The 57,671-nt window shown below is 55.3% G+C and carries 48 protein-coding genes and 2 tRNA genes (2 of these 50 cut by a window edge); 23 read left to right on the top strand and 27 right to left on the bottom strand.

Going from position 1 to position 57,671, the window contains the following annotated elements; genetic code table 11:
* Together ACR0ES_RS09680 and ACR0ES_RS09685 are read left to right on the top strand one after the other, a co-directional pair.
* Positions 1–506: the end of an ABC transporter ATP-binding protein gene (locus ACR0ES_RS09680; protein WP_480773648.1), read on the top strand. It extends 553 nt beyond the left edge of the window; only the last 506 of its 1,059 coding nucleotides appear in the window; the start codon falls outside the window, past its left edge; its stop codon occupies positions 504–506.
* A gap of 243 nt (positions 507–749) precedes the next feature.
* Complete coding sequence (locus tag ACR0ES_RS09685) at positions 750–2,963, top strand: NADP-dependent isocitrate dehydrogenase (protein WP_480773649.1); 2,214 nt, start codon at positions 750–752, stop codon at positions 2,961–2,963.
* Between the two features lie 396 nt (positions 2,964–3,359).
* Here ACR0ES_RS09685 and ACR0ES_RS09690 read toward each other — a convergent pair whose 3' ends face one another.
* The 13 genes from ACR0ES_RS09690 to ACR0ES_RS09750 form a co-directional block, all read right to left on the bottom strand.
* Entirely contained in the window at positions 3,360–4,394 is a 1,035-nt protein-coding gene (locus tag ACR0ES_RS09690; RefSeq protein WP_480773650.1) for a glycosyltransferase family 2 protein, read from the bottom strand.
* Positions 4,395–4,585: 191 nt separating this feature from the next.
* Entirely contained in the window at positions 4,586–5,692 is a 1,107-nt protein-coding gene (locus ACR0ES_RS09695; protein ID WP_480773651.1) for a peptidoglycan-binding protein LysM, read from the bottom strand.
* A gap of 43 nt (positions 5,693–5,735) precedes the next feature.
* Entirely contained in the window at positions 5,736–6,998 is a 1,263-nt protein-coding gene (locus ACR0ES_RS09700) for a type 2 periplasmic-binding domain-containing protein (protein WP_480773652.1), read from the bottom strand.
* A 21-nt stretch (positions 6,999–7,019) separates the two neighbouring features.
* Positions 7,020–7,802, bottom strand: a complete 783-nt coding sequence (locus tag ACR0ES_RS09705) for a PP2C family protein-serine/threonine phosphatase (RefSeq protein WP_267366226.1) — start codon at positions 7,800–7,802, stop codon at positions 7,020–7,022.
* 3 nt (positions 7,803–7,805) lie between these two features.
* Complete coding sequence (locus ACR0ES_RS09710) at positions 7,806–8,825, bottom strand: FHA domain-containing protein (protein ID WP_480487406.1); 1,020 nt, start codon at positions 8,823–8,825, stop codon at positions 7,806–7,808.
* A 201-nt stretch (positions 8,826–9,026) separates the two neighbouring features.
* Positions 9,027–11,198 carry a serine/threonine-protein kinase gene (locus ACR0ES_RS09715; protein ID WP_480487408.1) on the bottom strand — a complete coding sequence of 724 codons (2,172 nt, stop codon included), beginning with the start codon at positions 11,196–11,198 and terminating at the stop codon, positions 9,027–9,029.
* Between the two features lie 340 nt (positions 11,199–11,538).
* Positions 11,539–12,825 (bottom strand): dynamin family protein, encoded by a 1,287-nt coding sequence (locus ACR0ES_RS09720; protein WP_480870453.1) that lies wholly within the window; start codon positions 12,823–12,825, stop codon positions 11,539–11,541.
* The gene (locus ACR0ES_RS09725; RefSeq protein WP_480870456.1) at positions 12,822–14,864 is read right to left on the bottom strand and encodes a dynamin family protein; all 2,043 of its coding nucleotides are present in this window, start codon (positions 14,862–14,864) and stop codon (positions 12,822–12,824) included. The genes ACR0ES_RS09720 and ACR0ES_RS09725 overlap by 4 nt, the downstream gene beginning before the upstream one ends.
* A 69-nt stretch (positions 14,865–14,933) precedes the next feature.
* Positions 14,934–15,800, bottom strand: a complete 867-nt coding sequence (locus tag ACR0ES_RS09730) for a hypothetical protein (protein WP_480870459.1) — start codon at positions 15,798–15,800, stop codon at positions 14,934–14,936.
* Between the two features lie 23 nt (positions 15,801–15,823).
* Positions 15,824–16,225 carry a hypothetical protein gene (locus tag ACR0ES_RS09735; RefSeq protein ID WP_480870462.1) on the bottom strand — a complete coding sequence of 134 codons (402 nt, stop codon included), beginning with the start codon at positions 16,223–16,225 and terminating at the stop codon, positions 15,824–15,826.
* Between the two features lie 46 nt (positions 16,226–16,271).
* The gene (locus tag ACR0ES_RS09740) at positions 16,272–18,014 is read right to left on the bottom strand and encodes a dynamin family protein (RefSeq protein WP_480870464.1); all 1,743 of its coding nucleotides are present in this window, start codon (positions 18,012–18,014) and stop codon (positions 16,272–16,274) included.
* Positions 18,015–18,022: 8 nt separating this feature from the next.
* Positions 18,023–20,035: a dynamin family protein gene (locus ACR0ES_RS09745; RefSeq protein WP_480870467.1), complete on the bottom strand. Its 2,013-nt coding sequence runs from the start codon at positions 20,033–20,035 to the stop codon at positions 18,023–18,025.
* Positions 20,036–20,037: 2 nt separating this feature from the next.
* A complete protein-coding gene (locus ACR0ES_RS09750) occupies positions 20,038–20,460 on the bottom strand; it encodes a hypothetical protein (protein WP_209507691.1) in 423 nt (140 codons plus the stop codon).
* An 834-nt stretch (positions 20,461–21,294) separates the two neighbouring features.
* On the opposite strand from ACR0ES_RS09750, the gene ACR0ES_RS09755 reads away from it, so the two are divergent.
* Positions 21,295–21,379: transfer RNA gene (locus tag ACR0ES_RS09755), tRNA-Leu, on the top strand.
* 364 nt (positions 21,380–21,743) lie between these two features.
* Here the strand turns inward: ACR0ES_RS09755 and ACR0ES_RS09760 are convergent.
* Positions 21,744–21,820, bottom strand: a tRNA-Pro gene (locus ACR0ES_RS09760).
* A gap of 118 nt (positions 21,821–21,938) precedes the next feature.
* Positions 21,939–23,054, bottom strand: a complete 1,116-nt coding sequence (locus tag ACR0ES_RS09765; RefSeq protein ID WP_480870470.1) for a THUMP domain-containing class I SAM-dependent RNA methyltransferase — start codon at positions 23,052–23,054, stop codon at positions 21,939–21,941.
* Between the two features lie 296 nt (positions 23,055–23,350).
* On the opposite strand from ACR0ES_RS09765, the gene ACR0ES_RS09770 reads away from it, so the two are divergent.
* From ACR0ES_RS09770 to nqrF, 6 genes are read left to right on the top strand one after another with little or no spacing between them, the layout of a single operon-like run.
* On the top strand, positions 23,351–24,694 hold the full coding sequence (locus tag ACR0ES_RS09770; protein ID WP_480870473.1) for a Na(+)-translocating NADH-quinone reductase subunit A: 1,344 nt from the start codon (positions 23,351–23,353) through the stop codon (positions 24,692–24,694).
* 5 nt (positions 24,695–24,699) lie between these two features.
* Positions 24,700–25,908 (top strand): NADH:ubiquinone reductase (Na(+)-transporting) subunit B, encoded by a 1,209-nt coding sequence (locus ACR0ES_RS09775; RefSeq protein ID WP_480483685.1) that lies wholly within the window; start codon positions 24,700–24,702, stop codon positions 25,906–25,908.
* On the top strand, positions 25,901–26,716 hold the full coding sequence (locus tag ACR0ES_RS09780; protein ID WP_267365756.1) for a Na(+)-translocating NADH-quinone reductase subunit C: 816 nt from the start codon (positions 25,901–25,903) through the stop codon (positions 26,714–26,716). The genes ACR0ES_RS09775 and ACR0ES_RS09780 overlap by 8 nt, the downstream gene beginning before the upstream one ends.
* The gene (locus ACR0ES_RS09785; RefSeq protein WP_267365754.1) at positions 26,716–27,369 is read left to right on the top strand and encodes an NADH:ubiquinone reductase (Na(+)-transporting) subunit D; all 654 of its coding nucleotides are present in this window, start codon (positions 26,716–26,718) and stop codon (positions 27,367–27,369) included. Before ACR0ES_RS09780 ends, ACR0ES_RS09785 begins: the two co-directional genes overlap by 1 nt.
* Positions 27,369–27,977, top strand: a complete 609-nt coding sequence (nqrE, locus tag ACR0ES_RS09790) for an NADH:ubiquinone reductase (Na(+)-transporting) subunit E (RefSeq protein ID WP_209507136.1) — start codon at positions 27,369–27,371, stop codon at positions 27,975–27,977. Before ACR0ES_RS09785 ends, nqrE begins: the two co-directional genes overlap by 1 nt.
* Positions 27,978–27,990: 13 nt before the next feature.
* Positions 27,991–29,214 carry an NADH:ubiquinone reductase (Na(+)-transporting) subunit F gene (gene nqrF, locus ACR0ES_RS09795; RefSeq protein ID WP_267365752.1) on the top strand — a complete coding sequence of 408 codons (1,224 nt, stop codon included), beginning with the start codon at positions 27,991–27,993 and terminating at the stop codon, positions 29,212–29,214.
* A 54-nt stretch (positions 29,215–29,268) separates the two neighbouring features.
* On the opposite strand, the gene ACR0ES_RS09800 is transcribed toward nqrF, so the two are convergent.
* Entirely contained in the window at positions 29,269–30,282 is a 1,014-nt protein-coding gene (locus ACR0ES_RS09800) for an NAD-dependent epimerase/dehydratase family protein (RefSeq protein WP_480870476.1), read from the bottom strand.
* 184 nt (positions 30,283–30,466) lie between these two features.
* Here ACR0ES_RS09800 and ACR0ES_RS09805 point away from each other — a divergent pair, with 184 nt between their 5' ends.
* Positions 30,467–31,231 carry a metallophosphoesterase family protein gene (locus ACR0ES_RS09805; protein WP_480477178.1) on the top strand — a complete coding sequence of 255 codons (765 nt, stop codon included), beginning with the start codon at positions 30,467–30,469 and terminating at the stop codon, positions 31,229–31,231.
* Between the two features lie 2 nt (positions 31,232–31,233).
* Here ACR0ES_RS09805 and ACR0ES_RS09810 read toward each other — a convergent pair whose 3' ends face one another.
* The gene (locus ACR0ES_RS09810; protein ID WP_480477180.1) at positions 31,234–31,758 is read right to left on the bottom strand and encodes a CBS domain-containing protein; all 525 of its coding nucleotides are present in this window, start codon (positions 31,756–31,758) and stop codon (positions 31,234–31,236) included.
* Between the two features lie 374 nt (positions 31,759–32,132).
* Between ACR0ES_RS09810 and ACR0ES_RS09815 the strand changes: the two genes are divergently transcribed.
* The 6 genes from ACR0ES_RS09815 (at position 32,133) to ACR0ES_RS09840 (ending at position 39,248) form a co-directional block, all read left to right on the top strand.
* Positions 32,133–33,158, top strand: coding sequence for an FAD:protein FMN transferase (locus tag ACR0ES_RS09815; protein ID WP_480870479.1), 1,026 nt, complete (start codon positions 32,133–32,135; stop codon positions 33,156–33,158).
* A 14-nt stretch (positions 33,159–33,172) separates the two neighbouring features.
* Positions 33,173–33,409: a (Na+)-NQR maturation NqrM gene (nqrM, locus tag ACR0ES_RS09820; protein ID WP_267366293.1), complete on the top strand. Its 237-nt coding sequence runs from the start codon at positions 33,173–33,175 to the stop codon at positions 33,407–33,409.
* Between the two features lie 73 nt (positions 33,410–33,482).
* Entirely contained in the window at positions 33,483–35,153 is a 1,671-nt protein-coding gene (locus ACR0ES_RS09825) for a sulfatase-like hydrolase/transferase (RefSeq protein ID WP_480870481.1), read from the top strand.
* Positions 35,154–35,256: 103 nt separating this feature from the next.
* Positions 35,257–36,774, top strand: coding sequence for a 2,3-bisphosphoglycerate-independent phosphoglycerate mutase (gene gpmI, locus ACR0ES_RS09830; protein ID WP_480773661.1), 1,518 nt, complete (start codon positions 35,257–35,259; stop codon positions 36,772–36,774).
* On the top strand, positions 36,771–37,901 hold the full coding sequence (locus ACR0ES_RS09835) for a murein hydrolase activator EnvC family protein (protein ID WP_480870484.1): 1,131 nt from the start codon (positions 36,771–36,773) through the stop codon (positions 37,899–37,901). Before gpmI ends, ACR0ES_RS09835 begins: the two co-directional genes overlap by 4 nt.
* Positions 37,902–37,907: 6 nt before the next feature.
* A complete protein-coding gene (locus ACR0ES_RS09840; RefSeq protein WP_209507125.1) occupies positions 37,908–39,248 on the top strand; it encodes a S41 family peptidase in 1,341 nt (446 codons plus the stop codon).
* 137 nt (positions 39,249–39,385) lie between these two features.
* On the opposite strand, the gene ACR0ES_RS09845 is transcribed toward ACR0ES_RS09840, so the two are convergent.
* A complete protein-coding gene (locus tag ACR0ES_RS09845) occupies positions 39,386–39,745 on the bottom strand; it encodes a hypothetical protein (RefSeq protein ID WP_480773663.1) in 360 nt (119 codons plus the stop codon).
* A gap of 11 nt (positions 39,746–39,756) precedes the next feature.
* Positions 39,757–40,518, bottom strand: coding sequence for a DUF6478 family protein (locus tag ACR0ES_RS09850; protein WP_480773664.1), 762 nt, complete (start codon positions 40,516–40,518; stop codon positions 39,757–39,759).
* A 250-nt stretch (positions 40,519–40,768) separates the two neighbouring features.
* On the opposite strand from ACR0ES_RS09850, the gene ACR0ES_RS09855 reads away from it, so the two are divergent.
* Genes ACR0ES_RS09855 through ACR0ES_RS09870 form a run of 4 tightly spaced genes read left to right on the top strand, consistent with a single transcriptional unit; the run spans position 40,769 to position 47,017 of the window.
* Positions 40,769–43,876, top strand: coding sequence for an ABC transporter transmembrane domain-containing protein (locus ACR0ES_RS09855; RefSeq protein WP_480773665.1), 3,108 nt, complete (start codon positions 40,769–40,771; stop codon positions 43,874–43,876).
* The gene (locus ACR0ES_RS09860; protein WP_480773666.1) at positions 43,869–44,753 is read left to right on the top strand and encodes a CPBP family intramembrane glutamic endopeptidase; all 885 of its coding nucleotides are present in this window, start codon (positions 43,869–43,871) and stop codon (positions 44,751–44,753) included. Before ACR0ES_RS09855 ends, ACR0ES_RS09860 begins: the two co-directional genes overlap by 8 nt.
* Before the next feature lie 60 nt (positions 44,754–44,813).
* Positions 44,814–45,746, top strand: coding sequence for an acetyl-CoA carboxylase, carboxyltransferase subunit beta (accD, locus tag ACR0ES_RS09865; protein ID WP_480559863.1), 933 nt, complete (start codon positions 44,814–44,816; stop codon positions 45,744–45,746).
* The gene (locus tag ACR0ES_RS09870; RefSeq protein WP_480487463.1) at positions 45,743–47,017 is read left to right on the top strand and encodes a bifunctional folylpolyglutamate synthase/dihydrofolate synthase; all 1,275 of its coding nucleotides are present in this window, start codon (positions 45,743–45,745) and stop codon (positions 47,015–47,017) included. The genes accD and ACR0ES_RS09870 overlap by 4 nt, the downstream gene beginning before the upstream one ends.
* 60 nt (positions 47,018–47,077) lie before the next feature.
* On the opposite strand, the gene zapE is transcribed toward ACR0ES_RS09870, so the two are convergent.
* Positions 47,078–48,136: a cell division protein ZapE gene (gene zapE, locus ACR0ES_RS09875; protein ID WP_480870487.1), complete on the bottom strand. Its 1,059-nt coding sequence runs from the start codon at positions 48,134–48,136 to the stop codon at positions 47,078–47,080.
* A gap of 149 nt (positions 48,137–48,285) precedes the next feature.
* Here zapE and ACR0ES_RS09880 point away from each other — a divergent pair, with 149 nt between their 5' ends.
* Positions 48,286–49,521 carry an MFS transporter gene (locus tag ACR0ES_RS09880; RefSeq protein ID WP_480870490.1) on the top strand — a complete coding sequence of 412 codons (1,236 nt, stop codon included), beginning with the start codon at positions 48,286–48,288 and terminating at the stop codon, positions 49,519–49,521.
* Positions 49,522–49,583: 62 nt separating this feature from the next.
* Here the strand turns inward: ACR0ES_RS09880 and mtnA are convergent, their stop codons facing one another.
* The 5 genes from mtnA to ACR0ES_RS09905 form a co-directional block, all read right to left on the bottom strand.
* Positions 49,584–50,678: an S-methyl-5-thioribose-1-phosphate isomerase gene (gene mtnA, locus ACR0ES_RS09885; RefSeq protein ID WP_480833176.1), complete on the bottom strand. Its 1,095-nt coding sequence runs from the start codon at positions 50,676–50,678 to the stop codon at positions 49,584–49,586.
* Positions 50,679–50,800: 122 nt separating this feature from the next.
* Entirely contained in the window at positions 50,801–51,256 is a 456-nt protein-coding gene (locus tag ACR0ES_RS09890; RefSeq protein WP_480870493.1) for a YaiI/YqxD family protein, read from the bottom strand.
* Positions 51,253–52,710 (bottom strand): Si-specific NAD(P)(+) transhydrogenase, encoded by a 1,458-nt coding sequence (sthA, locus tag ACR0ES_RS09895; RefSeq protein ID WP_480870495.1) that lies wholly within the window; start codon positions 52,708–52,710, stop codon positions 51,253–51,255. The genes ACR0ES_RS09890 and sthA overlap by 4 nt, the downstream gene beginning before the upstream one ends.
* A 3-nt stretch (positions 52,711–52,713) precedes the next feature.
* On the bottom strand, positions 52,714–53,547 hold the full coding sequence (fghA, locus tag ACR0ES_RS09900) for an S-formylglutathione hydrolase (RefSeq protein WP_480773671.1): 834 nt from the start codon (positions 53,545–53,547) through the stop codon (positions 52,714–52,716).
* A 102-nt stretch (positions 53,548–53,649) separates the two neighbouring features.
* A complete protein-coding gene (locus tag ACR0ES_RS09905; RefSeq protein WP_480870498.1) occupies positions 53,650–54,579 on the bottom strand; it encodes an AEC family transporter in 930 nt (309 codons plus the stop codon).
* Between the two features lie 145 nt (positions 54,580–54,724).
* On the opposite strand from ACR0ES_RS09905, the gene ACR0ES_RS09910 reads away from it, so the two are divergent.
* Positions 54,725–55,342, top strand: a complete 618-nt coding sequence (locus ACR0ES_RS09910) for a TetR/AcrR family transcriptional regulator (RefSeq protein WP_480773673.1) — start codon at positions 54,725–54,727, stop codon at positions 55,340–55,342.
* Positions 55,343–55,542: 200 nt separating this feature from the next.
* Here ACR0ES_RS09910 and crcB read toward each other — a convergent pair whose 3' ends face one another.
* Positions 55,543–55,905, bottom strand: coding sequence for a fluoride efflux transporter CrcB (crcB, locus tag ACR0ES_RS09915; protein WP_480773674.1), 363 nt, complete (start codon positions 55,903–55,905; stop codon positions 55,543–55,545).
* Positions 55,902–56,270, bottom strand: coding sequence for a fluoride efflux transporter FluC (locus ACR0ES_RS09920; protein WP_480506967.1), 369 nt, complete (start codon positions 56,268–56,270; stop codon positions 55,902–55,904). Before ACR0ES_RS09920 ends, crcB begins: the two co-directional genes overlap by 4 nt.
* A gap of 251 nt (positions 56,271–56,521) precedes the next feature.
* Here ACR0ES_RS09920 and ACR0ES_RS09925 point away from each other — a divergent pair, with 251 nt between their 5' ends.
* On the top strand, positions 56,522–57,671 hold the 5' portion of the coding sequence (locus ACR0ES_RS09925; RefSeq protein ID WP_480870501.1) for an FMN-binding glutamate synthase family protein. 431 nt of this gene lie beyond the right edge of the window; 1,150 of the gene's 1,581 nt are visible here — the first part of the coding sequence; the start codon lies at positions 56,522–56,524; its stop codon lies beyond the right edge, outside the window.

Consider the following 57,671-nt stretch of genomic DNA (forward strand, 5'->3'; position numbering starts at 1 on the left):
CGACCATGATTTACGTGACCCATGATCAGGTCGAAGCCATGACCATGGCCGACAAGATCGTCGTGCTGCGGGATGGTCGTGTTGAACAGGTTGGCGCTCCGATGGATTTGTACCGCGATCCCGACAACCGGTTTGTCGCAGGTTTTATCGGTTCGCCTGCAATGAACTTTCTGGAATGTGAGTATGAGGACGGCCTAGTCTCCCATCCCGCACTTAGCAAGCCCTTGCCCGTTTCTGTGGCTATACCCTCTGGTCGGACCAAGGTGACATTGGGCATGCGGCCCGAGCATATTCAGATTGACCGTTCGGCCGATGCCTGCACCGTGGACCTGACCGAAGCCTTAGGCGGCGTGTCCTATTCCTATTTACGGACGCCAAATGGTGATAAGCTGATCATTGAGGAACGGGACGATCAACGAAGCAGAACCGGGGATCGGATCGGCATCGCCATACAGCCAGATCGTGTGATGTTTTTTGATCCAGAGACCGGGCAACGGTATCGTTAGTCACGACCTTCCAGCCCACGGGCAGTCTTACCCGTCCCAAGAGTTACACGACACTTTATCTGACCCGTGGCAAAACGCGCGGGCAGATGCGATTGATTCCAAGTCAAACGTGATTTAAGGGAAGCCCTGTCAAAACAGAGTCACCCAGGGGCTGTATCGTGGTTTAGCCCCTCTCACGCCACGCAATTGTGGTTGCAACTCTTGGATCGCACGCCCCGAAAGGCTTAAAAAAGGTAAAAGAATATGGCAGATAAATCGAACTTCGACATATTGTATACCATTGTAGACGAAGCGCCAGAGCTGGCCAGCGCTTCGTTCCTGCCCATCATCCGCAAGTTCGCATCTGCTGCGGGCGTCCGCGTTGGCACCAAAGATATTTCTCTGGCGGGACGTATTCTGGCAGCATTCCCCGAGAACCTTACCGACGATCAGCGTGTAAGCGACGATCTGGCGGATTTGGGCGATCTGGTGAAGACACCTGATGCCAATGTCATCAAGCTGCCAAATATCTCTGCCTCGGTTCCACAGTTGGTTGCGGCCGTCGAAGAACTGCAATCGCAGGGTTACGACATTCCGACCTACCCTGCAGAACCTGCAACGGATGAGGAAAAGGCGATCCGCGCCCGTTATGACGCGATCAAAGGTTCTGCTGTTAACCCGGTTCTGCGCGAAGGGAACAGCGACCGCCGTGCGGCGCGTGCGGTGAAAAACTATGCTCAGAACAACCCGCATTCGATGGGCGAATGGGCGTCGGACAGCAAGACCAAAGTTTCGTCCATGCCGGCTAATGATTTCTATGCAAACGAGATTTCGGCCACCATCACCGCAGCACAAGCAGGCGATGCAAAAATCGAGTTTGTAGGTAAAGATGGTGACGTCACCGTTCTGAAAGACGGCTGGTCGCTGGAAGAAGGAACCATAGCCGACGCGACTTTCATGTCGGTCAATGCACTGTCTGCGTTCCTTTCAGATGCCATTGAGGACACCAAAAAAGACGGGACCATGTTCTCGCTGCATATGAAAGCCACGATGATGAAGGTTTCAGACCCGATCATCTTTGGATATGCGGTCAAAGCCTGGCTGGCCCCCGTGTTCGAAAAGTTCGGCGCGGAACTGGATGCGTTGGGTGTGAACCCAAATTCAGGTCTGGGCGCTCTGTTGGAGCGCGTACAGGGTCATGCTGACATCATGGCGGCTATCGACACGCTCAAGGCGGACCGTCCATCCATGTATATGGTGGATTCGGACCGCGGAATCACGAACCTGCATGTCCCATCGGATGTAATCATTGATGCCTCAATGCCTGCTGTGATCCGTGCCGGAGGCAAGGGCTGGGACCAGACGGGTGCCAAAGGTGACACCAACTGTGTGATCCCTGATCGCTGCTACGCGACCGTCTATGATGAGGCCATCAAGTTCTTCAAGGCCAACGGCGCGTTGAACCCGTCCACGGCCGGAGCCGTGGCGAATGTGGGCCTGATGGCTCAGAAAGCCGAGGAATACGGTTCGCACCCGACAACTTTCGAGGCACCGGCCGATGGTACAATCCGCATCGTTCTGGCCAATGGCGAAACGTTGCACAGCCACAGTGTCGAGGCCGGCGATATCTGGCGCGCCTGCACTGTCAAAAAAGCGCCGATCGAGAACTGGATTCAGCTGGCCATGGACCGTCAGCGTCTGACCGGCTCCGAGGCGATTTTCTGGTTGGACGCAAACCGGGCCCATGACGCGGAGCTTATCAAATATGTCAAACCGGCGCTTGAGGCTGCTGGCGTGGCCGACAAGTTTCTGATCATGGCCCCGCGTGAAGCGACCCGTCAGTCGTTGGAGACGATCACCGCTGGTAACGACTCGATTGCCATCACAGGCAACGTGCTGCGGGACTATCTGACTGACCTGTTCCCGATCCTGGAACTTGGTACTTCGGCCAAGATGCTCTCCATCGTCAAACTGATGAACGGTGGCGGATTGTTCGAAACCGGTGCCGGTGGTTCGGCGCCCAAACACGTGCAGCAGTTGGTCGAGGAAAACCATCTGCGCTGGGACTCGATGGGTGAGTTCTGTGCGTTGGGTGAATCGCTGAACTTCCTTGCTGATACCAAAGGCAACGAAAAAGCGGGCATTCTGGGTACAGCGGCCGAAGCAGCGACGCAGGGTATTCTGGACAACAACCGCTCACCCAGCCGAAAAGTTGGTCAGCCGGACAACCGCGACAGCCACTATTGGTTTGCACGCTATTGGGCAGAGGCTTTAGCCACCCAATCCAAAGATGCGGAACTGGCTGCCGAGTTTGCGTCACTGGCCAAGGAGCTGGCCGCCAACGAAGTGCAGATCCTGTCAGAGTTGGCCGCAGCTCAAGGTCAAGCTGCGGATTTGGGCGGCTACTATCACACGGACCCAGCCAAAACGGCGGCGGTTATGCGGCCCAGCACAACGTTGAACACAATCATCGGCTAATCGCTAACGGCAAAACAGGTGATCCTTTGCCTGTTCAAAAAGCAGAAAGGGACCGGCACAATTGTGCGGTCCCTTTTTTGTATCGCGGGCAATGTAAAAGAAAGTAGGGTAGAGAAAAGTATTAAGCATTTACAATGCTTTACAATGAATTTGTTTGCACTTACGGGATTCCCCTAATAGCACGGCAGCGCTGACTGCTTTAAACCTTGGATAACAGAGAATTTCACTGGTGATGCCTCAGGGCCTTATCACTCACTCAGAGAATGACCAGCATTTGGGGTGCTGGTCATTTGCATTTTGGTTCTCAGGATTTTCTGGACGGCCAAACAGTTCAACCCTGGTTGAACACGAACACAATCTTGTGTTTACGCAAAGAGGAAGCCTGGAGACTGGGTTTTAGCCAACGCGCCGGGGTTCTGGGTTGGCAATCGGCGCCTTTGTTCTGTTCGTTCCGTACATCGCAACACCTTTGTGTCGCAGATAAGACAGGCGACGCGCCTCTCGCCGGGCAAGCGCCAGAGACTCAAGGATCAGCGCGCACACGATTGACAGCATGGTTCCGACAAAACCGGATACTGCGACAACCAAAGACGGAATTCGGTCAACCAACCCTGTTTCCAAAAACTCGCGGAAAACCGATGCGAATACGAGAAGCGAAGGTAAGAATATCAACAATGCCAAAGACAAGAAGAACGCGATTGGCTTTTCGTCTTTGATCAAAAGGCCAATCATCTTGAGAATTCGCCACCCATCTGAATAGGTGGCCAGTTTTGAGTTCGAATCCGGAAGCCGTGAGACGTATTTTGTCTCAACTTCTCCAATCGGCATGCGCATCTGCATCGCGTGCACTGTAAGTTCAGTTTCAATCTCGAACCCGTTGGAAACCGCCGGAAAGCTTTTGACAAAGCGTCTGCTGAAAACACGATAACCGGACAGCAGGTCGTTGATTTTGCTGTTAAAGAAGAATTTCACCAGCCCGCTGAACAAGGCGTTTCCAAACTTATGACCCCGTCGATAGGCTTGAATGTCGTTGTTCACCCGTGCGCCATTGACCATATCAAGGTTTTGCGAGACCAGCAGATTGATCATTTCAGGTGCTGCCATACTGTCGTAGGTCGCATCCCCGTCTGCCATGACGTAGACATCCGCAACCACGTCAGCAAACATCCTGCGGACAACGTTACCTTTGCCCTGATATGTTTCAGAGTAGACCAGCGCGCCAGCTTCTTGCGCCACTCTCGCCGAGCCGTCCGTGGAATTGTTGTCGAATACGTAAATTACCGCCTCCGGCAGGGCGGCGCGGAACTGCTTGACTGTTTCACCAATGGCAACGGCTTCATTGTAACAGGGCAAGATAACAGCAATTTCCAAACCCGGCCACGACGCCCGTGTCAGAGATCCACTTCGGATATTCAAGGCACCCTGTATCATATGTCACTCTTGCTCGCTCGGACGTGTCACTTGAAGGATGATTGCACTTTGTTCTCAAGATGCTGCGCGTATGAGGTATTTCTGAAGCAGATAAATGGCCGAATTTTGGCATCCGATTGAATCGCGCCGATAATTCAGCAAAAGGGGGCCGGTTCAAGAACCGGCCCCAAAGTTTCAGCTGAACCGAGGGATCAGTTCGAAGCTGCGTTCAACTTTGCGTTTTGCTCACGCAGCGTATCCGAGATGATCGCGTACCATTCACCGGATTGACGCATTTCGATCAGACCCTTGTTCATCATAGCGATGTATTCGCGCGCGAACGGGTTGGTGCGATGCGCAAGGAAGCTCATCGACGACAGTGTGGACACATAGGGGTTCTCAACGATGTCAGCCGAAGTCAAACCCATGTCTTTCATTGTCGATGCGAACAGATCAACTTCGAATGCCGCAACATCTGCGGTTCCGGTCAATACAGCGTCAAGGCAATCACGGGCCGAGCTGGGCTGAACCACAGTCGTGTTCTCGCGGTTCAGTCCCTGCTCTTCCAGAACAACCATGCTCCAGCCTGCCATACGGCAAATGGTCGAGCCTTCCAGGTCCTTGAAGCTGGTCGCGCTTGCGTATTCGCTTTCCGGCAGTGTGAAGAAGCCGCCGACGATATCGTAAACCGGGACCGAAGCTACAAATTGAGTGCAGCGAGCTTCGGTTTCAGGGGACCATTCGTATGTACGGTTGGTACAATCAGGAACGGTCCATGCAATTGAAATATCAAAGGCACCAAGCGGCAACAGTGTATCCAGATGCGAACTCCAGTCGTCGACAAAGCTGACTGAATACTCACGGCTGTTTCCTGCCCGCTGAAGGCTGGTCGTTGCCAGACGAGTCATGATGCCCCCGCCATTCAGTGTTTCGGTTGTGAACGGTTCCCAGCCGTTACCAGCCACCATTTTGATCGGCGGCGCATAGACATTCGACCGCTTTACGCTGGCCGCGCGCTGTTCTTCAGCAGCGATGATTTCCTGCGCGCTTTGGCCGTTCGGCAGGCTACCGTCTTCACAGGGCAGGGCCAGCACCAGCCCAGGATTAAGAGCCCCCGGGTTTGTGATCGCGTTCCTGTTCGCGTTGAAGATCGGCTGGTAGTTCGAAGTGCCATAGGCGGCGATGGCGATGGTTGCCAATGTGTCACCATCTTGCACTGTATAGTTCGTGCACGCTTCCTGTGCAGCGGCGGCTCCCGCGCTCAGAGCTGTGATGGCAGTTGCCGACAGCGCCAGTTCCTTAATTTTCTCGTTAAACATTTCCACTTCCTCCAGACTTTTGTTTGTCAGGCCAGACGGGGCCTTATCCATTTTCCATTTGGTGACGCAGGGCGGTCGACACGATATCGCGCCATTCGCCTGACTGCTGCATGATTGCCAGACCCTGATTCAGCGTCTCTAAGATCGCTTCCCCATCAGGATTATCTTTATGGGTCATGACATTAAGCGACTTGATCGCCGCCAGGTTGGGGTTTTCGATAATCCGGTGTTTATAGCCAAGCCGAGCGATGGCTTCCTCTGCCAGATGCGCTTCGATTGCCACGATATCGGCAGTTCCGTCCATCACAGCATGAAAGCAATCATCAGGCGATGTTGGCCGCATCAGCTTGATGACGGGTTCGTAAAGACTTACCGCGTCCATATGTGAAAGCGACCAGCCTTCCGGGCGGCAAATTGTTGTCCCGGCAAAGTCGGCATAGGTCAGCGTCTGCTCGTACCCCGATCCATCGCGCGCAAAGAATGTATCCACGACTTCATAGAACGGGTTTGAGAAATTGTAGGTCTCACAACGATTGCGGTCACTTTCCGACAACGCTGCTGCATCTTCGCAATTTGGGCGTGACCAGGGGAAGGTGCCGTCAAATGCAAGTGTTGGCATCAAGAGATCCAGATGCGACGACCAATCGTTCACAAACTGAATTTTATACGCTTGTTCCGGAGCGGCACGCAGCATCGCTGTCTCAACCAGATGCGTGTAAAGCCCCCGGTTGGGCAACGCTTCGTCCGTAAACGGAGCGTAGTTCCCACCGGTAATCAACAGCAACTGACGATCACGAATTTCCGGGCGCGTTTCAGCGTTAGCATTTCTGATCAGTGCGGCGGCTTCCGAGCGGGCTGCCTCAATCTCTTCTTTGGCAGCGGCCCGTGCAGCGACGACTGCATCTTCACTTGCCTTCTTTGCCTCAGCTTCCGCTGCCGCGACACGGGCTTCCGCTTCGGCCACGGCTTTCTCCGCGCGTTCTTCTGCCGCTTTTACCAGTTCTGAGGCCATTTCAGCCGCGAGGCGTCCTGCTTCGGTGTCGGGCAACTCGGGCGCGCGCCCGACATCTTCCAGGCAAGGCAATTTCAAAACATCGCCGACACGAATGATATTGGGATTTGTGCCGATAACATCCCTGTTCGCATCGTAGATTGGCCGATAATCTTCGGTTGCGTAAACTCGGATTGCCAATTCCCGCAGACTATCGCCACGCTGAATCTCGTAGTTTGAACATGCCTCTTGCGCTGACGCCGCGCCTGTGGCGGCGGCTAGGGCAAGGCTTGATATGAATAGGTGTTTTCTCATGGGTCCTGTTGCTTTGCCTGGTTATTTTCTCGTAAGTTTTGCGACTGCGATCGACAGATTGTCCTGATCGGGGTCGCCCTTGGCCTGCACTGCCAGTTGCAAGGCTTCGGCGATTTCCTGTGCTAGCTCCTGCTGATGCAGGCGCAGAACATCCTGAATCTCAGCGTCGCTAAGATATTGAAGCCCGTCGCTGCCAAGGATCAGAATATCAGCCGGAGACACGATCAGCGGGTCTTCAGGGCAATCCACTTTTGGAATAGCACCCCCCATGATCACCGACGTCAGTTGGTTCCTGTCCAATCCCCGTGCTTCAGCTTCCGAAAGCTCACCAGCGGCCAGTTTTGCGTCGATCACGGGGGCCATCGAGTGGTCTTCGTTCACCTGTGTCAACTTGCCTTCGCGGAACAGGTAAAGGGGGCTGTCTCCGATCGAAATCCTGAACACACGCTGACCCAGAAAGAGGACACCCAACAAGGTGGAGCCCATGTTGAAACCCTGGCCTTGTGCCTCGTTATGGTCTGATATTGCTGCATTGGCTTGCATGGCAGCCAATGGCAGCGCGTCAATTGCGGCGCCTTCATTCAAGGTATCGGCTTCTAGCTCGGTATCCAGCGCGTTCCGCCAAGCGGCAATCACCATTTCCGAAGCCACTTCGCCCGCCTCGTGGCCACCCATACCGTCAGCGATCGCAATATAGCCCGCGTCCGATGCGTCGAACATGCGCGCAGCAATCGCGTCTTCCTGCGTTTCCCGCTGACCCTGGTTCAGGATCAGCGCAACATCATATGCCGGAGTAGCCAGCATCTATCAGGAATCCCGCCAATCAAAACCTTCATCGCAGAAGGCCATAAATCGGATTGATGTTTCACTGATGCGGATCAGATCACCGCTGGAGAGTGCGATTGTGCTCAGAACGGGTTTACCATTCAGGCGAACAAGGTTGGCCTTTCCGCCATGCCCTAGATAGCATTTCCGATCTTCCGGGTCATAAGCAATAACAGCGTGGTTCGAACGTGAAATGCCTGTGTCGCCGAAATCCAGTTGGATCGCCTGGTCATCGTTTCGACCGATTTGCATCAGGCCTTCGGTCAGGGTGATGCTGGCGCCCCGCCCGGGACCTGCCGTCACCACCAGCCAGCCAACCGGGAATGTTTCCTGAGCAGCTTCGGTTTTTGAGACGGGTTCTGATGTTTCGATCAATTCCTGAACATGCGTGTCCGCACGCTCAAACCCAAGGAACGTTGTTTTGACCCGCGAGCGACGGTCCTCGGCTGGGGCGGCAGGCGTGGGTTGAGCCTGTACGGCACCCTCTTCCACCACTGCCGGTTCTTGCACGGACGGGGCTGCAACCTCAGCTTCCACCGTTTCCGGCGCGCTCATTTCAGCTACATCCAGAGGCGGCGCAACTTCATCCGGTGTTTCGGCAAGCTCGTCTGCTACATGCAAAGTGATGATTTGATCGTCCGAGATATCCTCGTCATCGTCGGGGTCGGCCATCAAGTTCTTGGTATCTTGGTCGTCCTCGTCAGTTGCATCTTCAACGAAGATGGACACTTCAACCGGCTCTTCCGTGTTCTCCGCCGCAACTTCGTCGAATTCCGGCATTTTCTCTTCAGGGATAAGCTCGTCTGTTTCCTCATAGGATTCAGACGTCATGTTTCCACCGGCCAGTGCGGCACGCAGCGCGTTGAAGTCTGCGATAGGCTCCTGCTTTTCGGTTTCAGGTGCCGCGCTGTCAGTTGCATGAGCGTTTTCAGCAACATCATCTTCTTTGGATTTGCCGGCACCTTCGAGAAGCCGGCTCAGAGGGCTTTTGTATTTGAACATGGTGTCGACACCTTCGAATTGTTGGCACGGACCTTTTGTGCCATGGGGCTGCTACCTAACCCTGCGTGGAACAACGCAGAGACACTCAATTGAAAACATGGAAACTGGTACTCTCTGCGGCGGGCCGGTTCCCGCCGGGCGGCAAACTTAAAGCCACCCTCAGTAAACACACACTGGCAGATCAAAATTGAACCGGTCAGATCACTCCTGCGCTAACTGCATGGTCGCAGCTACCTCAGCACCGTTGCGCAATACGGTCAGCTTTGCCTCTGGCTGACTGTCGGAAACCAGCGCAGCCAGCATGCCATCAAGGCTTTCGGACGTATTCAATGTCATGTTGGTCTGGCTTTCGCTCAACAGAACATCGCCTTTTTGCAAGCTGCCTGTCGCCTCGGCTGGAACCGAGCTTACTTTTGTTTGCCACCCTTCACCTCCCGAGCTGCTGACTGTGAACGAGTAACCGTTCTCCAATCCGACCGAGCGCAGCACAGGCAGTGCCAGCAGGCCATTCTGCGCGCGGGTCTTTCCAAGCGGCCGGTAGCGGGCTGCAACCCGTGTAAAGCCGTCTGGGTCGACGCTTAGCTTGTCCAGGACTTGCGCCGCGAAAGAGACGTCCTGACGAACCGGGTTGCCGTTCAGAGTAAAGATCACAACTCCGGGTTCCACCCATTCGCCGATAACGCTCATGTCCTGATTGGCGTCCACACCGGTTACCGCAATTGTTGCACCTGTTGCGGTCCGGCGGCGGGACGTCTGGAAGGGGATTTCAACATCCCAATGGTGGAAAGATACCTGTTGTTCGACCGGAGTGCCGGAAGCGGCATCGGTTTTGGGTTCGTCCACAACAGCCGCAACCTCTTGTTCTGCAGGTTGTTCCTGGGCACCGGCAGTCTCGGTAGCTTCGGACGCTGTTTCTGTAGCGGTTGGTTCCGCAGGTTCAACTTGCGCCTGCTCGACAGGCTCTTCTGGTTCAGGTTGTTGCTCTGAAGCGACCGTGACGTCGGGTTCAGGTGTTTCGGCCACGGGTTCTTCCACCGCGGGCGGGTCTGCTTCGGCAGTTTGTGTGGTTGCTTCAGGCAGCGTCGTCGTAACCTCAGCTTGTTCTTCACCTTTGTCGCCGGACATCACGAAGAAACCGCCTGCAGCCAACGCTGCCACAAGCACTGCTGCACCAGCGATCATCTTGCCGCTGCCACCGGATCCGCTCTGAACCACGGTATCAACTGCGACCGGTGTTTCCGCTTTTGCAGAAATCTTTGCCATCTCGGGTTCATTCTTTTTTTCGGTTTCGCGAACAATGTCCGAGTTCCCGGCGAGCAGAGCCGTCACAACCGCTTCGGCATTTTCACTTTCGGCCTTGATCCGCGCCTTTTCTTCTTCCTTGTCCTTGCGATCCATGCCGACAATCACGGAAACCGGGCGATAGGCGAAGGTATCAAACATCACGCCAGGGCCGCGGAACATGCGCAGCCAATCCAGGGCTGTCTGCAACCGGTCCGTTGCGTGTACTTCCATTGCCTTGTCGATTGCTTCGAGGAATCCATCGGGGTATCCGTCAAAGCGGCCTGCCAATGGGGTATAAGGGTCGTCCTGCCCGTTGTTGAAGGCATTCAGGCGGCTCTGGCCGTCTACCGGGCGTTCGCCACTGATTGCGTGATACAGAGTCGCGGCCAAGACATAGAGGTCACTGCTGGGCCCTTGTTCGGCACCACGGACGTAAAACTCGTGCGGCGAATATCCGTCTTTTATAACGCGCAGGGTCAACAATGCGGCCGACTTGTTTGCGGCTTGCTCACGCGCGGCACCGAAGTCGATCAGGACCGGGTTTCCGTTTTCGTCAATCAGGATGTTATCGGGTGAAATGTCACGGTGCAGCATCCCGCTTTGGTGGATGAACGACACCGCGGACAGCATCTTTTCCGTGACTTGCACGATAAAGTCAGGACCACCGTCGTTTTCCGGATTCTCAACATAGTCCAGCAGGTCGCAACCACGGATCAGATCCATAGCGATATAAGCTGTGTCGTTGTCTTCGAACACCTGATGAACGTCGACGATGTTCGGATGCACCAGACGCGCATGATTGCGGGCTTCCTGAATAAACAGGTCGATAATGGCGCGCAAATCATCCTTGTAGGACGGGTCGTTCGGCTCAACCAAGTCCCCGTTGCGACGGCACAACGCACCGGGGAAACATTCCTTGATCACGACATCACGCTCCAGGCTGTCGCGTGCTAAATAGGTGATCCCAAATCCGCCGTTGCTGAGATATCGGAGGATCTCATACTGCCCGCGCAACAGCTTTGCGCCCGGTTGCAGTCCTTCAATTTTTGGTTCGTCGTGCGTTGCACCGACAGCCTGGTTGTGGCTCATTTTAATCCGCCCGTTCTACTCATTTTGCGGCTTAATTAAACAGGGCCGGCAGCCCACGAACTCACAACCAAAAACAACCGCAGGACACTTGAGAACGGTTAGACGTTTCAAATTTGACTTTAATGGGGCCGCCTGATGGCTTCACTAAGGATCGTTTTTTCGAATATGGCATATACGGTGCTAGTGCGAAGCAATAGCACAATATATTGATTAACGGGGTGGAATAAATGAAAACTGACGACCCCAAATCGGTCTCTTGGTCTACGAATTCGAAACAATAAAGGGCCGATTCTTCGGCCCTTCGAATCGCTGAACAGCGCTTCAATCCTGATGGAAAGTGCTAGGTACCGGTTTTGGATTGTGCCGCGGCGACGGTACTGCCAGCCCATGCAAGGTTGTCACCAAGCTGTACAAGTATGCTGATTGCGTCTTTCAAAGGCGCATCTCCGCTTTCAAACTGAAGCAACAACAACAAGTCAGTCGCTTTTTCGAATTCGGCCGGAATCCAGTCAGCATCCGGATCGATCTCGCCACCTTGGTCCAGCCGTTCCGCGAAATCTTCGACGATTTCCTGGCAGCTTTGCAAAAAAGCTGCGGGTTCAATGGCAGTGGTGTCACGCAGATCTTCATAAATGCTGGCAATGGCAGCCAACCAGTCTTCAAGAATGGGGTTGTTCAGTGGCGGAAGGGCAGACCCGAGCGTTGATTGCATAGACGCAGCATCGTTGACGGAAGGTTCCGGCTCTGGCCCATTCAATGTTTCCAGGAATGGCAGAAACTCGTGCTTCAGATCCTTCCGGGCAGCGTCAAGGTCACTGCGCCGCCGGTCAGACGCCGCATCAAGGACCTTTTCCGCGAGTTCTTGGCCGCCACAGTTTTCCCAAAGATCAAAATCTGGTTCCGGCTCTTGTGCCATGGCGCGCACCGCGACGGGCGTGCCAATTGGGACCACAGCGCGAAACAGTCCTTCTTTTTCTTTGTTCAATCGAGCCAGTACCCGATCCAGAGCTGCCTGCACCGGGGGCAAATCAGCATGTGTAACTGCCAGCAGGCTGTTGGCTCTTAGCTCGGGCGGCACCTGCGCCCACAAATGCCGTTCTGTTTCACGCCATGCGCTTGTGCCGTTGGTACACCAGATGGCACAGTCGACGAATTTCAGCAGGTCCAGTGTCTGTTTGTATGTATCATCCAATGCGCCAGAGCCGGGAAGATCGAACAGTGATATCTCTTTGAGAGCAGGTGTGTTCAATCCAACCGAAATAAAGTCAGGCTCATCCGCAGCGGCCTTTTCCAGTGCTATGCCAGAATATGTCTTTGGCTCCTTGTTCCACCAGCCGACTGTCGTCTCTGGCGTATCCGCGTAGGCAACGATGACAAGTGGCAGCTTCAGGTGCTGCGGACCGGTTGGAAGGATATCCGCCCCTGCCAGCATGTTCGCAAGGCTTGACTTGCCCGCCCCGAACTCTCCGGCGAAACCGATGTTGACCGCGTTGGACAGGCGCTCGGCGTGGGCCAGGGCCCGTGCGCGCATATCTTCCAATTTCGGGTCCGACGACAGTTTTTCTGTCGTTGTCAGAAAACGCTCCAGCTGGCGCACTTCCTGTTCGGTTCCGGGAAACTCAATCATTCCGCAGCCTCTGCTTGTCGTTCGTCCACGTTGCTTGTTCCAAAGACACCATCCAACTCGTCAGCAATACGGCGCGCCCGTTCGAACGCAGCTTGTGCTTCCGCCTGAGCATTCAACTCACCCGCTCCGGAACGGTGCTCAAGATGGCCTGCCAACAGGGCCAAGTAATGATCCAGAACAGTTTTCAACCGGTCCAGAAGGTTTTCACGCGTTGTGTCGATCAGGTCATCGCCAATCAGTTCGAATTCCTGCACGATCATGCGCTCGGCCCGCGTCACAACACTGTTGCGCGATATCAGGCGCGACAACCAGTTTACACGCAGCTCAACCGTAATGCCACGGGTCAGGGCGGTGGTGTCCGGGCGGAACCAACGCACTGCACTTGTGTTCATGCGATTATCGACTGGTTCCTGCCACCCTGGCAGTGCCCGCAAAGCGGCGTTGCATTGCATGTCGATCGCGTAAAGCTCGCTCAACATGCGTTGCCGCACCACTTGCGATGCGCCTTGAACCAGCTCGCGCATGTGTTCGCGTAAAGGGGTGAAATTCAACTCGGTAGCGCCGCCTTTGGCAAGCAATGGGGATTGTCCTTCAGGTCCGCGCACCACAACAAAGACGGATTCAGAGACCGTGTCGTCCATGACCCCACGCAGGTTTGAAAGAACTTCGTCCATGTCCTTGACAATGTCTTGCGATTTATCCGCAATCAGTTTGCGCAGATCGCTCAGCGTCTTGTCGCTGTCCTCAGCGGTGTGTGCACCCGCGCTGCCTTCATCTTTCAGGGCACGAAGATGTACCTGGGACCGCTCCAAATCGCCACGCGCGAAGCTGTCGAGATGCTGCCACGCCATCCGAAGCTGTTCGTTTATCGGCCCGTCCGCCAACGCCTGAGTGACATGGCGGCGCAAGTCCGGCAAGCCTGACGCAATCATCGCGGCAAACCGTAGTACAGCCTCGCGGCTGATGGGGCCCGGTCCTTGTTTGATCTCGGCCACACCGTTCAGGTATTGTTGCATCTGTTCCGGGTGCGCCCGCAACCACGCCAAAATATGATCGTGGTTCACACCGGTTTCATCGCCGGTCAGCGCATAGTGCGCCCATTGTGCGCTGCCCATCAGGACATCGATATTCGAAGTACCCAACGCTTTTTCGAGCCCGTCTACAACATCCAGACGCACCTTTGCCGCATCATCGGCCCCGCCGCCCAATTCATCGACTCGGTTGATGAAGACAACGATCTGTCCAAGTTCCAATGCCTGCATCAGCCTGAACAGTTTCAGGTCCGCACGCGACAACGCCTGATGCGCTGACAGAACCACCACAAAGAAATCGGATTCTTTGAGATACTGACGCGAAATCTCCTCACGGATCAGCAGGGGGTCATTTACTCCGGGCGTATCAGTGACGGTCAGAGGGAACGGGAAATGCCCGATGTCGAAATAGACCTCGGCCTTGCGCGTGATGTCGCTGTAAAGTCCCCGATCACTGCCGGGGTCAATTGTTCCATCTTCTGCGGGGTCGTCCCCGGCGCACACGTAACGCGCCAGATCATCGGAAGTCAGTTGATCCAGATCGTGGTGTTGACCCAACAGCTGTTCATAACTGTCCCCCAGTCGCCGACGCGCCCGGGTCTTCATGGCTTCGACCTGCTCTTCGATCATCTCGCGCTTGTAGCTGTCCTCGTCATCCGGGAACATGTTGCGCAACTCTTCGCCTTCGGCGATCAGTGATTGCCACTGATAGTTGTCGAAGAAATGGAATTCGGCCCCTTCGGTTCGACCGTTCGGGTGCCCGAAATGCATGTCGGTGATTACGGTCGTCCAGGGGTTCACGTCCGACGGCAGGTATTCTGCCTGACCGGTGAAGCCGTTGATCAAGCGCGACTTTCCTGCTTTGATTTGTCCTACAAAGGCAACTGACGGTTTCAGTTTCCCCAGATCACCAATGATGCGCGATATGAACTGACGTGTTTCGTCATTGCTCGTCCCGTTCATGTCTTCTGCGATGCGAATAAGCTCGCGACGATGTGTTTCACTCATTACTCTTTACCCTGACTACAAAAAAACAACGCATTGAATTAGTCGAAAATTTGAATGCTTTGGGGGCGGTCATTCCTCAGCCTCCTCCAAAGATTTCCAAAGATTGATTACCGCCCCAAGCTTGCGGGCATCGTGGATGGCCACAGCGATCTGCTCGTTATCGCTCAGAACTGCCATACCCGCACCCTTACCACCCGATGGCCGCATGACGATCAGATGCGGGCCTTCGAATTCGCCCCGGGTGTCATTGTTCCAACCAGCAAGATCCGAAACAAAACGTGTCAAAATCTCTTGATTGGGGTGCATTCCCTCGGAGGGCTTGCAGGTTCCTTCGCAAGCCAGTGCCGTGTTTTCCATATTGTCCACAAGGACACGACCTGTGGCAAAGCGTTCGGCCCCTTCAAAAAACTGGTGCGCCAACGAATTGCCCGACCGTGCTAACAGGGCAGGGCTGTCGTCTGAAGGTTTTTCAACATCGGGAACGACAGACACGATGGGCTCAGAGGAGAGCTCAATTCCGGCGCAGGCGTTCTCGATCTCACTCAGCGTAATACCAACATCATCAGCCTCCAGCGATGAGGCGGGCTTTCCTGACATCAGTTCCAATGGGGCAGGTGCGGCTGAGATGTCGGAAACCAGTTGGGCCAGTTTATCGACCAGCGCGGTACGTGATTCCGTTTCGAAATCAGGGATCTGCCCAGACGGCACCTGAAACACATCCGTGATCCGAGAGCTGTTCACTTCGATTTTCAGGCAGTTTCCATTTGCCGCGGTCAGCTCCAGTCGCCTGGGCAATATTGTTCCGCGAATGAAACGCAATACAGCCGCCCGACGGGCTGCAGCAGTTTCACCGGTGACAATCACCGTCGGAGACAGGCGGGCAACCGAAGACCGCCCGATATCTTCGAGCATGTCGAGAATGTCTGTGTCCATCATACCGTGACCCCCTCTGGTCCCGTTCAGACTGCGGCCGCAACCGGCTTGAGACTGAGATGCGATTTCGTGAGTGCCAGTCCCACATTCGTGCTGTTGCGGCAGATATAGCAGACCACATGATCAGGATATTCCCTGGTCCGCAAAAAGATGTTCAACCGGTCTTTTGAAAACACCGCGATTTCCCCAAACCCGGCGTTTTCCTCACCAGTGTTTCCGGCCTCGTGCAAGAGCGCTTCAAATGCAGCGACACCCCGCCCCTGAAACAGATTGGCCACTGCTATTGCCAAAGTGTCCAGCGATTCAGCGCAATCAGAATCAGAGACACTGCTGCCCAAAAGCATGCCGGTCTCCATGTCGATATACCCGGCTGCAATGCAGTCGGGTATCGTTTCAATCGCGGTGTTCAATGCATCCTGAATGGACATTTAACTCTTTATCGTCCTTCTTTTCAGCGCCTTGATTAAGGCATCCTTACAAAACATGCCATTCTGCACTGCTGTTTTCTTTCGTTTTTGTAATGGCTTGCGGGGCGTGTCTGGACTGTTTCGCACTATATTCAACTGCGATCTGGTCAAATTCGGCAAGAAAGGCTTTGAATACATTCTGAAGCCCGACTGCGTCCTTTGGCAGGTCCTCCTTGTTTGTAATTTCCCGCCACATATCCGACGCGCTAAGCGGCGACCCGGCTGCGGATTCTGGAAGATCGATGTGCGCATCGTGGCGGATATCGCGGGCGTCTTCCTCGACTGAGGCTACGACTTCTATCAAGCCGTTTGTCTCAGGCTCAGGTTCGTAATCCTCGGCGTTGTTCTCGGGCTGAGCCGCCATCAGAGCCGCAATGGAGGATACCGAGACTTCGATACCCCGATCATCACGCGATTCAACTTCCGGCGTGAAAACTTCGACTTCATCCGCTTCGGCCGAGGCTTCCCGCAACGTCGTGTTCAACGAGGTCAGCACGTCATCAACGGACTTGTCGCCCGTTTCAGCATCTGGAGCGTCACCCAGCAGGTCGTCAGTATTATCGGCAGCACCGAATTCACCGGACAGGTCGAACTCGTCCACGTCTTCTTCCAGACCGGCGACATTCTTCAACTCAAGAGGATCGCTTGAGGTGTCCTTGAAGAAGGCACGCAACTCGTCGCTGGTATCGGTTTCCTCAGGCATCTGCTCGGTGTCTGATACCATTTCTGCCCGCAGCCGTTCAGCGTCTTCCGGGTTGATCCGAACCCGTTCGCCTTCGTCAACGCGTCGCTCTACACGGGCTGGCCGGATGGGGAAGCTTGTTACGACATTATGATCGTCGGCTTCTGGCTGCTGTTCGTTTTCCAGCGGATTGACCAGCCGCAAAGGAGTAGCTTCGATGCCGTCCGCCAGTGCCTCTCGGTCGTCTGGTTTGCGGGCGGGGCGCAGTGGTTGAACCTTGAATGCGCCGGACTGGCTTTTGTCGATCTGGTACCGCGCCAGCTGATCGGCGCGATTGTCCATGATCTGTTCTGTGATTTCCAGAAAACTGTCGATCATCTTGCCGCCACCGCTGCGCGACCACATTTCGGCGTCGCCAGTCTTGTCGCGGGCATTGATCGCATCCCGGGCGGAAAACAAAATGGACCGGTTGAACAGATGTCCGGCTTCGCGATTGACACGTCGCAGAACCTTTTGACGGTCTTTAAGGTTTAGTGCATCCGCCCGCGTCACCAACAGCAGCGAGTTGTGTTGCAAGCGGTCCGGCAGCGAAACCCACGTTGCACGTTCGGTTTCGCGCCAGGCTTGCGTCGCATGGGTGCACCAAATGACGCCGTTTGCCTGCCCGACTGCGCGCTGCCAGACATCTGTCGAGATTTTGGGGTCCGAGATGCCGGGGGTGTCGATCAGATCGACGGCTTCCAAAATGTCTGCCTCAAGGAAGATACGAATGAACTGCGCGTCGTTGACGCCAACAGTCTCAAGCTGATCCAGTTCGATTGGCTCAACGCTTCCGTCATGTCGCTTGATATATGGTTTTTCACTGCCCCAGCTAAACCAGACCGGTGGTAACTGGGTTGCAGTAACCTGCGTTGGCAAGGTTTGCGTTCGCAGTAAAAAGTTCATCAGTGTGGATTTGCCAGCGCTGAATTCACCCATCAAAGCGAAAACCGGTTTGCGGCGGGACCACTGCTCGATACGTTCCCATGCTTTCGGTGAAACAAAGCGTGTTTGTGAATCTTTTGCCATTTTTCTACTTATGCCGCTTCGTTGCTTAGGTCTTTCAGGATGTCACCCAGAATCTCGTCTCGCGATTTCTGAGGTTGCAGGCCCGCCATCGCTGCCGAGGTCTGGCCGGAGTTTTTGTCTGCTGATGATGAGATGCTCAGCAACGTTTCCTTCTGTTCCCGCATGAAATCCGCCAGAATAGCGCGGACGTTTTCCAACACGGCCGCAATCTGGTTTTCCTCGATATCCTTGGTGATCGAATTCGCCTCGGACGCGATCAGGCGTGTGTAATCGGCAGCGTATGCTTCAAAGCCTTTGCGCTTTTGCCACCAGCGTCGCCACCAGGTACTTTGCAGGTCCAGAGCGATCGTCCGGCCAATCCCCAATGGTGGTGGAACGCGCGGCACGATAGGTGCTTCGATGCTGAATTCGCCCAGGTGGTTGCCAAGAATTTTGTGATACAACGCTTCGACATCTGCAGCCGCAGTTGAGTAGAGCGCGCCAGCATCCTTACGCATTGCGCGGGCAAAACTGAAATAAGCGGCTTTTTGCAAAGTCCTCAATCCAGCAGGGTCGTATTGCCAAGTGCCTTGCTCGCCATTCTTTTCAAGGTGCGCGATCAGAGAATCCGTGGCGCGCTTCACAAAATTCGCCTCGGCTGAGTTCAGGCGCTCCAATACTTTGTCACGTAATGCATTGGTCAGTTCGGCTGCTTTCTTTTCATATTCAGCAGAAACTTTCGCAATTGCATCTTCCGGAGAAACACCGTCAAGATCACGCGCAACGCCTTCACCCTCTGACAGAGTCTTTGCCACGGCGGTGGCACGAATCTGGCTGGCGATGTTGCGGGCGCGATGGCGAACCCGATCCATCAGCCGCGCTCCGGCACCTTCTGCAATACGCTCGTTTATCGCCAGCAGCAGGTCAGGCAAACCGGACAATGCCCAGATTTTATCCAGCGAGGGGGCCTGATCACCGAACCCGGCAGCGAGGTAAAATGTATTGAGTGCTTCGCGGGATTCCTCGTTCAGAATCTCGGGGTTCCCGGTCAGTGCTGCCTCGGCCCACAAGGCACTGCCGAACACGACACTTGTCTTTGCGTCGATGTTGTTCTGTTTCAGAGTGTCCAGAATCCGGTCGCGGATTTCGGGGACTTGATTGACCGGGTCTGACAACTCGTCAATCCGGTTCACAAACAGGACAATCTGGCGGTTCTCAAATTGGGCGATGATCCGCATCAAGGCCATGTCCATGGTGGTCAGGGCCTGGCTTGCGGCAAGCACCACAACACAGACTTCGGACCCGCGCAGGCTGCGCAGGGTAATCTGTTCACGCACCATGAAGGTATCGTTGACACCCGGCGTATCACAAAGCTTCAGCGCAATCGGGTACTGAGGGATATCCATGTACAACTCGGCCGACTTGGTCACATCTGCGAACCGGCCTGTTTTTGGATTGATATCCGGGTCGTCCTCATCGCCCAGGCAGACATACCTTTGGATCAGTTCTTCATCGAAGTGATCGTATTGGTGGCTTTGGCCAAGTATCAGATCGAAGTGCTTTCCAAGACGCTCTTCCGACTTTGCTTTCATCTCGCCGATCTGACGGCGAATGTCCTCCATCTCGTCATCTGCACCGGCACGGTTGGCCAATTCGCCCAACCGGCCACCCCCGACCATCAGATTGTCCCATTCTTCCTGCTCAAAGAAGGTGAACTTGGCCTTGGTATCGCCCGGTGGACGCGTGTTGATGTTCAGGGTTGTGACGACCGACGTCCACGGGTTCACATCCGACGGAAGCAAAGATGGGCGCCCCGCAAGAATGTTTACAATCGATGATTTGCCCGCTTTTACCTGACCGACCATGGTGATGCTGGCGGTGAAGTTTTCCATCCGGGTCTTGAGTGTTGCCAGACGTGCCGAGGAGCGCGCATCAGCCACCTCAGTCAATTGATCAATCTGCGCCGTCAGTGATGACATTGCCGAAGTCATTGGCGCCAGAGCTTCGTTGCCTACAGACAACAGGTGATCATTGCGCGCCATGCTTAACCTCCGGTTCCCGTAGCTGCGATGCGGGGTTCATGCGAAGGACGGCCCGTTGGAATTCCTGTCAGCGTGTCGATACGTGCGATCAGGTCCAAAGCGTTGCCCAGAATGTCAGCCTCGGCGCGCGGGCTGATGGTTTCGTAAGCCTTGGCGTCAGCCAGCACTTCGATCGAGCTGAAGCGATCGCCGTTTTCAAGGCACGCAACGCGGCGTCCGGTCGGGAAACCTTCGGATTTGACCGCGGGCAATGGCATACGCGCATTGGCCAGCAGGTAGTGGTCTCCGGAATGGGTTCGGAGCGATATCCCAAAGCCCGTGTTCGGGTGGTCCCGGTTCAGGATCTTGAGTTCGCCAAGAAAGCTTTCGCGAGCAAAGAAGACAGCCTCTTGCTCGGCAGTAGCGGAGGGATTCAGATCGGTCACAGCAGTAAACCTTGTACTGGAGTTGAGCAGGAAACTCGTACCGGCGCCAAAGTGGCAAAAAAGACTCATTAACTCCTGCTAAACAACAAGACCCTTCAAGGCGGTCTTATTTTGACGTGAATAAGATTTTTTGGCGTTTGAAATGTGGCAGCTTTGTGGTGGAGTTCTCTTGAGAATGCCTCAACCTGCGCGGGAATGCATATGACGCAAGAGCCATTCCGCACCTACTGTATGAAACCGAGCGGAGACCGGCGGAACACAATTGCCTGAACCTGACGGTGCGGGACATTCAAAAATCTGTGTGGCCCTGAAGGGCACTTTAGTCGGATAAGTTATCCTTGTTGTTTCAGAAACCTGAAGTTGCTCTCTGAGTTGGAAAGGGTCGCAGATGCGTTTTCTGGGGTGTCGTGGCGAGTAATCCCGCGCCTCCTCCCATGGGTTCAACTATGAACGCGCAAGGGCAATGAAGTAGGATTTCCATGTTCGCCAGTGGTGATCTGACAACAAGCTGTCGGCTTTTTCTAGGACTTTGGTCAACGTAAGAGCGATATTTCGCAGGCTAGCTGGGTCAAATTTTAACTTCGGCACGAATGAAGAGCTCTTCCAAAATAGCGTGGACATTGTCCCGCAGGATATCGGGTTTCACGGCCACTGATGTTCCCATCAACTTTCCACTGACAAGCCTCTTGGGGCTATACATCTTCATAAGATAGCGTGGTTGCCCCATATCTCATCAGAGGATCTACAAACTTGGCGATACATGTATTTTACCCCTCGCGCTCGGAAGCAAGCTTTGTTATTGACCGCTTCATTCCAGCGCTGCGGCGCTGAGTTGCGGGTGTGGCGAAATTGGTAGACGCACCAGATTTAGGTTCTGGCGCCGCAAGGCGTGGGGGTTCAAGTCCCTCCACCCGCACCACTTTGATCAACTAAAGTTTTGAAGATATTAGCATCTATTGTTCAGTTAGGTTTTGCCCGCAATTGTTCCCCAAGTTCAATCGCTGCTGGTTTCCCTGTCTTCGATCCAATCGCACATCTCTAGCGCACTCAACGGTGCTAATCTTTTCCACTGATGAATAGGGCTTTCCTTATCGGCCCATAAGTCCGGAAGAGGTTAAGAAGGCCGCTGGGATCAATGATAGGAAGATACGAGATATTGCTGCCGTGGATTATGGATGAAGATTAAGATCGAAGTAAGCACATCCAGTGCCAGAAATGCTGTGGATACTGTTTCGGGCGAGCTGCTGCAAACAACAAAGGCGCCCTTGGGCGCCTTGATTTACTGGTCGGAGTGAGAGGATTCGAACCTCCGGCCCCTGCCTCCCGAAGACAGTGCTCTACCAGGCTGAGCTACACTCCGACCGTGGCGGGTGATCTATACGCGGCTTTGCCGATGCGCAAGAGGATTTTGAGAAGCGATCATCCTAATCTTCCGTCTTTGGATCGACAACGGACGGGCTAAACAGGTCACGCGACTCTCATGGCAGCGGATCCGTTTTGTACAGACGGATCTTGGTGCCTCCGTGGTCTACGACCGGACCGGGCGCCAGCAAACGCAGGCGGGTCGCCCGAGCCAAAGCCGGAGCGCTGGTCACAATCCCAACACGCCATCCTCGAAACCGGCTCATCAAAGATTTACCCAAGGCTCCGTAGACAGAGCGCAGACGCTTTTCATCTCCAATTCGCGCCCCGTAGGGAGGGTTCACAATGACCAGCCCGGCGGGTCCCGCAGGGGGTTTGATGTCACTGACGGAAAGCTGTTGAAAACTCGTGTTGGCGTTAACCTGCGCTCTATGGGCGTTGGCTGTTGCGGCTTCGATAGCTCCGGCGTTGCGGTCAGAGCCACAGAAGGTGAGAAAACACTCAGCGACCTCTGACTCGCTGCGCATGTCTTGCCAGCGGTCAGGGTCGAAGCCCGCAAGGTTTTCAAACGCAAAACTGCGGGACCGACCAGGGCGCAGCCCCAGGGCAATCTCGGCGGCTTCGATCACGAAAGTACCCGAACCGCACATCGGGTCCAACACCGGTTCATTGCCGCTAAATCCGCAGTCACGCAGAAACATGGCTGCCATCGTTTCGCGCATTGGCGCTTTGGCAATTGCTTCTTTATGACCACGCTTGTGCAAAAGCTCTCCAGAACTGTCGACGGAAAATGTACAGATGTCCTTTTCGATTCTCAGCAAGATCCTGACATCGGCGTCGGAAGATATCGGAGCGCCCAGAGTTTCGGATATCGCTTGTTCAACTCTCTGCCGTGCGGCACCGGCATGATATATTCTGGATTTGCGGCTGGTGGCCTCGACTTTGACCGGAACACCGGAGCGCAGGAACTCGCCCCACGGGAATTTGCGCGCACGTTTGTCCAATTGGGCTAAATGCACGGCAGGAAAACTGCCCAGACGAACCAGAACCTTGTTTGCACCGCGTAAGGTCAGGTTGGCGCGCCAGACCTCGGACCACGAACCACGGCAAATGACACCCCCTGGAATCGTCTTGACCTGAGCGAACCCGTTGGACTGCGCCTCGGCACAGAGGGGGGCTTCAAGGCCCGGGGTGGCAATCAGAAAGATTTCGAAGTCTGTGTCTTTTTTCATTCCGGTTGCTTACACTGGAAGTTCAGCGGGCGCGACACGCAATTTTGACCCGAATTTTTGGCCATCTTGAGGGAAAACTCCAAGATTTTGCAGTTTGATCTTAACTTTCGGCGGTAACAGGTTTGCGTTTGCGGGCATCCGCGCGTAAAGGGTCCGTGATCAGAAATACGCCTGCGGAATTTGGACCCGTTTCGACGCTTTTGCGATGGGCACCGGAAAAAACCGCGTTATTGCATGACCCCTAAAGGGTGTCGGCAGGGCTGGCGCAGGAAAGAGGCTTGGAAGAACGTAGCGGTATGCAAACTTTCAAACTTAAAAAAGGGTTGGACCTGCCAGTGGAAGGCGCTCCCGACCAAACCATTCATCCGGGTCCGGAATACTCGACCGTTGGCGTTCTGGGTGGGGACTACATTGGCCTGAAGCCAAAGATGCTGGTGCAGGAAGGTGATAGTGTCGAGCGGGGTACGCCGCTCTTTTGTCACAAAGATGCGCCTGACGCGATGATGGTCGCACCGGTGACTGGCAAGATTGTTGCCATCAACCGGGGTGCCCGCAGGGTGTTGCAGAGCGTCGTCATCGAAGTGTCCGACGCCAATGACACGGGCTTGGATTTTTCGAGCGTGGGCGATGCGCACAGCGCCGAAGGCGTGACTGCAAAACTGTGCGCCGCTGGTCTATGGACCTCATTCCGCACGCGACCTTATTCGAAAACGCCTGAACCCGGTACCAAGCCGAACGCGATTTTCGTGACCGCCATGGACAGTGACCCTTTGGCGGCTGATGCCGCCACGATCATTGCCGAAGCGCCCGAGGCCTTTGCCGCTGGGTTGGCGGCAGTCAGCAAGCTAACCGAAGGCAAGACTTATATTTGCCAGAAACAAGGTGACACGATCCCCGGCGCGGATGTCGCCGGTGTCGAGGCCGTGGCGTTTTCCGGTCCACATCCATCGGGCCTGGCAGGAACGCATATTCACTTCCTCGAACCGATTTCGGGGGAAAAGCAAGTCTGGACTATCGGTTATCAGGACACCATCGCGATTGGCCGCCTGATGCAGACCGGGCGTCTGGATCCGAGTGTTGTGATCGCCTTGACCGGGCCCGGTGCGCGTCAGCCGCGTTTGATCCGCACCGTGATGGGCGCGTCCACGGACGACTTGACACGAGGTGAGGTAAGTGTGGACGGAACGCCCCGCATTATCTCGGGTTCGATCCTGTCGGGTCAACATGCCGACGGACCGACCGCATATCTGGGGCGGTTTGCCCGTCAAATCTGTATCATCCGAGAGGATCACGATCAGATTCCGATGGGTTGGATCCGACCAATGCCTTCCAAGTATTCCGTCCAGCCAGTATTGGGCTCGGCCTTTTCCAGAAAACTCTATGCTTTCACGTCCAACCTGAACGGTGGCCGCCGCGCGATGGTGCCGACAGGCGTGTTCGAAGAGCTGATGCCGCAGGATTACCTGCCCACACAATTGCTTCGGGCGTTGCTGGTGATGGATACGGATACGGCTCAGGCACTGGGAGCGCTTGAGCTGGACGAAGAGGATCTGGGCCTTGTGGGCTTTGCCTGTCCGGCGAAATATGAATACGGGCTGGCGCTGCGCGACTGCCTGAAAAAGATTGAAAAGGAGGGCTGATCCGAATGGGATTGCGTAACTTCTTTGACCGGATCGAGCCGAACTTTACCAAGGGCGGCAAGTACGAGAAGCTTTTTCCGATCTACGAGATGGTGGAAAGCTTCATCTACACTCCGAAAACCGTAACCACCGTTGCTCCTCATGCGCGGTCTTACGTGGATATGAAGCGCATCATGACATATGTCGTGATTGCCACTATTCCTTGCATCCTGTGGGGAATGTGGAACACCGGTTATCAGGCAAATTCGGCCATTGCCGCGCTTGGCCCAGAGTCTGCAACTGGTTGGCGGATTGCAATTCTTCAGGTTCTTGGCATCTCGTTGAATCCGGACAGTATTTTTGCCAATGTCATGCACGGGCTTATGTACTTCCTGCCGATCTATATTGTCACGTTGGTGGCAGGCGGTATTTTCGAAGTCATTTTCGCAACCGTCCGCGGGCATGAGGTGAATGAAGGCTTTCTTGTCACTTCGATGCTTTACGCCCTGATCATGCCTGCAACCACGCCTCTGTGGCAGGTTGCCCTGGGTATTATCTTTGGTGTTGTCATCGGCAAAGAGGTATTCGGCGGCACTGGTAAGAACTTCCTCAACCCTGCCTTGGTGGGGCGGGCGTTTTTGTATTTCGCCTATCCCGCGCAGATGTCGGGCGATGCAGTCTGGACCCCGGTTGACGGGTTTTCCGGGGCGACGGCTCTGGCTGTGTCGGCTGCCGAAGGCTACCAGGCACTGGCCGCTGACGGTATCACCTGGTGGAGCGCGTTTTACGGCACCATTCAGGGCAGTATCGGGGAAACCTCGACTCTGGCCTGCCTGATCGGTCTGGCCTTCCTGCTGATCACCAAGATTGCCAACTATCGGCTGATTTTGGGATGTCTGGCGGGCACAATTGCGTTCACCTGGCTGTTGAACCTGATCGGGTCCGAGACGAACCCGATGTTCGCAATGCCATGGTACTGGCATGTCGTGTTGGGCGGTTACGCCTTTGGTCTGGCTTTCATGGTGACCGAGCCGGTCTCGGCAAGCCACACCAATGTCGGGCGCTATATCTATGGTGCACTGATTGGTGTCATGGTTGTGTTAATTCGTGTGATCAACCCAGCCTTCCCCGAAGGTATGATGCTGGCCATTCTGTTCGGCAACGTCTTTGCACCGCTGATCGACTATTTTGTCGTTCAGGCCAACATCAAACGGAGGGCGCGTCGCCATGTCTGATACGCAATCCCCTGAACGCAAGGGCGCGATTGCCCGGTTTCTGGCGGCCTCGCCGGATTCGGTTGGCAAAACGATCTTCATCGCTGTTGCGGTTTGTCTCGTTGCCTCGATGATCGTGTCGGCCGCGGCAGTCAGCCTGCGCCCGGTGCAGGAGGCCAACAAGCTGAAGGACAAGCAGGTCAACATTCTGCAGGTGGCGGGGGTGTATGAACCCGGCATTGATGTCAGCCAGGCCTTTGCCGCGTTCGAGCCGCATGTTCTGGATCTGGCGACGGGCGAATTTGCGGACGATCAGTTCGACCCAGCCACCTTTGACGATCTGGCCGCTGCCGGTGATCCGGAATTAAGTGTTGCCCTTGACGATGACCCCGCAGGCATTGGTCGCAAGGCAAAGTATCGGGTCATCTATCTGCTGCGCGACGACAGCGGAGCGTTGGACAAGGTGATCCTGCCGCTGCATGGCTATGGGTTGTGGTCCACGCTTTATGGCTTCATCGCGCTGGAAAAGAACGGCAACGACATTTTCGGCCTGCAATTCTATCAGCATGGTGAAACGCCTGGTCTGGGTGCCGAGGTGGACAACCCGCGTTGGAAGGCGTTGTGGAACGGCAAGAAACTGCATGATGACGCGGGCGCCTTGCAGATCACCGTCGCCAAGTCACAACCAGCGGCCGGGCCCGAGTTTTTCGTAGATGCGCTGGCGGGCGCGACCCTGACATCGCGCGGGGTCGACAACCTTGTGAAATTCTGGATGGGCGATGCGGGTTACGCGCCGTTCCTGGCCAAGTTGCAAGCAGGAGAGATCTGATGTCGCAGACCAAGAAAGAGCTGCTGGTCGACCCCCTTGTCGACAACAACCCGATCACCTTGCAGGTGCTGGGAATCTGTTCGGCACTGGCTGTAACCTCATCACTGCAAGTGGCCTTTGTCATGGCCATAGCGGTGACGTCGGTGACGGCGTTTTCGTCGATGTTCATCTCGATGCTGCGCAACCAGATCCCGGGCTCGATCCGGATCATCGTGCAGATGGTGATCATCGCCTCGCTCGTGATTCTGGTGGATCAGATACTCAAGGCTTATGCCTTTCAGATTTCCAAGACGCTGTCGGTGTTTGTCGGCCTGATCATCACCAACTGCATCGTAATGGGCCGTGCCGAAGCATTCGCCATGAAGAACCCCCCGGTGGCCTCGTTCATCGACGGTTTGGGTAACGGCATGGGTTATGGCCTGATCCTGATGCTGGTGGGCATCATCCGGGAGTTGTTTGGATCGGGCAGCCTGTTCGGCGTGACAATCCTGCAAACGGTCAACAATGGCGGTTGGTACGTGCCCAACGGCCTGTTGCTGCTGCCACCTTCGGCGTTCTTCGTGATCGGCCTGCTGATCTGGGCTTTCCGCACGTGGAAGCCGAACCAGGTTGAAGAACGTGAATACAAAATCCAGCAGGTAGAGGCGCACTGATGGAAGGGCTTATCTCTCTGGCCGTGAAGGCCGTCTTTATCGAAAACCTTGCGCTCAGCTTTTTCCTTGGCATGTGTACCTTCATCGCCGTGTCGAAAAAGATTTCGACTGCCATCGGGCTGGGAATATCAGTCATGGTGGTGCAGGCCATCACCGTGCCCGCCAACAACCTGTTGTTGTCCTTCCTGCTGAAACCGGGCGCATTGGCATGGGCCGGGTTCCCGGATGTGGATCTGACCTTTCTCGGGCTGATTTCCTATATCGGCGTGATCGCAGCGATGGTTCAGATCCTCGAAATGATTCTCGATAAGTATTTCCCGCCGCTCTACAACGCGCTGGGGATCTTCCTGCCTTTGATCACTGTGAACTGTGCCATTCTGGGTGGTTCGCTGTTCATGGTCGAACGCGACTATAATTTTGCCGAGGCGACCACCTATGGCATCTCATCCGGTTTCGGCTGGGCGCTGGCAATCACTGCGATGGCAGGCGTGCGCGAAAAGCTGAAATACTCGGATGTGCCGGACGGGCTTCAGGGGCTGGGCATCACCTTTATCACCGCCGGACTGATGGCGATGGCCTTTATGTCCTTCTCGGGCGTGAAACTGTAAGGGGGGCGTGAGAATGGAAACCTTTTCGCTCGGCGTTGTCCTATTCACCCTGATCGTTCTGGCGCTGGTGGCCATCATTATGGCTGCACGTTCCAAGCTGGTGTCGACCGGCAACGTCAACATCACCATCAACGGTGAAAAGACAATCTCGGTTCCGGCGGGTGGCAAACTGCTGCAAACATTGGCGGCCGAAAAACTGTTTGTTCCGTCAGCCTGCGGTGGTGGTGGTACCTGTGCCCAGTGTCGCGTGAAAGTGCATTCGGGTGGCGGTTCGATCCTGCCGACCGAAGAAAGCCATATAACAAAGCGCGAAGCCTCCTGTGGAGACCGTCTGTCCTGTCAGGTGGCGGTCAAGCAGGACATGGAAATCGAAGTTCCAGAAGAGGTCTTCGGCGTCAAGAAATGGGAATGCACCGTTCGCTCGAACGACAATGTCGCGACCTTTATCAAGGCCCTTACCCTAGACCTGCCCGAAGGTGAGGACGTGAATTTCCGTGCCGGGGGCTACATCCAGATCGAAGCGCCCGCTCATCAGTTGAAATACACTGATTTCGACGTGCAGGAAGAATATCGCGAGGATTGGGATCGCTTCAATCTATGGCAATACGAGTCGGTTGTGAACGAACCTATCGAGCGCGCCTATTCGATGGCCAACTATCCGGATGAAAAGGGCATGATCATGCTTAACGTCCGGGTTGCTTCACCGCCTCCGGGCTCAGAAGGAATTCCGGCGGGACAGATGTCGTCCTACATCTTCAACCTGAAGCCGGGCGACAAAGTCACAATCTCGGGTCCATTTGGCGAGTTTTTCGCACGTGAAACCAAGAAGGAAATGGTCTTCATCGGTGGTGGCGCCGGTATGGCACCGATGCGCAGCCACATCTTTGACCAGCTCAAACGCCTTGAGAACCGCGACCGCAAGATCAGTTTCTGGTACGGTGCGCGGTCCAAGAAAGAGATGTTCTTTGTCGAGGATTTCGACCAACTGGCGGAAGAGTTCGACAATTTTGAATGGCATGTCGCTCTGTCGGATGCCCAGCCCGAGGATGAATGGAAAGGCTATACCGGCTTCATCCACAACGTTCTGTTCGAAGAATACCTCAAGAACCACCCGGCACCCGAGGATTGTGAATACTACATGTGTGGACCGCCAATCATGAACCAGTCGGTTATCAACATGCTGCTGGATCTGGGCGTGGATCGCGAAGACATCATGCTCGACGATTTTGGCGGGTAACTAAAGTAACCGGCGCTGAGTGCGCCGGTTTTTTCATTCCGGCGCCAGATCGACCTATTTTCTGTAATAGTCCCGATACCAAGCGACGAACTGTGCGATACCGTCCTTCAGGTCGGTCTGCGGGCGATAATTCGTCAGTCGCTGCAGCAGCCGATTGTCAGCCCAAGTGGCATGAACATCGCCCATCTGCATTGGCATAAAGTTTTTGACCGCTTTCTGGCCAACAGCCTCTTCGATGGCTTCTATGAAATCCATCAGACGCACCTTGTCTCCGTTGCCAATGTTGACGATGCGGTACGGTGCAACGGGCGACAAGCTGTCACCATCTTCGATATCCGCGCGGCTGGTCGGGCGGACCGGCGGAACATCGATCAGCAACCTGATCCCACCCACAAGGTCTTCTACATGCGTGAAGTCGCGATACATGTCGCCATGATTGTAGATGTCGATTGGTCTGCCATCCAGTATCGCAGCGACGAATTTGAAATAGGCCAGATCGGGGCGCCCCCAAGTGCCGTAAACGGTAAAAAATCGAAACATGGTGGTCGGCAAATCCCACAGATGGGCATAGGAATGCCCCATCGCCTCATTCGCCTTTTTGGTGGCGGAGTAGATCGTCAGTTGGGTGTCGGCTTTTTCTGTTTCGATGAACGGCATGTCCTCGTTTGCACCGTAGATTGATGAGGTCGACGCCATCAAAAGGTGTTCCACTTTGTGCTGACGCGCGATTTCCATCACATTGAACGTGCCCACAACGTTCGACTCGATATAGCTGCGAGGATATTCAAGGCTGTGCCGCACGCCTGCCTGCGCGGCCAGATGGACGATGACATCGGGCTGAAACTCCTCAGCGACCTGCACAAGACGGTCAAAGTTTTCCAAACGGTCTTCAGTTGCCGTAAATCCCGGGGTTTGAAGCAGTATCTGATGTCGACGCTGTTTCAGGGTCACATCATAATAGTCGGTAATCCCGTCATAGCCATGTACCTGAAACCCTTCTGCCAGAAGCAATTTGGCCAGATGGAATCCGATGAACCCGGCAGAACCTGTAATCAAAACTCGTTTCATAAAACCCTCAGAACTCACTGCAAATTCATCGCTGATCGAAAGGCGTTGATCCTATCATCAGATCAACTGCTTGCGAACATCCTGCGGGCCATATCGGACAATCTAAGGCTCGTGGTCAACACTTTGCCTACTCAAACAGTTGTTGATTGCGACCACTACGCAGGGCGGGTAGGGATCAAATGCCATGATGAAAGACTGGATCAGACGGCGGTTCCAATCCGCGGCGAGGGAAAGCTCCAATGCGATGCCATGCGACGTGGCACCAGCAGAAAAAGTGACAGCTGTCGGCGATATTCACGGTCGTCTTGATCTGCTTCAGGCGGTTTTGCCACGACTCGACGATCAAAGCCCGCTGGTTTTTCTGGGCGATTACATCGACCGGGGGGCATACAGCGCGCAGGTACTGCGGCATTTGCATCACCTGAGTGAAGCGTCAGACGGGCGGGTGCAATGCTTGCTTGGCAATCACGAAGAGATGCTGCTGCAATTTGTAAACGACCCGGAACGCTACGCCAGGCTTTGGTTTCATAACGGTGGAGCGGAAACTCTGGCATCTTTCGGCCTCGTATGTCCCGACGAGTTGCACAGTGGCAAGCATCTGCCTGAACTGGCAGAGCGTCTGCGGCACAAGATGGGCGACAGCTTGCTGGACTGGCTTGCAAATCTGCCGCTGACCTGGACCAGCGGCAACGTCACCTTTGTCCACGCGGCGCTTGATCCGCGGCAATCCATTCAATCCCAGGATCGCCAAATCTGTCTATGGGGTCATCCGATGTTTCCACGGCTTGCACGCAGCGACGCGCAATGGGTTGTACACGGTCATACAATTGTAAACCAACCCCGGGTTAAAAACCGGGTTGTGTCGATTGATACCGGTGCCTTTGCCTCGGGCAGATTAACTGCCGTTGAATTAGACAGCGGTAGCATCGGGTTTCTTTCCACCGGTTGAAACTAGCCTACGATCATCTGCTTCATGCGAAGCGCTTCATACTCCAATTCCCTCAGGCGGAAATGCACTACGTCACCGATAGTGATGACACCGCACAAATTGCCATCACGCAGAACCGGCATATGGCGGAAACGTCCCTCGGTCATGGTCTTCAGCACGTCATTCAGCGTATCCTCGGGCATGCAGGCTTTTACATCCCTGGTCATCAGGTCTTCGACCGACTGTGGCAGGGTCTGTCCCGGCGTATCGGCCATGCGCCTCACGATGTCGCGTTCCGACAAAATTCCTTTCAATGCCCCGTTCTGATCGGTCACCAGAACAGCACCAATTCGCTTGTCCTTGAGCGTGTTCACTACCGAATGGATGGTATCATTAGGTCGCACCGAGAACACCGCATCCCCTTTACCCTCAAGCAGTTTGGCCACGGTCGTCTGCGAATGCGACAGGTTTGATTCCGCTGATTGGCTGTAGGTTGTCTTGTCAGCCTTGTCACCGCGCGACGGCGACTGATAAGAAGTTGGGGCCATGAGCAATCTCCTTATGGTTCTTGCAAAGTCTTTCCCTTTCACTTTAGCGCAGCTAAACGACCTGTATAGGGTGCAATTGCACGAGTTGGCCAAACGCAGGTCAGCAGAGGGAGCTTAAGCCTTTGAATGAACTCTATCTTACGCCCCCGGTTGCCGCGCTGATCTTCTTTGCGGCTGTTGTGTGCGGTCACAACTTTCGTATGGCGTGGAAGCAACAGAAGCCCGGGTGGCGGAAACGCGCGTGGTTGTTCGGAATTCCGGCTGGAACTGGTCTTCTGCTGTTGGGTTTCCTTCCATTGAAACTGTAATGCCAATTTGACTCTGGCGGGGACCGCTGTCATATGCCGGGCAAAGAATGTCCCGGAGAACGCCCAATGCGTCTTTTGCCCGTACTGGCCTTTTTCACCCTTCTTTCAGGCTGTCTTTTTGACAAGGAACCCGAAGAAGTTCGTCTGTCCGGCGAGACAATGGGCACGACCTACAATATCACCGCAATTGGCGAGGACCTTGACAAAGACGCACTGGCCGCGGCCGTCAGTGATAAGTTGGCAGCAGTGAATGCCAAGATGTCCAACTGGGATCCGAACTCGGAAGTTTCTGTTTTTTCCGCATCGACCAGCACAGATCCGATGCCTGTGTCCAACGAACTCGCGCTGGTTCTTTCGGCAGCGAACGAAGTGCACTCGAAATCCGGTGGCATTTTCGACGTAACCCTCGGCCCTCTGATCGAACTTTGGGGTTTTGGCCCACGCAAGCCCGAAGACCCGGTGCCATCAGATGGGGATATCAACGCCGCGCTGAATGGTGTAGGTCAAGAACGCCTGCTAGCGCTCGATACGGATGCTGGTACGCTTGCCAAGTCAAACGCCAGTGTAGGCATTAACCTGTCCGCGATTGCAAAAGGCTATGGAATTGACGCTGTTGCGGAAACCTTGCAGGCCGCTGGCATCGAAAACTATCTGGTTGAAATTGGCGGCGATCTTGTGGCCAAAGGTAAGAATGACAAGGGCGAAGCGTGGCTCATTGGTATCGAAAAACCTGATACGGGTTCGCAAACCATCCAGTTGATCATTTCTTTGGATGACAGGGGCATGGCCAGTTCGGGCGATTACAGGAATTTCTTTGAAAAAGATGGTGTGCGATATTCGCATATCATCGATCCGACAACAGGCCGTCCGATCACGCACCGCACCACTTCGGTCACCGTGCTGGCCGAAAACGCGATGATGGCCGATGCCTGGGCAACAGCCATGCTGGCCTTGGGGCAGGAAAAAGGGCTAGCTCTGGCAGAGGAGCATAAACTTGCCGTGTATTTCATCTCGCGGGATGTGACAGGCGGCGAAGATGCCTATATCACTGCCCATAGCACAGCGTTCAAAGACGCGCTGGGATCGAACTGACTGTTGGAGCTGAGATGAGTACCTTTATTCTGGCCTTCATTCTTCTCGCTCTCGTCATGGTGGGCATGTCATTGGGTGTCATGCTGATGGGCAAGACCATCAAAGGCAGCTGCGGTGGTCTAAACGCGATCTCGGGCGCGGATAAATGCGTTGTTTGCCAAAAAGACATCGACCCCGACAGCCCACTGCGCGACAAGCTGCAATGCAAACGTGCCAAGAAGATGCTGGAGCAAATGGACCGCCAGGCCTGACGCAGGTTTTGCTTCGCTCTGCGGATAGAAATGGCTAACTAGGTCCTCGTGACTTGTGGGGAAGGGCGTCAACTTGGCCAAGGCAAGAAACATCCTGTTCATCATGTTCGACCAGCTGCGATGGGATTATCTGAGCTGTTACGGCCATCCGCATCTGCATACCCCAAATATCGATCGTCTGGCAGCCAAAGGCGTGCGCTTCAACCGCGCCTATATCCAATCACCGATCTGCGGCAGCTCTCGCATGTCCACCTACACAGGGCGCTATGTGCATTCTCACGGGGCGTCGTGGAACGGAATTCCGTTGAAAGTCGGTGAGATTACAATGGGCGATCACCTGCGTAAGGCGGGGATGGATTGCTGGCTGGTTGGCAAAACTCATATGCGTGCAGATGCCGAAGGGATGGCGAGGTTGGGCTTGGAGCCTGACAGCCTGATCGGGGCCCGCGTCGCCGAATGTGGGTTCGACGTGTACGAACGGGATGACGGTATGCTGCCCGAAGGTCCGGATGGGTATTATGACCCGGAAGGGGCAAAGGAATACAACAAATTCCTAAAGGCCAAAGGGTATGAGAGCGACAATCCCTGGCATGACTTTGCCAATTCCGGGCTGGATGCGAATGGCAACGTTCTGTCAGGCTGGTTTCTGAAGAATTCACCCGAAGCCGCTAATATTGCCGAGGAAGACAGCGAAACGCCCTATCTGACCGGTCGCGGGATAGAGTTCATGGAAACGCATGATGGCCCGTGGTGCTGTCATCTGAGTTTTATCAAGCCGCATTGGCCGTACATCGTACCGGACCCATACGCCTCGATGTATGGACCGGAACATGTGCTGCCTGTGGTGCGATCCGAGGCGGAACGTCAGAATGCGCATCCCGTGCTTAAAGCCTTCATGGACACAAAGATCGGCCAGACCTTTTCGCGGCAGGACGTGCGTGAGGCGGTTATCCCAGCCTATATGGGGCTGATCAAGCAAGCAGATGACCAGATGGGCCGCCTGTTGGACTGGATGGAGAGAACCGGGCGGATGGAAAACACGATGATCGTGTTGACATCAGACCATGGTGATTTTCTGGGCGATCACTGGATGGGGGAAAAGACCTTCTTCCACAACGCCTCCACCAGGGTGCCGTTGATCATCTATGACCCGTCGCCCGAGGCGGACGCGACACGTGGCACTGTCAGCGATGCGCTTGTAGAATCCATCGACCTTGCACCGACCTTTGTCGATGCGGCTGGTGGGGAAGTGGCGACGCATATTCTGGAAGGTCACTCCCTGTTGCCTATTCTCTATGGGGAGAAGGACGCATTGCCACGCGATGTGGTGATCTGCGAATATGACTACTCGGCTTCACCAATCGCAAATGTTTTGGACGTGTCGGTCCGCGATGCGGTGATGTTCATGGCCGCAAGCAAGAAATGGAAACTGATCCATTGTGAAGGTGGGTACCGGCCAATCCTGTTCGATCTGGAAAACGACCCTGATGAGTTGAACGATCTGGGTGACAGCGCCGAACATGCCGGTGTAATCGCCGAAATGTACGAGCACCTGTTCGCCTGGACGCGGCGGGCGTCACAGCGCACGACCCGGTCCGAGCAGCAATTGATTGAAATGCGCACCAAAAGCCGGGGCAGGGGTGTTGTTCTGGGCGTTTATGATGAAAACGATGCACCACTGGATCTGACAGTCAAATACCGCAATCGCAAGGCGCGCCCTTTCCAAAGCTATCTGAAGGACTAACACCTCTGTGTTGGTTATAATTGTACATCATTGCAAAAGGCGGTTCACCCGTCGAAGTCCAAAGGATAGAAGGTGACCCAAGAGCAGCAAATGGAGTACATCAATGGCCACCCCCAAACCTGTAGTCCTGTGTATTCTTGATGGTTGGGGCCTGTCCGAGGACACAAAAGCCAACGCACCCTATCTGGCAAACACGCCGACGTTTGACGCGATCATGTCTGAGTGCCCGCATTCAACCCTGATCACCCACGGCCCCGATGTGGGTCTGCCTAGCGGGCAGATGGGCAACTCAGAGGTCGGGCACACCAATATCGGGGCAGGGCGTGTGGTCGCCATGGACCTGGGCCAGATCGACCTTTCCATTGAAGACGGGACATTCTTTGAAAACGAAGCTCTGCAAGCTTTCATCGCCAGTGTTAAGTCCGTTGGCGGTACTGCACATCTGATGGGGTTGATCTCGGATGGTGGGGTGCATGGTCATCTGAACCATATCCTTGCCGCAGCCACTGCCATAACGGATGCCGGTGTCCCGGTTGCACTGCACGCAGTGACGGACGGGCGTGATGTCGCGCCAAGGTCTGCTCTGACTTACATCGCTGAGCTGGAAGAACGCCTGCCCGAAAACGTACGCATCGTCACCGTGAGCGGGCGGTACTTTGCCATGGATCGCGACAATCGCTGGGGGCGTGTCAGTGAAGCATATGGTGCAATGGTCAACGGGCAGGGCCGAACAGCCAGCAGCGCCCATGGCGCGGTTGATCACGCCTATAACCAGTCCGAATCTGACGAGTTTGTCACACCAACCGTATTGACGGGATATGACGGTATTCACGATGGCGACGGTTTCTTTTGCCTGAACTTCCGCGCTGACCGTGCACGTGAAATCCTGCGTGCTATCGGAGAGCCCGGATTTTCCGAGTTCGCGACAGGACCGCGCCCGAAGCTTTCAGCACTGCTGGGCATGGTCGAGTACTCTGACGGGCATAATGCTTACATGACCACGGTTTTTCCAAAGCGCGCGATTGTAAATACGCTGGGCGAATGGGTCGCCAAGCAAGGGCTCCGTCAGTTTCGACTGGCGGAAACCGAGAAGTACCCGCATGTTACGTTCTTTTTGAATGGCGGTAAGGAGACGCCCGAACTAGGTGAGGACCGCTTTATGCCGAGCTCGCCGAAAGTGGCGACCTACGATCTACAGCCCGAAATGTCATCCGCAGAGGTTACGGCGAAGTTTATCGAAGCCATCGAAGGCGGGTATGACCTGATTGTTACAAATTATGCCAACCCCGATATGGTTGGTCATACAGGTGATCTGAATGCCGCAATCAAAGCATGTGAAGCTGTCGATCAGGGGTTGGCGCAAGTCATTGCGGCTCTTGAAAAGGTCAAGGGGGCGATGATTATCACGGCCGATCATGGTAATTGCGAAGTCATGGTCGATCCTGTGACCGGCGGCCCGCATACGGCCCATACGCTCAATCCTGTTCCCGTAGCGCTGGTTGGCGGGCCAGGAGGTGCGAAATTGCGCCAAGGACGTTTGTCCGATCTCGCCCCGACCCTGCTTGAACTGATGGGTTTGCCTAAACCCCCGGAAATGACCGGGGAAAGCCTGCTGTCATGAAACCGGCTGCTCTGGCAGTGTGTCTGTTTTTGGCCTTGCCGGCGCTGGCCCAGCCAGACGCTTCCAAGGCTGCTTTGGATGCAGCGCAGATGCTCGAACAGGCGTCCATGGCGTTGTCCGAGGCCGAAGGCGCCCGGGATCGGGTCAATGCTCTTACGGAGACGATCCATGCCTATGAGGCCGGGTTGGGTGCGATGCGGGTGGGATTGCGCCAAGCGGCTACCCGTGAGGCGCAACTGAGTGCCGAGTTGCGGACGCGCGAAAAAGAAATCCGGCGATTGCTCGGTGTTCTGCAAACCATTGAAACGACCGAACCACCCGTTTTGATGTTACATCCCGCCGGCCCGTTGGGGGCTGCCCGCGCCGGTATTATGCTGTCCGAGGTCACCCCCGGCCTGAACGCCAGCGCGCAGGAACTGGCGCAGGACCTGAATGAAGTGCAGACATTGCGTGTCTTGCAGCAAAAGGCCTCGGAAACTTTGACAGAGGGTCTGATGGGTGTTCAGGCGGCCCGCACCCGTCTGAGCGAGGCAATCGCCGACCGCGCGGATCTGCCCCGCCGTTTCGTGGAAGACCCGGTACGTACGGCCATTCTGATCTCATCGACCGAAACACTGGATGGTTTTGCCAGTGGTCTGTCCGAGATCTCGGAGGGAGAGATCCTCGACAGCAATGCCAGCGTCTTGGACAGGAAAGGCCGGATATCAATGCCGGTACAGGGCATCTTGCTGCACAAGGCCGGTGAAACGGACGCCGCTGGTGTCATGCGCCCCGGCCTGATCATGGGGACACGCCCGCGCGCCTTGGTCACATCGCCAACCTCTGCGACAATTCGCTATCGCGGGCCGCTGCTGGACCTGGGGAACCTGATAATACTTGAACCTCAATCGGGTCTTTTGTTCGTATTTTCCGGTTTGCAGGAGGTCTATGGCCAGACCGGTCAGGTGATCCCAGAGGGCACACCAGTTGGTCTGATGCCCGGTGAAATGCCGGAAATCGGCGCAATTTTGTCAACAAGCAGTGATGGCACTGGAACTGACCGCTCAGAAACGCTCTATATAGAGGTAAGAGAAGACAATCGCCCCGTGGACCCGGAATCGTGGTTTCGGACCGACAAGGATGGATAAACGCGTATGAAGAAATTTGTGGTGGCCGGTCTGGCTGGAACTGTGGCAGGTATTCTTGCAACAACTCAGATTGCAGGACCCCTGCTGGCGCAGGAGGCCGAGAACAAGGCAAGCGTCTATGAACAGCTGGATTTGTTCGGCGACATTTTCGAACGTATCCGCGCCCAGTATGTCGAAGAGGTTGAGCCCGAAGAACTGATCGAGGCGGCCATTGATGGCATGTTGACTTCGCTTGATCCGCATTCGAGTTATCTTTCTCCTGACGACGCTGAACAGATGCGCGTGCAGACCCGGGGTGAGTTTGGTGGGTTGGGTATCGAAGTTACGCAGGAAGAAGGCTTTGTCAAAGTCGTCTCACCTATTGACGATACCCCCGCCGACGCAGCCGGAATCGAAGCCGGGGATTTCATTACCCATGTGGACGGTGAAAGTATTCTGGGCCTGACGCTGGACAAAGCGGTTGACCTGATGCGCGGCCCGGTCGGATCCGAAATTATCATCACCGTCGTACGCGAGGGTGAGCCTGATCCGTTCGATGTCACTATTATCCGTGATACAATCAAGTTGACCGCTGTGCGCGCACGGACCGAAGGCACCAGTGTCGTGCTGCGTGTAACCACGTTCAACGACCAGACCTTCCCGAACCTGCAGGAAGGATTGCAGGAACAGATTGCCGAAGCGGGTGGCATCGACAAGGTGAACGGTTTTGTTCTGGACCTGCGCAACAACCCAGGCGGCCTTTTGACTCAGGCGATCAAAGTCTCGGACGCGTTCCTGAACGAAGGCGAAATTGTTTCCACGCGCGGCCGCGACCCGAATGAGGGTGAGCGGTTCAACGCCACCCCCGGGGATCTGGCTGAAGGCAAGCCAATTGTGGTGCTGATCAATGGCGGCTCGGCCTCGGCATCCGAGATTGTGGCCGGTGCATTGCAGGATCATCGCCGCGCTATCGTTGTGGGCACCAAGAGCTTTGGCAAAGGATCCGTGCAGACGGTCATGCCGCTGCGCGGCGACGGCGCTATGCGCCTGACCACATCGCGCTATTACACGCCATCAGGACGATCAATCCAGGCCCTTGGCGTCAGCCCGGACATCATTGTTGAACAGCCTCGCCCTGCACCTGCAGAAGAAGAAGAAGAGAGCAACGGGCGTACCCGGTCCGAAGCTGACCTGCGCGGCAGTCTGAACAATGACAGCCTGAGCGAGGATGAAATCCGCCAGATCGAGGAAGATCGTGCAAGGGCCGAAGCAACCGCTGAGCTGAGGAAAGAGGATTATCAACTGGCATATGCCATAGACATCCTCAAAGGCTTGTCAGCGTTCACCCCGCACGGGCCGTCCCAATAACCAAACCAATGGGTCGCGTACAACGCGGCCCTTTTCTTTCTGTCTCGCGAGATTTCATTTCATCATCCAGCAGCGCAATCCGAAGGCGCCGCGCAGAGTGCGCATAACCGAATGGATGATCCGATTTCGCAAGCGTTTCAGCCGTCTCCGCGGCTTACCCGTCGGAACGCGCGTTTCAGCATATCCAGCTCCGCGCGCAAAAGGTCCACTTCCGCCCTGAGATCATCGGCGGCGGGCTCTCCTGCTATTATGGAGAAACTCCCAATTTTATCGACACTGCCTGCGTCGACTATGACGAAGCTGTGCACGCCTTCGGACAGGGCTGTGACGGGTACCTGCACATACAGATTCCATCCGTTGTCTGTAGGTGAAAGCTCAACACTCTCCAGAGCTTTGCCCAGATATCGAACCTCCAACTCTGGTTGCCGTTCGGCCTCAACATGGCCGTGCCAAATACCGTTTTCGAACTGAATGAAAGTCAGGGATGGTTGTGTCATCTTTGATCGTCTCACAAGTCCGCGCGATGGAAGCGGCAAAACGTAAGGTCTCGCACACTCATACGGTTCATCTGCGGTTTCTCAAAAATAAGATCCAGCCAGATCTTTTCGATCCGACGTTCATTCAGGGGCAGGTGAGCCAGGTCGAAATCAACTGCGTTCACGGTTTCAGAAGGGTCTAGCTGCCGCAAAACCTGCTCCATGTTGGGCCCGTGCTGAACATTGAGACGTGCAAACGCGCCAGACGGTTTCTCGCAGTCAATCAGAGTTTCCAACCGGATCAGATGCTCGCGTGTCAAGTCGCGGGCGACCTCACGCGGCAAATCGATTGATACCGACAGGAACGACCCCTCGAAGCCAAAGACCTCGACCTCCAGACTGAACGGGGCCAGATCACTTGCCCCCCGGTTGCGGATTTGCCGCACAGCGATTTCGGTCAACGGGCAGTCGTGAAATAAGCTGACCTGATCGTCCATTACCGTTTTACGGGGAACAGAGGCCATGCCGGATTGCAACAACGGCGCGCGCCACAGGTCGGGTCGCCAGCTCCAGTCGGTGCCGACAGGCCGGTGAAACTGAGTTGATCCTATTTTCGGGCGGAGCAAGCGCGCATCCGCCAGTTGGATCAGGCGATCCAGTTGTCCACGCAGACTGCGCGCCTGATCGCGTTTCATCCGCAACTCGGCCTGCGCTGAATCTGGCGCCTGCTGCACGGCCCGGCGCCAGCGGCCGAGCGTCCGGCGATGAATATAGCGATCCAGAATCCTGCGCATGGTCTCTTCGTCCGATAATGTCCTTCTTTAGTCAAAGAAATGAGTAGGAATAAACCCGCAATCACAAAAACACTACTTGAGCGCTACGTTTTCCGGTTGGTGGCTAAGCGTAAAAAAGATAGGTGCCGGATTAGGAGCCTGACCCCGTCAATTCTTGCAATACGTCGGGTCAATGCTTACCGTCTGTTTCCTAAAAATGGGTTACCCCTGAACAGCCAAACATCAGTTCAGCTATCGATAAGGCCAGGCTATGGAGCCCACATTATTTTCTTTTATTTGGAAGCATTCAAAAAAACAGCAACTTGTCCTGCTGCTGTTAACGGTCCTGTCTTTCCCGTTTCTGTATGCGTCGCTGGAGCTGCCTAAACAAATAATCAACGATGCCATCGGTGCGCCAGGCGATACGGTGACAATCTGGGGCATCACAGTGTCTCAGGTTCAGTACCTGATGATATTATGCTTTGCATTTCTGGCTACTGTAATTGCCAGCGGGTTGATGAAGATGCGCATCAATACGATGAAAGGCATCTTGTCCGAACGCATGCTGCGCCGTCTTCGCTATACCCTGATTCAACGCACGATGCGGTTCCCGAGATCCTATTTTGCTACCACCAGCCAAGGAGAGCTGGTCTCGATGATCACATCCGAGGCCGAGCCGATGGGCGGCCTTATGGGGGATGCGATCGCGCAACCGGTGTTTCAGTTTGGTCAGATGATGACAATCGTCACCTTTCTGTTCATGCAAAGCATCTGGTTCGGTCTGGCAAGCATCGCGCTGATCCCGCTTCAGGCCTGGTTAATTCCCAAGCTACAACGTCAGATCAACTTGCTGAACAAGGATCGTATTCAGGAGGTTCGGCGTCTGAGCTCGGAAATCGGGGAAAGTGCGGCGGGCATCAGTGACCTGCGCACGAATGGCGGTTGGCGGTATCGTCTGGCGCAGTTCAGTCACAGGCTGGGGACCTTGTTCGAGATCCGGTTCAAGATCTACAACAAGAAATTCTTTATGAAGTTCCTGAACAATTTGATCACTCAGATGACGCCATTCCTGTTTTATTCGGTGGGCGGATACCTGGCGATCACGGGCGAGGTGACAGTAGGTGCACTGGTTGCCGCGTTGGGCGCGTACAAAGACCTAAGCGGGCCCTGGAAAGACCTTCTGACCTACTACAACCAGGTACAGGACATGTCCCTGCGGTGGGAGGTGGTCACCGAAAGATTTGCCCCGGACAACATGATCCCCGAAGAGCTGTTCATCGGCGAGCCGGAAACCATCCCACATCTGACCGGTGATATCGAATTGCGCAATGTGACCGTTCGCGATGGCGATGGCAAAACCATTCTGGAAGACATTGATCTGACCATCCCGCGGGGCGCGCGTGTGGCAATTCAATCCACCCATGCGTCGGAACGTAGTGCGTTGGGCCAGTTGCTGACCCGCGAGGTTCTGCCTGTTCAGGGGGATGTGGTCATAGCTGGCCACAAGCTGGACGAATTGCACCAATCAGTTATCGCGGCCCGGATCGGGTATGCCTATTCACGCCCCTATCTGTTTGATGGGACTTTGGGCGATAACCTCATGATGCCGTTGCGCACCCATCCGCAGCACGAGGCAGATGCCATAAGAACCCCGTCCCGTCGTCAGATCGAGTCTGTTCGGGCGGGTAACCCACCGGATTCGCTGGAAGATGAGTGGATCGATCCGGGGCTTGCCGGTCTGGACGATATTGATGGAATACGTGACTGGTGGTTCCAGCTGGTGGAAGCCATGGGGATTGACGAGTTCATGTTCCGGCGCACTCTGCGCTCCCAGTTTGATCCAGAAATACACCCTGTACTGGCACAGGAAATAGTCAGGCTGAGAGAAACCATCGCAGAACGGCTGAAAGAAAAAGGATTGGATCGTTATGTCTATAGGTTCGATCCAAACCAGTTTAACCCGGCCGTCCCGCTTGGGGGCAACCTGTTGTTCGCGGCACCGTCGCGAGACATATCTCCAGACATTCTGGCCGGAGACGCGCGGTTCGTGCAATTGCTCAGCACCCATGATCTGGCAGATGACGCGATCAGCATATCGAATGCTGTCATGGATACTCTTGGCAAGACATTTGGGCGAGACGGGGCTGACCATCCTTTGTTTCTGCGGCTTGGCATGTCAAAGGACATGTATCATCGGCTGCTCGACATCCAGGACCGGCGCAAAGCCAAAGGGAATGCCGCGCTGAGCGATCAGGAGCGCGCCTTGCTACTGACAGTGCCTTTCCTTCTGACCGCGGAACAGATCGGCCCGGATTTCCCAGAGGAATACAAGGAAAAAATTCTTGCTATCCGCAAGACCCAGGCTGAACGGTTGCGTGGTGCCATGGACGGTTTGTTCATGTCTGTAGCGCCTGACATCTATGTGCCGCGCTTGACCGTGATGGAGAACGCGATCTATGGCCGGATATCGTTGATGGCGGGTGCCCATGCCGAAGATATCGAAGACATCGTTGCAGAGGCCATGAACGAAGCCGGTCTGCGCCGTCGGGCAGCGGCCATTATTTATGACCTTCCGTCCGGGCTGGGCGGCAACAACCTTCCAACCGTGTTTCAGGAGCGTGCCGCTTTTTCGCGCGCAGGCATCAAACGCCCCGACATCCTGATCCTGGACAAGGCACTAGCCAGCCACGACTCGGAAAGCCGGTTGCGCACGCGCCTGAAACTGCGGGAACTGCTGCCCGATTCCATCATGATATTCATGGAGGATCATTTTGCACATCCCGAAGCCTATGACTTGTTTGTGGAAATCAAGGATGGACGGATCGACGGCGTCTCGCGAAGCAGACCAGCGCATGAGGACAGCACGTCGGACGATCTGAGCCGGAAACTCGAGATCCTGTCAGCAACGCAGTTGTTTTCAGGCCTGGATGGCAGAAACCAGAGGCTGCTGGCGTTTTCGGCGCAATGGTACGAAGCCAGCGCCGGGCAAGTCATCTTTTCCCGCGGTCAGGCGCCGGATGCGGCCTATTTGTGCATTTCAGGACAGGCCAAACTGGATTGGTCCAACGAGGATGGAACGAAACGTACAATCTCGATCATAGAACCCGGTCGGCTTATCGGAGACCTGTCCATCATTACAGGGGAACCAAGGCAGCTGGATCTGGTCGCGACGGAAGATAGCAGCTTTTTGCGTATTGGCGCGGAAGAGCTGCGTGCCGTTGTTGAAAGCGATGCTTCGGTCGCTTTGCAGTTGCTGCAGACAGTTGCAGGGTATCTGACGACGCTTTCGAACAGAATCAGCGTGGCCCAGAACGCCGAAGACATGTTTCCGCCCGTGACAGATGAAACGGCGCAGGAAGGTATTGGTAAGAATGCCTAGTGCGTATTCAGCTCATGCGCGTTTGGTCGAAACAGCCCGCGCCAAACCCGAACTCTGGCGTCTATTGCTGGGGCTGGCATTGATCGCCGTTTTGGTCAGTGTTTTGAACCTGGTGTTTTTCACCGTGGTTGCGGGGTTGGGCTCAGCGAAGTGGGCTCAGGAACTTTTGCAAGGCAGCACACCTTTGGCGCTGCTTTTGTTGCTGGCCAGTTTCGGGTTCATCATTCTTGGCGTGGCAGTGGCCGCGCGTCAGCTGCAGCACCGATCCTTGGGATCAATTTTCGGCCAGCGGGGTCTGGTTGCGGCCCAATTTCTGAAAGTGCTGAAAGCCCTGCTTATCTTGGGCGCTGTCGGTGTCTTGCTACCGCCCTACGGTTTGGGGGGAGCTCTGTCAAAGAATCTGCCATTTTCAACATGGCTCTTGTTGCTTCCGGTTTCGGTATTGGTTGTCCTGATTCAGACCAGCGCCGAAGAAGTTCTGTTTCGAGGGTACATTCAGCAAGCCCTTGCCGCCAGGTTTCAATCGCCCGTCATTTGGATGGGGATACCGTCTGTTTTGTTTGCCGCTGGCCATTACACACCGGAACTGGCAGGAGAAAATGCAATTCTGTTTGTGCTGTGGGCATTAATATTTGGGATGCTTGCATCCGATCTCACAGCGCGATCAGGTACATTGGGGCCAGCTATCGCATTGCATTTCTTCAATAACATCATCGCATTATTGTTCGTTTCCTTGCCGGATAATCTGAGCGGGCTGGCGCTTTTCTCGCTTCCGTTCGATGCATCTGACGCCGAACAGCTTCGTCCTTGGCTGTTGGTGGATTTGGCGGTGATGTTCGTATGCTGGCTGGCGGCGCGGCTTGCGATCAGGCGTTGATTGCATTTCTTCCCGTGGCGTCTTATTTGACGTCAACACCGCACAAGCCAAGGTTCCGACATGAACTGGATCACAAACTACGTCCGCCCCCGGATCAACTCGATCTTCTCTCGCCGCGAAGTGCCCGAAAACCTCTGGCAGAAATGTGACGAGTGCGGAACGATGCTGTTTCATCGTGAACTAGCGGAAAATCAGAACGTCTGTACCCAATGTGACCATCACATGGCGATTACCCCACGCGAGCGGTTCAATCACCTGTTCGACGGCGGTATTTTCACTGAGGTTGCAGTGCCAGCGCCAAAAGAAGATCCCTTGCATTTCCGCGACCAGAAGAAATACCCCGAGCGTATGCGAGCGGCGCAGAAAAAGACCGGCGAAAAAGAGGCGATGCTGGTTGCCAAAGGCGAAATCGGACGCACGCCAATCGTTGCAGCAGCGCAGGATTTCTCCTTCATGGGCGGATCAATGGGCATGTATGTGGGCAACGCGATCATCGCGGCCGCTCAAGAAGCGGTTAAGCTAAAGCGCCCACTGATCCTGTTCTCGGCAGCGGGTGGAGCGCGGATGCAGGAAGGCATTCTCAGCCTGATGCAAATGCCGCGCACAACCGTGGCCGTCGAAATGCTGAAAGAAGCAAATCTGCCCTATATCGTTGTGCTGACCCATCCCACCACCGGTGGTGTGACGGCGTCATATGCGATGTTGGGCGATGTCCACATCTCTGAACCGAACGCGCTGATCTGCTTTGCCGGTCCCCGAGTTATCGAGCAGACGATTCGCGAAAAGCTGCCCGACGGCTTCCAGCGGGCCGAGTACCTGCTGGATCACGGGATGCTGGACCGTGTCACCAAACGTACCGAGATGCGTGACGAACTGATCACCATCACCCGGATGCTGATGAACCAACCGCCGGCGATCAAAGGTGACCTGCCAGCACCGGCACCGGATGAAACGGCCAAGGTCGCGCAGGCCGAAGAGACCGGGAAAAAATGAACACCAAGACATCTGACGCCATCCTCGACCGGATGATGGCGCTACACCCCAAGATCATTGATTTGACCTTGGATCGCGTCTGGCGATTGCTGGCCGCCTTGGACAATCCGCAGCTCAAGCTGCCACCGGTTATCCATATTGCCGGGACCAATGGCAAAGGCTCGACCCAGGCAATGATCCGGGCGGGCTTGGAAGGGGCAGGGCGTTCCGTTCATGCCTACACTTCGCCCCATCTAGCGCGATTTCACGAACGTATCCGGTTGGCGGGCGAACTGATTTCGGAACCCGGCCTGACCGCGGTTCTGGATGAGTGCTACGCGGCGAACGGCGGCGAAAACATCACGTATTTCGAGATCACAACCTGCGCTGCCTTGCTGGCCTTCTCTCGCTGCAAAGCGGATTACACTCTGCTCGAGGTCGGTTTGGGCGGACGGCTGGATGCAACAAATGTGATTGATGAACCGGCGGTGACAGTCATTACGCCTGTTTCAATCGATCATGAACAGTATCTGGGCGACACCTTGGGAAAGATTGCCGCCGAAAAGGCGGGCATTATCAAACCCGGTGTGCCATGCATCGTCGGCCCGCAGGAAGACGAGGCACTGGAGGTGATCGAGTACACAGCCGCCCGGTTGGGCGCACCGCTACTTGTACATGGCCAGCATTGGCACGTTCATGAAGAAAACGGGCGCTTGATCTATCAGGACGAAACCGGGTTGCGTGATCTGCCGCTCCCCAACCTGCTGGGTGCACATCAGTTCCAGAATGCCGGTGCTGCCTTGGCGGTTCTGCGTCATCTTTCAATGGGTGACACTGCCTACGAGGCTGCCGTGTCCAATGCCAATTGGCCCGCGCGTATGCAACGTCTCAAAACCGGCCCGCTGACCGAGCAAGCCCCCCAGGTCGAACTGTGGCTGGATGGAGGGCATAACGCGGCCGCAGGCATCGCGCTTGCCGATGTGCTGGCAAAGATGCCGCAACGCCCTACGCACATAATCTGCGGTATGCTCAACACGAAAGACGTGACTGGGTACCTCGCGCCACTGTCAAGACAGGTTGCAAGCCTGACCGCCGTCTCCATACCGGGCGAGGCGGCCACGCTCAGCGCCGAAGAAACCGCCGCCGCTGCCACCAAAGTTGGCCTGCCTTCTTCAGTCGCTGCAAGTGTTTCGGAAGCGTTGAAGACAATCACGGACAAAGACCCACAGGCGCGTGTCCTGATCTGCGGCTCCCTTTATCTTGCCGGAAACATCCTGCGCGAAAACGGTTAAGCTTCATCTTTTCGCAAATACTCCGGGGGAGGCGCGCGCAGCGCGACGGGGGCAGAGCCCCTACTTCCCCCAGTTCTGGTCCTGCATTTCCCGCAGGCGCGATGCAGTACGCTCAAACTCAAAGGTGCCTTCTCCTTCGACATACAACATCTCGGGTTCCGCCGCAGCCGAGCAGATCAACCGAACTTTTGCCTCGTAGAGCGCATCTATCAGGATGACAAAGCGCTTGGCTTCATTGAAGTTATTTCTCGACAAACGGGGGATATCCTCAAGCACCAACACTTTAATTGCTTCTGCGATAGCCAGATAGTCCGCCGGTCCCAGCATCCGGCCACACAGGTCATAAAACGAAGCCCGTGCAACCCCGTTGCGAAATGCTGGCAGTTCGACAGCGCGGCCTTTGACCTGCAATATCAACGGATCGGCAGGTCCGCCTGCAAGATCGTTCCAGACATCCCGAATTTTCTGCCGCGCCTCAGGCCCGATGGGCGTAAAATAGACCGGGGCACCCTCTAGTCTGTTCTGACGGTAATCCGTGGGCGATACCAGTTCCCATACCTGCAACTGGTCTTTGATATGGGCAATAAAAGGCAGGAACAATTGCCGGTTCAACCCATCCTTATACAGCTCGTCCGGATGCCTGTTCGACGTGGTCACAACGACAACACCACCTTCGTGCAGCAGGTCAAACAAGCGGCCGACGATCATCGCATCCGTAATGTCAGTGATCTGCATCTCGTCGAAAGCCAGCAGGCGGACGGATTTCACCACTTCTTTCGCCACAGGTGCCAGAGCATCTTCTACATTCTCTTTTCGGGCCTTGTGCATTCCGGCATGGATTTCCTGCATGAATGCATGAAAGTGAACGCGCCGTGCGGGGACTTCACCCAGCGTGTCGACGAACATGTCCATCAGCATCGATTTACCACGTCCGACGCCACCCCACAGGTACAGGCCTTTAGGCGGAGGCGGAGCCTTGCGGAAAAACCCTCGTTTTACCGGCTCGGCCAGTGCCGCAAGGATGCGCTCAAACTGGTGTAACACGGCTTCTTGAGCGTCGTCACGCGTCAGAGTTCCATCCTCGACGCGGGCTTCGTAGTGCGAAATCAGATCCGTCATGACCAAGAGCCTTACCCATGACCCAGCCCGTTGAAAAGAAGACATTTCCCTGACGTATCAAATTTGCTTATCCGTGGCCGCAAATCTGTTGAATTGACGGGACTTGTAAATGCAGTACGGTCCGTCGGACCAAACTACCCGAGGTCGCAATGCCGCAACCCACCCGCATGTTGAACCCGATCCTGATCGTTGGATGCATCATCATCACGGTCAGCTTTGCCGTGCGCGCGTCTTTCGGCGTGTTTCAGATTCCGATCGCCAGCGAATTTGGCTGGCTGCGCACGGATTTCTCACTGGCGATTGCAATCCAGAATCTGGCTTGGGGTATCGGCCAGCCGATCTTTGCAGCTATCGCGGAAAAAGTAGGAGACCGAAAGGCCATTATCCTTGGCGCTTTGACCTACGCTGCCGGTATGGTGCTTTCGGCCTGGTCCGTCACACCTCTTGAACACCAAGTCTATGCGTGGCTGGTGGGGTTTGGCATTGCCGGAACCGGGTTCGGCGTGGTTTTGGCTGTGGTCGGTCGCGCGTCCTCTGATGAAAATCGGTCCATGTCGCTGGCCGTCGTTACAGCTGCGGGCAGTTTCGGACAGGTTCTGGGCGCTCCGACAGCTGAGTGGCTGTTGTCATTCTTGCCCTGGCAACAGGTCTTCGTCGTGTTTGCCGCTGCGATTCTTGCACTAGTATTGACCCTGCCTTTCATGCGGGCGCCTCAGCCAGCTTCAAAGGCAGAGTTTCAAGAAAGCATGGGTAAGATTCTGGGCAAGGCGTTCCGAGATCCTTCTTACGCTTTGATATTTATTGGGTTTTTTAGCTGCGGTTACCAGCTTGGATTTATCACCGCTCATTTTCCGGCATTCGTAACCGAAATGTGCGGCCCGATCGAACCCGGCAGCGTGCTGTATTCCATCGGCATCACATCCACGTCCGCGCTTGGCGCGGTATCGATTTCACTGATTGGTTTGGCCAATATCGCCGGGACTCTTTTGGCGGGTTGGGCAGGTAATCATTTCCCTAAGAAATACCTGCTGGCCTCGGTCTATGCCGGTCGAACGCTTGCTGCGGCGTTGTTCATCATTTTCCCGATAACGCCGCTGTCCGTCATTACATTCTCGCTGGTGATGGGGTCGCTTTGGTTGGCCACCGTTCCGCTCACGTCGGGTCTTGTCGCGCACCTCTATGGTTTGCGTTACATGGGAACACTCTATGGCATAATCTTCTTCAGCCATCAGGTTGGCAGCTTCCTGGGCGTCTGGCTGGGTGGGCGCATGTATGACCAGTATGGTGACTATGCCCTGGTCTGGTGGATCGGTGTGGCAATTGGGGCCTTCAGCGCCATCGTTCATCTACCGATCCGAGAAAACCGTCTGGCAGTCCCTGCCTGAAGTGACGTTTCGCGCTCGACCTACGTGTACGTGCCAGCGGTAATGCCGCGTGGGGTGTTAATCTAGCCAGCTCGGTCCGGAAACAATCCGGCAAGGCCTTCGGCCGAGGCGGCACAGACGCCACGCTCGGTGATAAGCCCGGTCACCAGCCGGTTGGGTGTGACATCAAAGGCAGGATTGCCACCCTCTGTATCGTTCGGGGTGACGCGAACATCGGCAATATCCCCTTGGCCGTTCACGCCCATGACATGGGTCACTTCTTTTGTATCACGTTCCTCGATCGGTATTTCCGTCACTCCATCCCGAACCGTCCAGTCGATCGTAGGCGAGGGTAGGGCAACATAAAACGGAACCCCGTTGTCCCGCGCCGCCAAGGCCTTCAGGTAGGTGCCGATTTTATTGCAGACGTCGCCTTGTGCCGTGGTCCGGTCTGTACCGGTGATGACGGCGTCAACCAAACCATGTTGCATCAGGTGACCGCCTGCATTGTCCACGATGTAACGATGGGGAATGCCGTGTTCGCCAAGTTCCCAGGATGTCAGCGCCCCCTGATTTCGTGGCCGGGTCTCATCCACCCAGACATGAAGCGGAATGCCCGCGTCATGCGCGTGATACATCGGGCTTGTCGCCGTTCCCCAATCCACCGTTGCTAGCCAACCGGCATTGCAATGCGTCAATAGCCGCACCGGTTCACCTGCGGGCTTTCGGGCTGCAATTTCTTTGATCAGTTGCAGCCCATGGCGACCTATCGAGGCATTGATCTCAACATCTTCGTCAGCAACCTCCTGTGCCATTGCCCAGGCCCGTTCGGCACGGTCACTTGGGGCAAGTGGCATCAGCGCGTCGCGGCATCTGTCCAAAGCCCATCGCAGGTTGATTGCCGTTGGCCGGGTCGCGTGCAAAACGTCATATGCGGCATCGAACGAAGCGTCAGAGCTGTCACGGGACATCTGTTCGGCAATTCCAAACGCGGCTGTTGCACCGATCAGTGGCGCACCCCTAACCCACATGTCGCGGATCGCTGTCGCAAATTCATCCAGCGTTTTCAGGGTAACCACCCGAAAGTCATGGGGCAGCCAACGCTGGTCGATAATCCGAACCTCACCTGCCGATTTGTCCCACCAAATCGACCGGTAATGAGCACCCAGTACTTTCATAATTCGGTCTCCGTTTGCGAATAGCCTGATCAGAAGTCTTTCGCAGCCTGCGTTCTTTCGGCGGGCTTGTAAACGGGCGTTTCTGGTTACCGGCTGGCATTTTAGCTTGCTGGTGACTGCACTTACCCGCGGGTCGCAGCGCGAATTTCCCGCTCCAATGCGTCCAAGAACCGTGAGCGATCTGCTTTGCTGAACGGTCGGCCGCCGCCTCCGGCCCCCAATGGATTGGCGGCCCGCAGGTCAGCCATCAAATCACGCATTGCCAATTGCTGGCCAATGTTGGCTGCTGTAAAGGACTCGCCGTTGGGGCGCAAAACTCGGGCACCTGTTTCGACGCATTTCGCGGCCAGAGGGATATCAGAGGTCACAACTATATCCCCTGCGCCACAGCGTTCTGCAATCCATTTGTCCGCTTCATCAGCACCTTCCGAAACCACGATGACCTGTACAAGCGGGTTTGCTGACGGTCGAAGACCGCCATTCGACACCAGTGCCATAGGCACCTTGTGTCGTGTTGCAACCCGTTCGGCCTCGGCCTTTACAGGGCAGGCATCGCCATCGACATACAGCGTTGTCACGCCTTTTTGGCCTCTTTTTTCTCTGGTTGAGCAGGTTTCTTCCGCACCTTGAATTCGTCCGGGATCGGCATCCGGTTGAAAGCATCCAACCCGGCGATCTTGTAAGCCTCGGCCAGAGTTGGATAGTTGAACGTGTTCTGAACGAAGTAATCGACAGTGCCCTTTAGATTCAGCACCGCCTGAGCGATGTGGATCAGCTCAGTCGCACCTTCGCCCACAATCTGCACGCCCAAGACACGGCGGGTCTTCAGTGAAAACAGCATCTTCAGCATGCCGTGTTCCAGACCCATGATATGCCCGCGCGAGGTTTCGCGGAATCGGGCCACGCCGACCTCATACGGAATGCCACGTTCCTGAAGTTCTTCCTCGGACATGCCGCAGGTGGAAATTTCGGGAACCGAGTAGATGCCATAGGGGTACCATGGGCTTTCTGGCAGTGTAGGTGTCTCGAGCGCATGGCAGGCAGCCACACGCCCTTGCTGCAATGAAGTCGAGGCCAGCGAAGGGTGACCGATCACATCCCCGGTCGCGTAGATATGCGGAACCGCGGTCTGATATGTCTTGCGGTCTACCTTGATCCGGTTACGGTGATCGGTTTCCAGTCCGACTGAGTCCAGATTGAGTTTCGATGTTGCGCCCATGCGCCCGGCTGCAAACAGCAGCATTTCGGCCCGCACGTGACGCCCGTTTTCAAGGGTCACTTCCACATGCTCGCCCGCATCTTCAATCTTTTCGACAGCTGACCCTAAACGCAGATCAACACCGTTTTCGCGGATCTGATGGGTGAAATCATGAATCAATCGGCTATCGATGAAGTCCAGAAACGTATCCCGCGGCTCGATCAGCGTCACCCGAACGTCCAGCGCCGAGAACATCGTGGCGTATTCGACCCCAATGACCCCGGCACCGATAACAACCAGTGAACGCGGGATTTCTGCCATTTCCAGAAACTCGTCGCCATCGACCACGGTCTTGCCGTTGAATGGAACATAGTCGGGGCGATAGGTCTTGGTCCCCGTTGCAATCAGAAACTTGGCGGCCGTTACACGTGTGGTCTCTCCGGCATCAGTGGCGACTTCCACTTCGTGTGGTCCGACAAACTTGGCTAAACCGTCCAGAGTATCGACGTGGTTCCGGTTGAACTGATGTTCCAGCACGTCGACTTCGTGATCGAGCGTCATATGCAGGCGCGCTTTCAGATCATCGGCGCGGATCTGGTCCTTGACCCGATAGGAACGGCCATAAAAGCTGCGCTCGCGCCAGCCCGACAGGTTCAGAACCGTTTCGCGCAATGTCTTGGATGGGATAGTTCCGGTGTGAACGGACACCCCACCAAAACGGTCTTTTCGGTCAATCACCAGAACCCGTCGCTTGAGCTTGCCAGCCTGAATGGCCGCAGAACGCCCCGAAGGCCCGGACCCGATGATGACCAGATCATAGTCGTATTTGCTCATATCTCAGTCTCCGTACAGCGCTTCGGCGTGGAAAACGATGTGATCTTCCATGAAGGTAGATACGAAGAAATACGAATGGTCATACCCCGGCTGGAGGCGGAAGGTTGCTTGCTGGCGACGCTCAGCGATGGCTTGGGCAAGCGCTTCTGGGCGCAGCAGGTCCATGAACTGATCATTGGTGCCCGTATCGATCAGGATGGGGCCGTCGAAACCGGTTTCTTTCATCAACAGGGAAGCATCGTGTTTGGCCCAAAGGGATTCATCATCCCCCAGATACGCGCCCAGCTGTTTGCGCCCCCAGTCAGCGCCCGTCGGGTTCGCGATGGGTGCGAAGGCCGAAACCGAGCGGTACCGTCCTGGAAGGTTCATGGCCATCGTCAATGCACCATGCCCGCCCATGGAATGACCCGTAATGGCCTGACGTTCGCTATCGATGGCAAAGCTTTCGAACAGCAGGGTAGGCAATTCGTCGGCAATGTAGTCCCACATCCGGAAATGCGGTGCCCAGGGCTCCTGCGTGGCGTTCACGTAGAACCCAGCGCCCTGACCCAAATCGTAGTCGTCATGATCCGCAACACTTTTACCGCGTGGCGAAGTGTCGGGAAATACCACTGCAATGCCTTGTTCCGCAGCCCAAGCTTGTGCGCCGGCTTTTGTCATCGCGTTTTCATGGGTGCAGGTCAGACCAGACAGATACCACAAGATCGGAACCGGGCCATCTTTCGCCTCGGCCGGAAGAAAAAGGCCAAACGTCATGTCGCATTGGCATGTCGACGAAGCATGGCGATACACGCCTTGCACTCCGCCGAAACAGGCATTTTCCGAAAGGGTTTCCATTAGGCATCGTCCTTATTCTAGAGTCGCAACATGGCTAACGATCCACGGACCCGGCGTAAAGTCCGAGTGCCTTTGGAGTGAGTATTTTTGAAAGGGTGAAGGTCAGGGGGCACCTAGAGCCGCAATAACAAGTGGTATGGTGACAATGCTGACGAGCGTCGACAGTAAAATAGCAGCCGAGGCGCGCTGTGGGGCAATGCCGTAATGCGCGGCCAGCATATAGACATTTCCTGCTACGGGCAGAGCTGCTGCTGCAATTGCAACGCTTGCCGGGAATGTTTCGATCGGGATCAGCCAGATCAGGGCGATTGCTACGAAAAGCGGGTGGAGCACTAGTTTGCAGAAACTCAACCAGGCTGCGATCTGAAATCTTTCCGCGGATTTGCCAGCAAGGGACGCACCGATTGCAAAAAGCGCTCCGGGGGTTGCGGCACCACCGAGGATGGTCAGAAAGTTGTTCAGCGGATCGGGAACCGGGATTTGCAGGGATGACCAGACGAGCCCGGCAGAGATCGAGACAATCATCGGGTTCTTGAGCAGACCCATTCCAATCAGTTTGAATGTGGCTGGGGTCAGCCTTCCGTCGCGACCACCGTTGATCAGGATCACGATCAGAGACGAGAATACCACCAGATCTACGGTCAGGACCAGCATGACCGGACCAATAGCGGCTTCGGTGAACAGCAGCGCGAGCATCGGCAGGCCAAGAAAGCCAACGTTCCCAATAGCAGCGCATTGTGCCTCAACCGCCGAAGTAGGCACGTCCAGGCCGCGTATCCACGCAACGCAAGTTGCTATGCCATAAACAGCAGCGGTTCCAATGAGATAACCGAAGATCAGTCTTGCGTTGAAAATCTCTGCAAAGGGTAGGGTCGCCGCAAATCGAAAAAGCATTGCCGACAGCGCGAAGAAGAAGACGAACTTGGTCAGGTATGCGGTTGCTTCGGCCGTAAAGAACCGTGTGCGCCCAGCCCAAAAGCCAAGGCCGATGATTGCAAAAAAGGGAAGTGTACGCAAAAAGATATCGGCCATGGGCCAAGTCCTAGCACGGTTTAGAACCGTCGCAAGAGCTCAACACCCCAAATTGGGCGAGGTCAGAGTTAAAGGGAATACGAGAATCCTTGTACCTGAACCGAACGGTTTATAAACTGTGACAGGTATTGATCGAGGAGATGACATGACCCAGACCGCCACCATCCTGCGCACAGGCCGAAAGTTTGATCAGGTTTTGCGCGGGGCCCGAGAGGTTTTCATGGCGGACGGATTCGAGGGCGCAAGCGTGGATGACATTGCCCGCGCGGCTGGAGTGTCAAAAGCAACCTTGTACAGCTATTTTCCGGACAAGCGCCTTTTGTTCATGGAAGTTGCACAAACGGAATGCTGTCTTATGGCCGAACGGGTCGTCGCGATGATCGACGAGACCAAACCCGCACGAGAAGTTTTGATGATCGCGGCCACACAGTTGACGGCGTTTCTGGTTTCAGATTTCGCGCAGCAGGTTTTCCGCATTTGTGTTGCCGAACGAGACCGGTTTCCGGAACTTGGCCGCGCATTTTACGAAGCGGGGCCGCAAAACGGCCAGCGTCAAATGGCAGAATACCTTGAAAAAGCCGTGGCTAAAGGTGAGTTAGCAGTTGAAAATGTCCAAATAGCGGCTGAGCAGTTTTCCGAGCTTTGCAAAGTACGGATCTGGACCCGGGCTGCATTTGGAATACAGAATTCATTCAGCAATGAAGAAATCGCTGAAGTAGCGACACAAGCCGTGGACATGTTTCTTGCCCGGTATGGGGTCTGATCCAAGAAAGAAATGGCCCATATCCGGATCAGGGATACAGGCCATTGCTCACACACCAGAACACTCGATGCAGTTCAGCTTACTGAGATAAGTCTTTTCAAACTCTTTATTTGTCGAACTATTGGCGTGGCTTGGGACCCAACATTGGCCGGAAAGAAAAGCAGGTCAGCGTTCAAACTTGTTGCCCAGCTTTTTACGCTTCAACGCGTTAGCAACAGGCCAAGCCAGAAAGAAAACCAGCACAGAGCAAGGCTGATCAGAATATTGCCTGCTGCCAAAAGCAATGTGCGCTCGCGGTGAAGTTCGAGCGATTGGTAGGCAAAGCTGGAGAAGGTTGTAAAACCACCGCAAAACCCGAAAACAAGGCGTTTTTGGTCCTCGGGAATGTCTACTGGACCTCCTAAAAACCCAACCCAGATCCCCAGCAGCAAGCTACCCAACACATTTACGAGCAAGGTTGCTAGTGGCAAGTCGTGCCGAATCTTCAGCGCCAGCCAATGGCGCATCACAGCCCCCAGACCTCCGCCCAACGCGAACATGGAATGAAGATACACTTCGCTCATGACGGCGTCTTTTCGGAATGAAAATGCCGTCCAAGTCTTTCACCAAACAGCGCGGCAGCAAGGCCAAATGAAACTTCAAGCCCGATTGCCAGGGAGGTTACCCATAGGCCGCCGTCGGCTATTCGTTCAAGATCTGCAACAAAAGACGAAAAGGTCGACAATCCACCGCAAAACCCGACGGCGCCAAGATGCAGAACATGCGCGTGCACCTTATTGCGCACGGAATACAGCCAGCCCAGAACAAAACAGGCGACTACGTTGATGCCAAAAGTCGAGGTGAGAAAGCTTAGGCCTGGGATCTCTAGTGTAAACGCCTCACGCAACAACGACCCAAGTGCACCGCCTGCGAAGACGGATAGAAACATCACGCTTTTTCGGTCATGCCAGAGGTGGGATTGTGTGTTTGCCAAGGATCGGCCCTTTGTCGTCCGTTGAGCATGATTTATCTGGTGGTTGCATTGGGTTCAACAGTTGGGCGGTTCGTAACATGATTTCACGTTTGCGTCCCTCAGCAGACATTTTTCCGCAGGCACTTGAAATAAAAATTCAATCTGTTTCACGTTGAGTTCTGACAGCATGGCTCATCAGCCCAATAGAAACACAAGGAGTTTGGAACATGATTGTCCGCAGAATTTTCTTTTTTCTGAGCTGTGTCTGTCTGCCGTTAGTTCTGATCCTTGGGTTCTTCTGGTCGCCTGCGCTTTGGCTTCTGATCATTTTGGTGCCGTACGCGATCATCGGTCTTTATGATGTTCTGACGACCAGGCATAACGTCCTGAACAATTACCCGGTTCTTGGGCATTTCCGGTACATGCTGGAATTTGTAAGCCCGGAAATTCGCCAATATTTTGTGGAAACCAACGAAAGCGGACGGCCTTTCAACAGGATTGTCCGAGGGCTGGTTTATTCTCGGGCCAAGGGGCAGGTGGACACACAGGCGTTCGGCACGCAATACGACATTACCGAAACCGGGTATCATCGCGCCAACCACTCACTAGCCCCCAAACATGTAGACAAAAGTGAAGAACGCATAATGCTGGGGGGTCCGCAATGTACGCAACCTTACAGCGCCTCACGCCTTAATGTGTCTGCCATGAGCTTTGGCGCGCTCAGCGCCAATGCCATCCGCGCGCTGAACGGAGGAGCCAAGGATGGGGGGTTCGCGCATAACACCGGAGAGGGTGGGCTGTCACCGCATCATCTGGCCGAAGGCGGGGACATCATCTGGCAGATCGGGACGGGTTACTTCGGGTGCCGGACCCCTGCTGGTGGATTTGACAAGGACAAGTTTGCCGAAAAGGCAGGAAGGGACGTGGTCAAGGCTATTGAGATCAAGCTGTCACAAGGTGCAAAGCCCGCCCATGGCGGTGTTCTGCCTGCAGCCAAAGTCGATGCCGAGATTGCCGAGATACGGGGAGTGCCCGAACATCAGGATGTGATTTCTCCGCCCACCCATAGTGCCTTCGATGGGCCCACAGGTTTGATGCATTTTGTCCAGCACCTGCGAGAAATGTCAGGTGGCAAACCTGTCGGGTTCAAGCTGTGCATCGGCAGGCCGTCCGAATTCATGGCGATCTGTAAAGCAATGCTTGAAACGGGTATCTTGCCGGATTTCATCACAATTGACGGGGCAGAAGGGGGCACGGGCGCAGCCCCGGTGGAATTCACCAACCGGTTGGGTATGCCCCTGAACGAAGCCTTGATCTTTGTCAGCAACTGTTTGCGTGGTGTCGGAGTGCGTGACAAGATCCGGATCATCTGTTCCG

The organism is Ruegeria sp. N7, assembly GCF_056531345.1.

Bases quoted from the DNA above. Each gene is read 5' to 3' on its own strand.
- ACR0ES_RS09705 (WP_267366226.1), bottom strand. From the start codon at position 7,802: ATGCTGGCTACTCCGGCATATGATGTTGCGCTGATCCTGAACCAGGGT.
- ACR0ES_RS09785 (WP_267365754.1), top strand. From the start codon at position 26,716: ATGTCGCAGACCAAGAAAGAGCTGCTGGTCGACCCCCTTGTCGACAAC.
- ACR0ES_RS09700 (WP_480773652.1), bottom strand. From the start codon at position 6,998: ATGAGAAAACACCTATTCATATCAAGCCTTGCCCTAGCCGCCGCCACA.
- ACR0ES_RS09870 (WP_480487463.1), top strand. From the start codon at position 45,743: ATGAACACCAAGACATCTGACGCCATCCTCGACCGGATGATGGCGCTA.
- fghA (WP_480773671.1), bottom strand. From the start codon at position 53,547: ATGGAAACCCTTTCGGAAAATGCCTGTTTCGGCGGAGTGCAAGGCGTG.
- zapE (WP_480870487.1), bottom strand. From the start codon at position 48,136: ATGACGGATCTGATTTCGCACTACGAAGCCCGCGTCGAGGATGGAACT.
- ACR0ES_RS09765 (WP_480870470.1), bottom strand. From the start codon at position 23,054: ATGAAAAAAGACACAGACTTCGAAATCTTTCTGATTGCCACCCCGGGC.
- ACR0ES_RS09710 (WP_480487406.1), bottom strand. From the start codon at position 8,825: ATGTTCAAATACAAAAGCCCTCTGAGCCGGCTTCTCGAAGGTGCCGGC.
- ACR0ES_RS09805 (WP_480477178.1), top strand. From the start codon at position 30,467: ATGATGAAAGACTGGATCAGACGGCGGTTCCAATCCGCGGCGAGGGAA.
- sthA (WP_480870495.1), bottom strand. From the start codon at position 52,710: ATGAGCAAATACGACTATGATCTGGTCATCATCGGGTCCGGGCCTTCG.
- ACR0ES_RS09730 (WP_480870459.1), bottom strand. From the start codon at position 15,800: ATGATGGACACAGACATTCTCGACATGCTCGAAGATATCGGGCGGTCT.
- ACR0ES_RS09860 (WP_480773666.1), top strand. From the start codon at position 43,869: ATGCCTAGTGCGTATTCAGCTCATGCGCGTTTGGTCGAAACAGCCCGC.
- ACR0ES_RS09905 (WP_480870498.1), bottom strand. From the start codon at position 54,579: ATGGCCGATATCTTTTTGCGTACACTTCCCTTTTTTGCAATCATCGGC.
- ACR0ES_RS09770 (WP_480870473.1), top strand. From the start codon at position 23,351: ATGCAAACTTTCAAACTTAAAAAAGGGTTGGACCTGCCAGTGGAAGGC.
- ACR0ES_RS09800 (WP_480870476.1), bottom strand. From the start codon at position 30,282: ATGAAACGAGTTTTGATTACAGGTTCTGCCGGGTTCATCGGATTCCAT.
- ACR0ES_RS09775 (WP_480483685.1), top strand. From the start codon at position 24,700: ATGGGATTGCGTAACTTCTTTGACCGGATCGAGCCGAACTTTACCAAG.
- ACR0ES_RS09695 (WP_480773651.1), bottom strand. From the start codon at position 5,692: ATGTTTAACGAGAAAATTAAGGAACTGGCGCTGTCGGCAACTGCCATC.
- ACR0ES_RS09740 (WP_480870464.1), bottom strand. From the start codon at position 18,014: ATGGCAAAAGATTCACAAACACGCTTTGTTTCACCGAAAGCATGGGAA.
- ACR0ES_RS09920 (WP_480506967.1), bottom strand. From the start codon at position 56,270: ATGTTTCTATCCGTCTTCGCAGGCGGTGCACTTGGGTCGTTGTTGCGT.
- mtnA (WP_480833176.1), bottom strand. From the start codon at position 50,678: ATGAAAGTACTGGGTGCTCATTACCGGTCGATTTGGTGGGACAAATCG.
- ACR0ES_RS09810 (WP_480477180.1), bottom strand. From the start codon at position 31,758: ATGGCCCCAACTTCTTATCAGTCGCCGTCGCGCGGTGACAAGGCTGAC.
- ACR0ES_RS09850 (WP_480773664.1), bottom strand. From the start codon at position 40,518: ATGCGCAGGATTCTGGATCGCTATATTCATCGCCGGACGCTCGGCCGC.
- nqrM (WP_267366293.1), top strand. From the start codon at position 33,173: ATGAGTACCTTTATTCTGGCCTTCATTCTTCTCGCTCTCGTCATGGTG.
- ACR0ES_RS09745 (WP_480870467.1), bottom strand. From the start codon at position 20,035: ATGGCGCGCAATGATCACCTGTTGTCTGTAGGCAACGAAGCTCTGGCG.
- ACR0ES_RS09855 (WP_480773665.1), top strand. From the start codon at position 40,769: ATGGAGCCCACATTATTTTCTTTTATTTGGAAGCATTCAAAAAAACAG.
- accD (WP_480559863.1), top strand. From the start codon at position 44,814: ATGAACTGGATCACAAACTACGTCCGCCCCCGGATCAACTCGATCTTC.
- ACR0ES_RS09735 (WP_480870462.1), bottom strand. From the start codon at position 16,225: ATGTCCATTCAGGATGCATTGAACACCGCGATTGAAACGATACCCGAC.
- ACR0ES_RS09725 (WP_480870456.1), bottom strand. From the start codon at position 14,864: ATGAGTGAAACACATCGTCGCGAGCTTATTCGCATCGCAGAAGACATG.
- ACR0ES_RS09840 (WP_209507125.1), top strand. From the start codon at position 37,908: ATGAAGAAATTTGTGGTGGCCGGTCTGGCTGGAACTGTGGCAGGTATT.
- ACR0ES_RS09845 (WP_480773663.1), bottom strand. From the start codon at position 39,745: ATGACACAACCATCCCTGACTTTCATTCAGTTCGAAAACGGTATTTGG.
- ACR0ES_RS09815 (WP_480870479.1), top strand. From the start codon at position 32,133: ATGCGTCTTTTGCCCGTACTGGCCTTTTTCACCCTTCTTTCAGGCTGT.
- ACR0ES_RS09910 (WP_480773673.1), top strand. From the start codon at position 54,725: ATGACCCAGACCGCCACCATCCTGCGCACAGGCCGAAAGTTTGATCAG.
- nqrE (WP_209507136.1), top strand. From the start codon at position 27,369: ATGGAAGGGCTTATCTCTCTGGCCGTGAAGGCCGTCTTTATCGAAAAC.
- ACR0ES_RS09685 (WP_480773649.1), top strand. From the start codon at position 750: ATGGCAGATAAATCGAACTTCGACATATTGTATACCATTGTAGACGAA.
- gpmI (WP_480773661.1), top strand. From the start codon at position 35,257: ATGGCCACCCCCAAACCTGTAGTCCTGTGTATTCTTGATGGTTGGGGC.
- ACR0ES_RS09715 (WP_480487408.1), bottom strand. From the start codon at position 11,198: ATGAGCCACAACCAGGCTGTCGGTGCAACGCACGACGAACCAAAAATT.
- crcB (WP_480773674.1), bottom strand. From the start codon at position 55,905: ATGAGCGAAGTGTATCTTCATTCCATGTTCGCGTTGGGCGGAGGTCTG.
- nqrF (WP_267365752.1), top strand. From the start codon at position 27,991: ATGGAAACCTTTTCGCTCGGCGTTGTCCTATTCACCCTGATCGTTCTG.
- ACR0ES_RS09780 (WP_267365756.1), top strand. From the start codon at position 25,901: ATGTCTGATACGCAATCCCCTGAACGCAAGGGCGCGATTGCCCGGTTT.
- ACR0ES_RS09720 (WP_480870453.1), bottom strand. From the start codon at position 12,825: ATGATTGAGTTTCCCGGAACCGAACAGGAAGTGCGCCAGCTGGAGCGT.
- ACR0ES_RS09880 (WP_480870490.1), top strand. From the start codon at position 48,286: ATGCCGCAACCCACCCGCATGTTGAACCCGATCCTGATCGTTGGATGC.
- ACR0ES_RS09835 (WP_480870484.1), top strand. From the start codon at position 36,771: ATGAAACCGGCTGCTCTGGCAGTGTGTCTGTTTTTGGCCTTGCCGGCG.
- ACR0ES_RS09690 (WP_480773650.1), bottom strand. From the start codon at position 4,394: ATGATACAGGGTGCCTTGAATATCCGAAGTGGATCTCTGACACGGGCG.